The organism is Pleionea mediterranea (assembly GCF_003148745.1).
Lineage (GTDB): Bacteria > Pseudomonadota > Gammaproteobacteria > Enterobacterales > Kangiellaceae > Pleionea > Pleionea mediterranea.
Genome location: NZ_QGGU01000004.1, coordinates 1 through 57,671, shown reverse-complemented (window position 1 = coordinate 57,671; position 57,671 = coordinate 1). Strand labels below are relative to the sequence as shown.

Genomic DNA, 57,671 nt, shown 5'->3' with positions numbered 1-57,671 from the left:
ATCTTCATGCTTAAATGTTTTTTTAATATATCTATTGCTTTCATTAAAGTTATTATACTCATGGAATTTTCTACTAAACCCATAGACATCATAATCTAAATACTTCTGGTAATATTTGTCAGTACGATCGCTGTACAACAGCTTGTTAACCACTTCAATCGTATTGACTCGGTGTTGAATATTTTCGTCAATTGCATCTACTACCTTCTGGTCAAAACCGCAGCCTGTACATCCAGCACTTTTCTTAAACCAATGCTGCCCTAAGTAATCTGACTTATTATATTTATACTCTATTCTTTTAATTAACTGCTCAGATGAAATACTTCTTATATCTACTGCTACAATCCTATTTTGAGTTATTGAATGATCTTTTCTACCTATAAAATATGTTTTTATATTTGTAGGTCCTCGTACTGTAGTTGTCTTAAAGTCAGTTGTGTTAGAGACTGTTTCCGGCAATCCTTCTGCTGGACTAACAAATGAATATCCAGATAACCCTAATTCTGAATTTAAGTTTAACCCTTCTCGTGGTAGATATTTCCCGGTATTTTCTGAGTAATCATAATAAATATTCTGTGTTACAACGCCGGGACCTTCTACCTTTTTTCTTAAGAGTGAAATTTCAACATCACAGTTTAGCTTTCTTGTAAATCGTCGAAATCCATCTCCATTTTTATCAACTATGTCCTTAACTTTAACTTTATCCATATCAGGCTCTACACCTGTAATACCATGATAAACCTGATTTACATAAAATGTTGTTATAAGTCCATTGGGATTTTTTATGGTGTATGTACGCTCTAAAGTATTACTACCTTTTTCGCAATAACCAGCGATGGGCTCCAAAGGCTGGCCATTTCCAGAAGGTCTATAATTTGAATACCCATGTCTTGATGAGCTTTTATTAAACCCAAACTCTGAAAACAATAATGGATATTCCCAATATCTTCCATCTGGTAATTCAACTTTTAAACCTTGACCTTCCGTTTCAATATAATCCCATTTTTTACCATGCGCTGTTGCATAGTTTGCTAAACCGTTACTATGGTATGCTATTTCAATTTTTCTTCCGTCACTGGCTTCAATTGAGGTTAGGTTATTACTATTGTCGTAATTATATGAAACGATATTACCAAATTTATCTTTTACTTCCGTTATAAGTAATAACTTGGTGTATTTTGCATTAAAAAAATCTCCATTTGATTCGTAATTATATGTTTTGAAGTTATTAAACGAATATTCATCACCATTTGGAGCCTTTACAACTATTCCTTGTTCACCAGAGGAATTATAAATACATTCTTTAATATAGTAATTTGACTTCGTGAACTGCTTTTCATAATAGGGTGTCCCGAGTGTAGTTCCATCACCGTACAATAACCTTTCAGTTGTTTTTCCTGGAATATGAAGTACCTTCCCATCCCAAAACGTACTTGGTTTAATATATCTGGTGTGGCCACTTGTGTCCGAGTAAGCAGTTGCACCAACTGTTCCATCACAGTTTTTACCACCAACCCAACCATTGTCATTATTAATACTGTATCTGTAATAACCTCTAATAACTGGTATATTCCACATCCATCCTTTAGGACCACCTGTCGCAAAATTTTCATCTGAAATCCAACGAGTAAGCCTTACTGGTAAGTCAAAATTTCCTGGAATATCAATATCAGTTTCTGAAAACGATAAAGTGCCTGTTATCGGATCATAGTTAGCGCTACTCGGATTTGATAGCTCAATATTTGATAATCTTTGAACTAAATCAGTTTCATAGGTTGTAATTGGCTCTAAATCATAAGCAGTTGTTGAATATGTAACGACTGCATACAGAGAAAAAATTAATGTTATTAATATTTTATTCATTTATTTCTCCAGTTTCATCAGATGTAGCCGCCGGCGATCCATTTAAATCAGTATGAATAAATTCAACTTTTCGACCACTAACATTGGGATCTAAGTATACTTCTACAATAAGTAATCCAGTTTTAAAATATGCTTCTCCGCTAGAAGTACATTTTCTATACGTAAGCTGATAAGTGTATTTACCAGGTGGTTTGCTTGCATAATTAATATACGATGTGTAAAGACGGTAAACTTGATTGACTCCATTATCTTGATATTCACTTAGGCGAAAAGGATGTGTTGATGATCCACCGTAACCACATCCGTATGTATCACCTGACTCTGTCCAGCTTACGGTATAACTGCCTCCTACACTAGGATTAGGATCAGCTGTAATATATGCATTAGATACTGAGCAGTAAAATAATACTGATAGGAAAATTAAAGTGTTTAATCTATTTTTTATCATTATTTTTCCATTTTTATTTTATTCCAAGCTTTATCCTACATTAGTAATCTTATAGTTTAAATCCTTTGCATACGTATGCATTGGGTTTTTAAAATAAATGTACTGAGTTAGTATTCTAGGCTTTATTGTGTTTTTTGTAAGGGATATATTTACGATGCCAAAAGGTTTAATGATTACTCTAACACTCCTAACACTCACATTTATCTGTGCTTGTAATGAGAACTTGCCCCTCGACAATAATGAAAGCCAAGCTAGTTCGAATAATAGTGAATTAATTCTAAATCCCAAATCCAATTCGATTTGGAGTAACAAGGTCATCTATCAAATATGGGTACGATCTTTTTATGATTCAGATAATGATGGAAATGGTGACATACTAGGTATTATAGAGAAGCTTGATTATATTCGCAGCTTAGGTGTTGATGCGATATGGCTTTCTCCAATTTTTGCATCACCTTCTTATCATGGATACGATGTAGAAGACTTTTATAAAATAAACCCTCAGTATGGGACGCTGGATGATCTAAAAAATTTACTAAATAAGTCACATTCATATGGGATCAAAGTAATTTTAGACATTCCTATTAACCACGTTTCTGAGCATCACCCTTGGTTTCAAAAAGCTCTCAATAATGATAAGAAATACAGTGATTATTTTGTTTGGTCAAATAAACCTCCATCTAATGCTGGGACTGCTTGGGGAAATGACATTGATCCTTACAAAGTTTGGCACAAGAAAAATTCTAGACCTGACTACTACTATGGAGTTTTTGGCTGGACACAGCCCGATCTAAATTTTAAAAATCCAGATGTTCTTAACGATATACTAAAAGTTCTTAACTACTGGGTTGATATTGGTATTGATGGAATTAGATTTGATGCTGTTCGATATCTCATAGAAGATGACTCTGTATCAGGAAGATCTGACACGAAAAGCAACTTAAACCTTTGGTCAAAAATACGACATAGCCTAAAATCTAATAACCAAAACATCCTTTTAATAGGCGAAGCATATACTAACTTAGATAATGCATCTAAATATTATTTAGATGGCTCTGGTTTTGATATGGTTTTTGACTTTGAATTTAGACATCAAGTTGAAAGCATATTATCTGATTATGCTTCTTTATATTCAAGCAAAAGAGTTTCTCGTTCCATCCATGTAAATGCCATAAAAGACTCTCTTTGGAATATTTTTGATAAAAGAATATCGACTAATATTCCCCATGATTATTTTAATGTATTTTTAAACAATCATGATTTAGATAGATTTTCGACCTCAGTAGAAATGCACCCTTTGAAACAAAAAATAGCAGCTTCAATCATGCTATCCATGCCAGTATCAAACACTATTTACTATGGTGAAGAGATTGGTTTAGGTCAGTACCGTAATGGTTTTGATCTTTATAGAAGAGCACCTATGCAATGGTCAATGGACATAAACTCCGGATTTTCAAACTCTGAATATCTTTGGGTTGATAATTCAGATTGGTTTTATTGGGATACAAGCTTCCTTCCTTGGTGGAAAAGTTACACATCAAACAATCGTCAAATAGATACTATAAATGTCAACTCACAAACCCTAAAAGATGAATCCCTTTTAAATCACTATAAATCTCTTATAGCATTAAAAAGAAACAATGAAACTTTTAACTCACCTGAATCAATAAAAAGAATAGATACTACAAGTAATATATTCTGTTTAAAGTATACTAAAGGTGATGAAGTACTATTTTTAGTATTAAATCTAAGCCATGATAGAGAAGAAGTTTTAGACTCAGGAGCAATATCTAGAAATTCGTTTACCAACTTACTTAATAGACGTTTAATTACTATAGACAAAAATATTAAATTAGATAAAGGTGAGTTTATGGTTCTAAAACGTACTTCTTCTTGACTTGCATTACAAAACAAATAATAAGGTATAATTTCATATCGCGTAAATATTTATAAGTAGCACTAGGTCATAATATTTCCAAAATCCTAACCCTGGTGCTTTATAAATTCATTATCAAAGTCATATCAGAATTTATTATCCGGGTCTCAATATTCTGCAGCTCTTAGCCATCAAAACTTGTATGGTAAAATAAAATGCCGAGTCAAATACCTACTTTAAGGGGAAAAGCATGAAGAATTGGACTCTTATTTGTCTACTCGTAATATCTTTTACCGCAGCTCCACATAGCGGTAGAACGGATAGCTCAGGCGGTCATCGCTGCAGTAATAAGTCTATTTCAAAAGGCTTATGCACTGGTTATCACTACCACAGCAGAAATCATAAGAAGTCTATCTCATCCAGTTCAAAACCAATATCAAAGAACTCGAAAGTTGTAGGCCCTTTTTCTACGCTTTATGATCGCAAAGAATGGCCACATTGGATAGATACAAATAATGACTGCCAAAATACCCGAGCTGAATTACTTATTGAACATTCCTTAATTGAAGTCAAATTTAGAAACAACAAACGGTGCTCCGTTATTTCCGGACGCTGGTACGATCATTATTCAGGTAAAACATGGAATAAAGCAGGCGATGTCGACATCGATCATATTGTCCCTTTAAAATGGGCCCACGGTCATGGCGGTCAACACTGGTCAAAACAACTCAAACGTACTTTTGCAAACGATCATCATAATTTACTTATTGTTGAGGATGGTTTAAATCAAGAAAAAGGTGCAAAAGGCCCCGATTTATGGATGCCGCCTAACCATCCATTCAGGTGTGATTACGTCAAGAAATTTGATTTTATTGTGAAAAAATATGAGCTAAATTACGCGCCCTCTGAAAAACGGATCATCGACAGAATGATTACCCGTTGCCAATAATTCAAAAGCAGTCATCTTCTCCCTTTATATAATGACTCTGACCGGGCCGAACCAAACTAAGTTAGAAGGCATAACATCGCCCACCAGCGAGCTACAAACAAAGCCCACTACTGAATAACTAAATTGTTATCAAGTTCAAAATACTAAGATATTCAATCTGTTATGGTCTATGCTTAAATAGAATAAAAATATCTCAAAAAAGTTCTACTTATGTCCTATAAGTCACAGATTTTGGTAGCTATTATAGCGCTTTCAACAATACCCATGCTCATATTCGGTGGTATTGTTTACATTCAGAACAAGCAATTTGTTCAAACGACCGCTATTGAGAAGCTTGTTGCACTGCACGACATACAAAAAAAACGAATTAATGACCTCGTCCGACATTATCAAGACAAAACAGCACTCATTGCTAGCCGGACTAAATTGCGGCTTTTAGTATCGGATCACGAAACACTAAAACCCGAAGAGCATAAGCTCGTAAAACAAATATTAACAGACTCCATGTATTCTGTTAATGGAATTGAAAAAATATCAATTTTCACCTCTGAAAAATCTTTCATCACTCAAGTTAATAGAAAAGTCAGCAATCACGACCAAGTTAACACTAACACTTTGGTTGTTACTGATTATCCAAGGATTAAGGAAGGATCTGATGAAAATTTGGGCATTATATTTACCGAAACACTCGAAATGGAAGACAAAATCATAGGGTATTTAGAGGTACAGGTTGCAGCCGATACGTTTTTAGCCAACGTTCTTGAGTATCAAGGCTTTGGTGAGACAGGTGAAAGTATTTTAGCGCGTCAAGTAAAAAACGATCGTTATTTATTTTTACACAATTTGCGATTTGCAAAAATGACCGATGTTAACCGTTTAACAAAAAACATATCCTCTGAGCTGCCGATAGGGCAAGCCTTCACTTCTGAAACATCTGTTATTCGTACTGAGGTTGAAGATTACCGTGGTGAGCCAGTTTTATCGGTTATGTCTCATATAAATGATTTAGGTTGGGGGCTAGTGATTAAGCAAGACGCTTCTGAAGTGTTTAGCAGAATGGATCAAACGATCCGAAACTTTTGGCTCAGCCTGATCATCGTTATTGTAATAGCATTGGTCATGGGCCTGATCATTGCGAGTCGTTTTGTTAAACCCATAGAGCATTTAAGACAGTTTCTTGAAAAGGTTCGGGGTGGAAAGCTCAATCAACGTATTTACAAACTACCTAAAAACGAACTTGGCCAATTAGGCAGTACTCTCAATAACATGCTGGATCAACTGGAAGAGTTCAATCAAGAGCTCGACAATAAAGTCCGTGAACGAACGGAAGAATTACACATTGCCCGAGAAAAAGCGGTTGAAGCCAGTATCGCCAAAAGTCGATTTCTTGCCAATATGAGCCATGAAATAAGGACCCCTATGAATGGCGTCATCGGTGTGATTGAACTAATGCAGAGCACCTCACTTGATGCCAAACAGGCAGAATACCTGAAATTAATTTCAAACAGCGCTGAATCCCTTTTAAGAGTTATTAATGATGTACTGGATATTTCAAAAATTGAAGCAGGAAAAATAGAACTGGAAAGTATCGACTATGATTTTGAAGACAAGCTTGGAGATATTGTTAAAAGCTTTGCTCCTAATGCATACAAAAAAGAGCTTGAACTTCATTATCGCGTTTCCAATAAAATACCCAGGTATGTTAAAGGTGATCCTGTTAAATTAGCCCAAATTGTCTATAACCTACTGGGCAATGCCCTGAAGTTTACAAATAAGGGTGAAATATCTGTCGAAGCCGATGTGATCGAGCCATCAGACTTGTCTTCCACTGATTTTATTTGGATCCAGATCTGTGTTTCTGACTCAGGTATAGGAATTCCAAAGGATAAAGTTGACACAATCTTTGAGTATTTTAGACAAGCCGATGATTCCACAACACGTGAATACGGAGGCTCTGGTCTTGGACTAAACATCGTCGACAGTTTAGTTGATATTATGGGTGGCTCAATTAAAGTTAAAAGTGAAGTGGGCAAGGGAACCACCTTCAAGCTCACCTTACCACTTCAAAAATCAACAAGATCTAAAAATTTAAAAAAGATTGAGCGAGAAACAGAAGGATTACTCAAAAACATACGTATCATAGCGGTAGATGATAACCCGGTTAATCGACGTTGGTTAGCCGATATCATTGAGCTATGGGGTGCAAGCGGTGGTGTCTTTTCATCGGCAGATGAAGGCATTCATGCTCTACGGGCTAATGGATCTGATTCAGCCAGTCAATACGATGTTTTACTCGTTGATCATCAAATGCCTAAAAAGAGTGGTCTTGACTTACTTCAGCAGGCCAAGCAAGAAGGGCTGCTGATGCCTCCCTGTATTATTATGCTGTCATCTAGTGAACTGCCTGATTTGGAGCTAAACCAAAAAGAGTTGAACATCATTAAATATTTAGAAAAACCGATTAAACGTGAAGATTTGTACCAAGTTATTTGCAATTCGTTACTTAATAGACCAACGAGAAAAACGACAGAATTAATTGATTTAACAACACATGATCACCGCTCAGTGTTGATTGTCGAAGATAATCGAGTCAATGAAATAATAGTCAGAACCATAATCGAGCAACGCAATCATATTACCGAAAGTGTCGATAATGGCTTAGAAGCGATTACCAGAGCACTTTCCAGGAAGTATGATATCATTCTTATGGATGTTCAAATGCCCAAAATAGATGGCCTTGAAGCGACGAAAATAATCACTGAATTTTACGCTCTATGCCATCAAAAGGTTATTATTATTGGAGTCACAGCGCGCGCATTTAAAGAAGATAAAGAAGCATGTCTTGCTAGTGGTATGATTGACTATGTGAGTAAACCCATCAATCCAAAAGAATTGATAAAAAAAGTTGAACATAATTATCTCGATGAAATAAATATTAAAAACCCAGCTGTCGATCTGGGTAATGATACCGCAGCTAAACCTTTACTCGACTTTTCTTACGCAGAATCCATTGCTAGCAGTGGTACATTATTGCTACAAGCCATGCTATCTCAACTCAATGAAGAAGTTCCAGGCTACATTGCTAACCTTCAATATCAAATCAAACGTAAAGATCCCAGTGAAATTGCTAAAATAGCTTACCAGTGCCAGTCGGCATTAATTAATGCGGGATCCGATATTTTGATACAGGAACTTGAGGATATTTGTGAAGCTGCACGGGAAGGTGATAACGTAAAAATCGAGAATATTTGGAAGACGACTAGATATTCATTGATGATGTTTTTAGTTGAAGTGAAAAAACATCTTGGAGAATTCATGGCAAATAAAATATCTGACTCATAAATCCAGCTTTTCAATAGAGTCAATCTTCTCAACTTAATCTGACACATCAATTTGAAAAGCCTGTTCAATTTTTAGCTTTTATTTGCAGCAGCCCTTTTTTAACTCCAAATCGCTCCATAAGAATTTTTCTGTAGAACGAGCGCTCACACCACCCTTAGATAATATTAGATGCTAGAGCAGGCACCATATCTAGCTCTAACTTCAATGATAAGAGTCCAAAAAATCTAATACCATTTCTGATTTTAAACGCTTTTTAGCTGTAGCTATTAAAGCTCTTTTTACATAAGGCAACTGAAACATTTCATTTGGTGACCGTCCGTTACGTGTTGCTCACGGTCGATTATTGAGTCGATTCATAACAAACTCAACTTCTCCTTTAGTAACTTGATTAAAATCCGTATTTTTTGGAAAATGCTGTCGGATCAGACCCTTAGTATTTTCATTGATAGCTAACTTCCATGATACATACGGACCAGCAAAGTAGAATTTTTTATCAAACCCTCATGCAATTTTTTCTTGAGCAGCAAACTCCAACCAATTATCAAATGGTAATTGTTTTAACTTTTTCTTTAACAAGCGTGGGAGTGTGCTTTTCCGACCTTTTCCCACAATCGTATCACCTCCCCTGTTTAATTTGTTATTGCGATAAAATTCATAATTATCGTTCCCGAACGATTCAATAGAGCGATATTCAAAATGATCAGATTTCGATGTGCCCCTGCCGAATCATAAATCGAGTTACCTAATTCATTCGTATGAATATTCTAATAGTTTTATCAAATATCGTAAAAAAACTTGCCGCAGAAACCTTCATATTTAAATCAGGCTTGAACAGCTGTACTTAGATAGCCGTAAAACTCTATTAAATCTGTCTAGCATTGATAGTAAGTCAAGATACTTAATTATGAAGAATATAGGTAGTTTGTTTTAACCAAAATATATTATATTCATCCGGCTAAAGCTATATTATACTTCTAGACATAAACTTTTAATCAATTTAGCACGGCACTGGTTTTAAGCAGGATAAACCTAAAAAGTAGAGCTGTAAGTTTTATCAATAAGTAAAAATGTAATAATAAATTTTTGTCTTTTGCACCAAAACGTTCGTATTGATTTTAGTCTGTATGAAAACATAATCGATGCTAGGGTGGATAAGATATACATAAAACAGTTAGTTTTTAGCAAAGGTCATTGAAAGTGGACGAAATATTTAGCTTATTGAAAGAAAATCCTGTTAACAACAGGTTGGTTATTATGCCCGTGACTCGGTTATTAATTCACCAACCTTTTTCAATCGATAGGTTCCACTTTTTCCCTCCGGGCGAACTCGACTTAAGAGCACTTAGGCCAGTACCCAACAAAACACTGGAAAATGAAATAGCCAGAGGAAATAATCAATTAGATGAGCAAACATTGAGAGAGATTTGCTCTTCTGCAACGGGTTTTGATGTAGAGGTTTTAGAAAGTAATGTATTAATTGTATTCTTGTATCAGATGAACTGGCATGACTTTCTATCAGTTCATGATCACAATGACGATATTGAGTTAATTAAGCTATTGTCTTCAAAGGCCGAAAAAGCTCTAGATATAATTCGCTTTAACTTCTGTCGTTTAGATCTCTCTGATACGTTACCTGGGTTAGCTGGTTCTTTTTTAGGATCAGAGGAGTACCTAGGAGCAATGCTTTATACACCTGAGCATCATGAAAGTTACCTAATAGCAGGAGCAGCTGTGGAATGTTCGATTGTGATTAAAGGACTTGGTTTAGAGATTGATTCTCCTCCCACGACTCAAATGCCTACCCCTGAGTTAGGTGAAGTTTCTTTAATTGCTTCGCATGGCTTGTCTTTATTAACTGATGCTATGACCGCCTCCAATGAAACAACAAAATTTATAAGACTAATGACTTTGTTGGAGTTTTTAGCTAGTCCGGATGAATATCAAATCTGGAAGAAACTAAAGGGACAGATTGCATGTCATTCTGCTAACACTAAAGCTGAATATCTTAATATTTCAAAAAGACTTAAATACTTCTCTTCTCTCGTAGAGAATGGTATTCAAAGAGGACTAAGAACATTAATCGTTCATCATGGAAAGTTCCTTGCCGACATACATCCCTCACAAGATGATAGGAAGGCTTTGTTTCTTGAAATTCAAGATTATGTATCTTGTGTATTACAAGATATGATCAATAATTCAACATTGACTTGGCAAGAATATATTAGTCGAAGGGAGTTTCTTAAAGAAAAACTAGGAGTATCGTAATTGCCAGACAGTTTATTGTACGAACAAGGTTGCTTGCTTCTTCTTTTTCGGTGAATAAGAAAATAGACAGAAGGAGAGAGTTGTATCTAAAGAAAGTCCTGCATTAGGCTTGAGAAATAGTTACTGATATTTAGTCGAAAATCGATCCGACTACAACCGCATCCCTTAATCAACAAATAGTAGATCGTCACGGTCAAATTAGAAAGCTTGATGTTGAGTTAAGAAGTAATGTTGATAGCCAAGAAATTCTGGTGTGTGAGGGGTATTGAGTCTCAAAACATGAGCAATAAACTAGCATCCAGTTTATTTAATTTGCCATAAAAATGACAAGTCAATATTTCAAACCTTGCACTACATACTGCAGCTCTAAGTAAATATCATAACGATTTCCCTAAATCACTCATGCCTGCTTACTGTATACAGCATAATGGATAAATAGCATTTAAGATATATTGATATCTACAGTTGACAAATGCAAAAAACATTTATCACTTAAACCTGAAAAATAATTAACCAGCCACCAGTCAACTTTGAGATTCGTTTTTTCTTTTCTCATTGAAGGCAAATCGCCTATCACCAAACCTAGGCAGGCATGGCCGACGAAAAGTCCAATTACCATAGAACAATTACCCATAATTATTCTAAGTAGATTGAACTACGCAAAATAAGAATAGTGCTAGCCCATATGTTTGTTTAAAAAGTGGAAAGCATGGAAAGACACGTATAAACTTTAACAATCCATCCTCATGAAACAGTCTCCATCTTTGAAAAAACATCTGCTCCACATTAATAAATATTTTGACTAAACACTCTACAATTCTCAACTAGTGATATTTAACAATTAGATCGTGTCGTATCTCCCATTCACTAATATTTGTCTTCATAAATAGTAGTCTTGATATTTGATCCTACATATATTAAATCAAAATCGATGGAAATGATCTTTTACAAGGACCCCAACCATGAATCAACAACACAATTTAGTGATTAATATTCCAACATTCTCTGTTGAAGACTTAATCAATACGGCGTCACCAAAACAAAGTGAGCCATTAATCGTAGTAGAGGGTATGGTCAAAGCAATACGGCCATTTTCCAAAAATGGTGAGATAAAATGTTATTATGGCGATCTTCGTTCAGTTTTTGACTCCGATTATGAAGTTTCATTTCGATGCCCCCCCAATGCATTTCCACAAGCTGAAGGCCAAATAGTTAAGATACAAGGCCCCTATAAGTTTCGTTATGATACCTATAAGAAAAAGTTCATAATTGAAGTTAATGGTCCGTGCATTGGCGTCAACCAAAGTGGTATAGATATAAAGAAGCCATTGTTGCCGACTGATCGAAATCCAAAGCAAACACTTCGTTCTTTCATAGAAAATAATAAAAACCTAAAAGGAGTACTGCTTATTGGCACTTCAGTCGGATGCAATGATCTCTTAACGTCCTCAGGTTCTAATAAGAACGACTTTATGGGTGTTGAAACACCTAATATGACTAACGTTAACGCCATCCTTACCGCTATTGAAAATTATAGCAATCCCAAAGGGATTTTTATCGTAAGGGGCGGTGACGATGACTCTATTTTTGTATGGGATGACGTGGAGTCTGTAAGAGCAATTACCCAATTAGACGTCCCATTTTACACCGCAATTGGTCATGCACACAGAATCACATTACTCGATCAATTTTCAGATGAGAGCTTTCTTTCTCCTATAGATTTAGGCCATGTATTAAAGTCAGTAAAATACCAGATCGACGATTTAAAATCACTCAAGCGCAGCTTAAAAAAGTCAAATAACGACAACATATGTTTACAAGAGAATAGCTCAAAACTATTAAACAGGTCTAAACTCTTATTTAAAGTTTGTACGGCATTATCATTTTTAGCAGTTTTCGAACTTTATTTTTTAATATTGTAGTAGTCGAGCAGGCTTTAAGTCGACTTAAAGCCTGCTCATGCTACTGACTAATAACTTTTCCAAAAAAGACTGCCAAACTTGTCAAACCTAAACCCATGCGAAATTAAGAGCTCAACAAGCCCTTCATTGTCCTCAAATATATTTCTCTCTAGAACAATGGTATTCACTTTGGACTTCTTACACATTTTTTTAAAGTGTATAAGCTTCTTCATCATTTTTCGCTTAATTTCTTTTAATCGAATAACATCATCGATCAAAGGCAACCGTATAGGATCAAAATCTCGAACTAGAAATAAAAACTCGTCTCGCTCAGGAACAAGATGTTTTAGATACCCATATACATCATAGTTCTTTTTATATGCATATAATGAATCATTCACTACCTTATCTTTAGATTTTCTGGCTTCTATTTTAAGGATCTCTAGCTGTCGAATGAAGTTGGTCTCTGTCTTCCTTAATGCTCTCTCATCAAATCTTGATGAACTCACATTGTTAAATTCAACAGCACCTTCTCTAGTGAAATCACAAAGCCCAGCATATCTAAAATACGATACAACTTTATTTAGCTGTAAATCATCTAACTGGTTAAACTTTCTATTTAGAGCATGATAAAAGTCAAAACTACGCGCTTTCCAACCAGTCGTTTCAGTCAAATATTTATAGAGATAACTGCCATGTAGCCGACATACTTGGTCGACAACACTATTTAAAAAGGAGCGTTCTTGATAGGTAAGATGTTCTTTCATATTCATAACCTCACACTTACTGACTCTTCGCTACCAGAATGTTTGATTATGGGTAAAGAATGATTTCCTATTTTTTAGCTAAATACAGCAAGTAGATTTTAGTTAAAGCGAAGAACACATGGCACGCACAATACCTAATCAAGATACTATAAAATTGATTGTTGAAAATCAAGCCTGTAAAACAATTAATGACTTTTAGAAAACTTAAGAGCCTCAGTACTTCGAAAAGAATCGGAGAGGCTTGCTATTCAAAGACATAAAAGTAAGAATTCACAATTAAAATGTAATACTACGCTTACGGTTCCTGACTGGTACTCTGCCTTATCCAGAAATCTAACACTTTCGGTTTCACCTTCAAATAGAAAAATCGCTTTAGAAAAGGCCTGAGCAGCCCGCTTCAAATCTCTATACGGCTGCTCAGAATCTATAAAAACCTCCATCCAGTCTTCGTCCGATATTGTTATTGAAGGTAAGAATAGACTCAGGTAGGAAAAATACCAGTTTCGAAAAATCTTTTTGCTTCATCGCTTGTTATCCTGCAGTTTTGCGCTTTCCCATAGCGCTTCCTGCGTTTCCTCTAAAAGCAAAGATACCTGTGCAAGCCCCGCCCTATAACTTATCGCTATAAATGTACTGATAAATCCACTTTTGACTGACTTGAATGTGTTCTTTTGTGACAAGCGACGCGAAATCTGTTCTGGCGAATACTCTTACCAGAGCTGACACTCAACATTCCGAAGTTACTAGATTTATTTTTATCGACACAAAAGATTGAGGATCACTCGAAGCTTTATGTTCGGCTTGTATGGGGCGATACTTTCATTGATCAGAATTACGGCGGATCTCACGGAATATTGTGAGACTTACTTTCACTTAAGATCCGAGCTACCTCAAATACGAATTTTCTGCTTTCAATAATGGCAGATTTAATATCTTTCATTTTCGACAATATGTCGATAATTCATATCGGCAACTTAAATTGGTTGTCAAAGTGGCCTATACAATACTGCACATTACGCTTATACAAATGTTTCTTAACGCTTTACTTTGCTGTTGAACCTCCGACTTAATATGTTATGCCATTAGAATTAACTCTATTTTTTCTATAAATATACTTGTTGTTAATTTTTTCACTATTGTTATTCTCAAAATACCAAACGCCATTCTCAATTCGAAATTTTGATTCTCCACAACGATAAGCAAAACAGAAATGATTAGGATCTGTTATATTTTTTGTAGCAACAAGCTTCTCACCCAACTTACCATTTATGTACTCTAGCCTTACAATTCCGATATGTTCGCAAGTTGTTTTTATATCAAGACACACCGGAACATATGGAACACCATCATCTTGTACTACATACTGAAGAGCTATACCCGATATACTAGTGAGTTTTCTTTCCCCAAGGCCATTTTCAGTTAACTTTTGAATTACTTTGTATTTATTGCCTTGTACTCCACTTATAATGTAGAGTTCATCTCCTATGAAGATAGGACGACTCGAGAGAAGATCAGAATTTTCAACCGATGAATAATCAATATCATATAAAGTCCTCGTTTCCTCAACAAGATCATAAAGATAATAAACAACATGTCCTTCATGATATGTCCCATCATGATCTCTTTTATTTCCATATCGCAGTAGGTACCTATCAGTTGATAGAGGATTAATCTGAGGCGGCATCCAGAACTCATCTTCAAATGATGTAACATTATTAGAGTCGCTATATATGTGAATTACGACTTTTTCATTAGAACTTGTTGAATTAACAAACTTTTTCTCTGCATCTGAGTAGTAAAAGAAATTTCCTCTCACCATATTGTTCGAAGTTATAAATTCACTATTAGAAATACGATCGGTTTCAGAAAGGTCTGAACTATTCCTTACCAAATAGGAAATGCTTGAAAAATGCACATAGGTAAATTCATCAAATTCCCAACCTTCTGGTATATATAATTCAGACTCATTTACCACTGAGTACTCATTAAATCCGTGAAGCTCAAAGAAGTATGTATCCCAGTTATGCATCACAGTTTCATTAATATTAAAATTAGCAACACCTGAAAGGTGATTACCAATAATAGAACTACTTGTTAATGAGTAACCATATAGTCTAGTAAGACTCTCGAATTCATATTCTTGTATGTTTTCTTCAATGGGATTTATTGTATAGATATCATTACACTTACTTTCTGGACAATTATACTTTTCAAAGCTAATATGTTTTTCATCACCATTAATCATTCCATACACGATAAGTTGAAGCACAACATTACTTTCTCGACTTTCTCTTATTAAATTATTAGCACCGAAGTTTATATAGATTTTCAACGAGTCATTTTGATTGGTTATATTAGGAATCTGTTCTGACTCTACATCATACCGACCCAGTAACTTGTAACTGCCATCTTCATTTTCAACATAGGCTTTTACTGCCATCTTAGACTCAAAGCTATTAGAGTCATACTTTTCAAATGCTCCTGGGCTAGTTTTTGTTATATTTAGATGCGTACTAGAAAATCCAAAGCTCTCTACTTCAATATTGAAATTTCCAGTATCATATAGAAAATTAATTGCCTCCCTTGCGTATCCAACTCCTCGTGGAATTACGACGCTATTTCTTTGTGCAAAAACAAAATCATCTTCTAATAAATTTAGCTTACCAAAAAATCCAAGAGCACCCACCTGAGCCAAAGGAATAACCTGACTACCACCCGTTAATTTATCTGTAACATTTCCATATAAATACTCGACTTGATACGCTGTTCCGTCATCAGACTCATAATTTAAGCTTGAAAAAAACGTATCGTTCGGACTTGGCATTGGAAAGTCCGAATGAGTTTCCATATCGCCTTTTGTCCCTTTGAACATTGTTTGAACAGATAGAAGATTATTACTTGTATAATCTGCAATTCCTGAAAATGTGTTGTTATGAAAAAATGAATCTAGCGTCTTGAAATCTCTATAATCAAAGTAATACCCTGAAAAATTTAATCCCCCAATGTTTCCGAGCGTATATTTTTCATATTCACTAGGCTTATGTAAATAGCCATTGGTTGTTAAGTAACACTTTAAAAAATCATTACAATGGTCATCATTACGTGTATGCTGTACCTGAGACATATCTTCTATTAGATGAAGAATAGAACCTAATAAATTGGCCTGCTCAGCTTTGTTTCCTTGCCATTGTGCCTCTCTGAATTTTGGAAGCAAATCTATAACAGCACGTTTTTTAGCACTTTCTACAATGCCAAATAAGCCTCTATTATTTTGAGGATCATAAAAGTGTTTTAATGAATTATTCCCTGTATCTTCATCAATCGCGGCCTGTTTCGCTAGCTGCAAAAAAGAACGTCCTGAGAAATTCAATTCTTTGTATATATCAAAAATAACTTGGCTATTGTTAAGATTTGATGTAGTGATAGCTCGATGCGTCATAGCCTCATGAACATAAACTTCATGAGATTCGCTTATGTTAGAAGTGACACAGAAAACAATAAAAAACATTGCATACTTAAAATTCATAACTAATCCTTATTAATATCAAATTCCTGATATTGCCCAGTGCTTGCCTTTTCTCTTTATCATTTTAACTGGGAAGGCCTTGTTTCCAGCTTCAGTCTTGTAAATTACATTAGCAATCATCAGTTCTGAAGAAATAAATTTAAAATCAATTTTTATAATGGATAAGACAAACTTACTAAACTCTTCTGTCGAAAACTTATCAAATTCAGTTCTTGATGATTTTGCAACTGTTTCTGTGTATGTGAAACCAGCTTCAGTGTATTGATTATTGATATTATCCTTATTATCTTCATTAATCTCATAGAAGAAAGCATAAAGCTGTTTTTCAAAAATTTTCATTAACTCTTCTTTAGAGTTAACAATAACATCAAAATTTACCTTACCTTGCTCACCATTTAGATGTGTATAATAAATATTAAGCCCGTGATATCCCCTTGGAAGATCAGTAATTACAACACTTCGATCAGATGATTCGAGAATAAATGATTGATGCAAAGGATCATTATCGTCTTCACTATTTAGATAAACATCAATTCGTTTAAATGCTGCAGTCAAATCAATACGCACTGATTCCCCTTCTACTAAGCAGTAATCCGTTGTTTTCATATAAGAGATATCTGATCTTTCATTTACCTCTACTGTTTGTTCAGAAGTACTATGAAAAGGAGTGATTAAATCAATACTATATACAGATCGAAAGTAAGTTATATTCGCCAAAATGAATTTATTATCGATAGTACAGCTTTCATATTTACCATCAGATGAATCCCCATCAAATAATGAAAAATCTCCAGAGCCTATAGCAGGAAAAACATTTAGAGAAGCATTAACTAGCCGCCCTCTAATCTGATTAGTATTTCCGAGTCTAGTGTTGTTGGTCATAGATGAAGTAACACTATCAATACGCGCTAATCCTTTAGATATTGACTGCGAAGTTATATGAGGAGGCTCAGGTGGAAGCGATTCACCAATTTTTAGATTAATCGAAACTCCATTTCGAGATGCATACAAAATATACCTCGAACCGTATTGGTTTGAATTTATAAGTTCTTGCAGTCCTCCTATACTTGATAAACTCTTTTCTATAACAGTGTTTCCATCAAAAGTTCTAATGATGACAGTATCTGCCTCACTTATATCTGCCATCAATATGGCGTGTTCATACTCATATTCCCTAGACTCAGGCTTTAAAAGAAAACGATTACTGGATGGAGCTTCTGCAGAAGGGGTTATTTGAAAACTTTGCCAATTGCTATATTTATTATTATCACTCGACTTTACACGCCAACTATACTCTTTATTGGAAAGCGTGAGTGGAATTTCAAACATTCTATCAGGACTATTAGTTGAATAAGTAAAATCAGCTTTTCCTTTGTTGCCCTCTCTAAGCTCTATATCCCAGCTAGTAACATTAGTTATTGTACTTTCCCAAGATAATATCGGCTGATTAACCAATACCCCATGAGGTAAATGATTTATTGTTTCCGATGTTGATTTAGCTGCGTGCAAGGAAACACTAAAAACTACTAAAATAAATAATATTTTCATGAGTACTTATCCTTCTCTGCCTTACTATATATCAAAGTCAGATATTTTAGTCCTTGATAGCCTTATGCTTTTTTAGCCTTGAGGTACCAACCAATACTTTAAGCATTCTAGTTTATCTCTTAGATATACCTAACAATCCACTATACTAATTAAAACTGACGGCGCTAATATCAACTCTTCTTAATTATATAGATGCTATCACCATAGTTTATAATTCTCTATTTTCCAAAAATTTATTTAAGTCCAATACTAATTTACATGGTTATTCATATTTATGGATGCAACATTTACCATTAATTTCAATCTAGACAACCCTAGTAGTGATGTTACTTTCACTACGCTACACCATAGGCATTTGTTAGAAAAAATCTCTTATAACTTTCATTTTTGTTAATACACACATCAGATCTATATAAGTGCTAAAACAGATTTAGACTGATGCTCGAATTTTGTTACTTAAATGTAGAAGTAATTAACCCGAATGTTAAAAAGACTAACACTCGGCAATACAATATCTCTTTAATCAATATCATTTAATTCCCTCTTTTGAGTAAATACACATGAACTTAATAGCAAAGCTAGAAATAACCTAAATAAATTTAGAAACGAAAGGAATTCCTTTCCTAGATAAGTTCCTTAGTCAAAGTAAATTAATTTCTTTTTAAAATATACAAGACATATGAAGATCAAGTTTGTGGCGCATCTTTCTTAGAAGGATGCACCAAACCAACTTAACAGTTAGGTAAATCATCTAGATTATTCTTAGAGGTATTATCTCTATCTGTTCTAAGATACTTACCATTACTTCCTTCAACTACATGAATTTCAGTTCTTCCACTTTGCCATGGCACATAATAACTATGTATTCCATTCTCAATATCATAAATTGCATCACTTTTACTCCTAGGTGACCATAAGTGACCAGTGTTGCATAGTGAAAGAATATCACCATCTCTGTCCTTGCCTGTACTTGTAACCGCTCTATCTGCCATAAATTACTCCACTCATTGTTGTTTATAAATATTAAATTACTTATTGAAAGCCCATAAAAGAAAAGCTCCTAAACCCAAAAGTGCTAGAGAGTCTCTTTCTTTTTGTTCCTGTAAAAGCTTTTGTTTACGATCATATGCTGCCATTATTATTTCTCTCGCTTTATTCAAAGCTCGCTCAGGATCCTGATGTACAGGCAGGTATTTTAAATTTTTAATAAAGCCTGGCGGTGGTGCTTCTTTAGACAAAACAAGTGGAAGTATATGCTTGCTAAGGGCATTTGCATGTCCAATTTCTTGAGACACCCAACCAGAACTTTCTGCTCGCTTACTCCATAGGACAACAAAAAGGTCACACTCTTTTATAGCTCTAATAATTTTCCCTGTTAAATTTTCACCAGGGCTAATGGAGTACTCTGCAATAAATAGTTTTATCGGCGTCCCTTCAAGTTGTAACTTTAACTTCTCGACTTCACTAATATCATCAGTCGAATAGCTTACAAAAATATTGAAACTCATTAATCTGTGCTCTTTAAAGTTTAAAAGATAATATTCAGACTAATATGATTGGGTAAATAAAAATTAGAAATCTAATAGAATTTGACGAGAAATAAATTTTTGGTTATTAAACATACAGTTATAATAACTACACAATATAAAATGACTACTATTTAACCAGTTTTTGCTTGAGTAATGATTAAAGTAGAATGGTTATGAACAGGCATTTTAAACTGAAATACATCATCCACTATTCCCTCTTTATGCTGAAGGCAATTAATCTTCTGAAGTAAGTGGATTGAACTTAGCTTCCTTAAATTACTCTACCAGTCTCTATTTAAGAGCTTTAAACCTTTATTCCTTTATAAGATCTGCCGTACAGTTAATTTAAACTCTCAAATTCAGATACAGAAGCGAAGTTAATAAATTCGGTACCATCAAATTTTAAAACATAGTGTGTAGACTGGGTAACTTGGGTTGTGGCCACTGGTCTCAATAAAGCGGCGCACTCCTTACCAGGATTTCTGACGGATTTATAAAGGATCCCATACTCATTTTCTTTCCTTAATTGAATTGCGTAAGATTGAGTTTTTGAGTAATCCGCTGGGTCATGAAGGGTATCATCCTCACGAACATCAATGAGTTCTTCAGTAAACTCCCCCACATAACATCGAACCACAGCACTGGCGTCATCAGTAAAACCAAAGTCATCTCTCCAGGTTTTCGCAGTGTGATGCGACCATTCCTTAATTGCTGTCTTTGGGCAACTTGCGCAATAGTAACAACCTAGTTCAGGGGTGCTAAAACGTCCATAGTTTGTATAACAAAAACTAGCAATCACTGCGCCCCATCCATAACCAGTTCTCATATCTTCCTCATCAATAAAAGGCTCCCAATTAATCACGCGACCTGAAGTTTGTGACTCAAGTTCACCTAAGAGGAAATTCTCTTCGTCATTATCTTGATAAATATTCACAGGGGGGTATTTCGAGTGAATAATGCGGAAGTGCTGCCAATCAGGCTTTTTACGCCCCACGGGCTGCATCCAGATAGCTTCTCGTATTATGGAGACTTATCATCGACCCATTTTCTAACAAATAGTCCCGAATAGACTTACCATTAAACACTGGATTTTTATTTGGTGAGCTAAACCATTCGAAAACTAGTTCGCCTCGCTCCATAGGAGAGATCATTTTCAAACCTTTCATAATACCTAAAAGATAAGATAAACGATCTTGCGTATCTTTCGATACTTCAACGCCTTGACCTTCTGATGCTTTCTTCTTCCAACTTTTATAAGTTCTCTCTTTTACCCCAAGCAATAACGCTTGATCACTGATACTCAGATTCCACTTATCGATCCTAGAAACATCACTCAACCAACGGATCGCTGCACTGACATGCTCAGGTGTAATTTTTGGGGCTTCTGTAGCTTTAACGCTTTTAGCAGCTTTCATAAAATAACCTTCTATTTACTTAGCCTTATTTTACAACAACACCCCTTAAAAGGCAATATCGCCCTAAAACTAACACAAAGTGCAATACAGCCTTATGCATTAAGAAAATAGATACCTATATCTTTAATTCTATTCAACTAAATATTTTGATAAAGCGACTTTGCCTTGGTCTAATTATACAAATATTAGAATTTAGTCTTTGCATTTTGTCCAAGTACTATTTTTAGGAAATAGATTCAAACTGATATTTAACTTCCCTATTCTCGCTATATTATTTCTTTCAGAAACACGATCTTGAACAACCTGAACACTCATACTTGGAATATGCCTAAAAAGGGTAACGTTATATCTTCCTGGCTCTATTGAACCCAACTCATGCTGCTTCATAATTCATTCCTTAAAATGTTGATATTCCTTACTCAAAAAATATTGAGACTAAAACAGAGCTTGCAATATAAAATTGCTGATTCTTGGAAATTTGCGTCATGTTGACCACTTTTTAGATTTTTAAAACACACCTTACTTACTAAAATACCACTCAAATCTCAATTAATATGGTCAATTATCATTTAATATGGTTTTTGACAAACTCTGGCAACTCATCCAGAAACAACACGCCGTGGTGTGCCAGCGACACTTCGCCGGGGCGAGGATTGCTGCCACCACCAATAAGTGCCACAGCAGACGCCGTATGATGCGGCACGCGAAACGGGCGTAATTTCCAGTTTCCGGGATGCATCGACTTACCACTGATGGACGCAATGGCCGCGCAATCCACCGCTTCATCATCGGTTAGCTCCGGCAAAATGCCCGACAAACGACTGGCGAGCATGGTTTTACCCGTGCCCGGAGGCCCAATAAATAATAAATTGTGCTTACCACCGGCGGCTATTTCCAACGCGCGTTTTGCCGCGTATTGCCCTTTCACATCACTCAGATCCGGAGCGTCTGGCGAGACAACCGCCTGACTGACTGGCTCGTTAAAATTCATGGTTTGCTGGCCTATCAGATGCGATACCACATCCAGTAAGTGATCGGCCACTAACTGTTCACCTCCAGCCAGCGCTGCTTCTTCAGCATTTTTTCTTGGCAGCACCAGAGTTCGCCCTGCGCGCTTTGCCTCCAGTGCCACCGGCAATACACCGTATATGGGTCGTAACTCACCCGATAACGCCAGTTCACCAATAAACTCGTAGTTATCCAACTTGGCTTGTGGAATTTGCCCACTGGCGGATAGAATTCCCAGCGCGATGGGTAAATCGAAACGGCAGCCGTCTTTTGGTAAATCCGCCGGTGCCAGATTAATGGTGGTTCGGCGCGATGGAAATTCCAGATTCGCATTCATTAATGCACTGCGTACCCGATCTTTACTTTCACGCACCGCCGCTTCCGGTAAACCGACAATGCTTAAGCCTGGCAGGCCATTGGATAAATGGGTTTCAATTGTCACCAGTGGTGCTTCAATGCCAACCCCGGCTCGAGAATAGATGTTTGAAAGATTCATTCGTCCTGAATAATGTTAAGTCCTGTTAGCGTTAGATTCTACCCGTCAAAAGATACCAGTTCCTTAGTTTTTCACTTAAACCCATGTAAGCGATCGACGCAATACAGTTTTTGGCTATTGATAAAGATCATCACGAGCAATAACATTAAGACGATTTTTCAGATTAAGTTTGTAACATTGAATCAACGCAACTGACTGAAAAGCTTCTGGTGGCTCACCTAATGCAGTTATTTGAATTTATCAAATTGAGAAGTCAGCCATTTCTAACGGATTGTTTTTTGATAAGGTAAGTCTAATTAAATGCTAGCTAAGCCGAACAAGTTAAGCATTCCACGCAATACATAACACCAAAATTGAAACTATAAATTATCAAAAAAGCACATGATACAAAGGGGTCTACCATGTTTATAAGGATTATATTCAAAACATTATTTTTAACCGGCTTGAGCCTATCACTTATCTCTTGTGGAGGAGGTAGTAGTTACAGCGACGATCCACCAGTTGTTACTGCCAAAACCGGCATTTTTATGAATGGAACCATTGAAAACTTACGCTATTCAACAGCCTCTCAATCTGGTTTCACCGATAGCAACGGTGAGTTTCTTTATCTCGATGGCGAGACGGTCAGTTTTTATGTGGGCGATATCCTTATTGGCAGTGCATCAGTGGCTGCAAGTCTCGATCTTTTCGATCTTGCAAATACATCGGCACCAATTACCGGATTGGAAATAAGAAACGCAATTTTTGATTTTAAAAATGACAGTTCATTTCACTCCGTCATCAACATTGCATTATTCCTGCAAACCCTGGATGCCGATGATAATGTAGGAAACAATACACAAATACCCGATGAACTGCACACCATTGCAGAAGGTGAAACAATTAATTTTGAGCAACTTTCGTTTGATTTTGTTAGCGACTTTAAATTACGAAAGCTTATTGCAATGGGTCGGGCTGACGGTTTATGGGGGGGTAGTAAACAAATCCGTAATCCAGGCCTTGCACTTGATACTCTTTATAATGACTTAGGTTTAACGGCTGATCTTTACCTACTGGCAAGCTCAGTAACCGATGAAGGTAATGATGGCAGTAATGATCGCACGGGTCTTTATGCATTCGATCAAAGCAGTTCGCAATATTTTATAGACATTGATAACGACGCCGATGGCACCTTGGATGTTACCGATACCTACAGTTTCGACGGTAATAGTAACTTGCTTCAATACGAAAATGTGGTCATACCCACTACTTTTTATACGCTTTACAGTTACGATGACAATGGTAATAGAGAAAGTGAGCGAGAGGATGAAAATGGTGACGGTTCGGCGGATGATATCCGAGATTACACATACGATGAAAATGGTAGCCTGATAACCCTCGAAGTGGACTCTGATGGTGATGGGACATTAAATTATTCGCGAGCTTATACCTATGATGACAATGGCAATCGAATAACGTCTGAAACAGACTCAGGCGCTAATGGTACTGTTACTCAGCGCATCACTTACAGTTATGATGACAACAATAATCTTATTTTAGAAGAATGGGATCAGCAGCCCGACGGCGTTATCGACATCACCTACACCTATACTCGTGATGACAATGGTAACGTAACCTTAAGAGAGTGGGACAAAGACGGTGATGGTGTCGCCGACGATATTCGTAACTGGACCTACGATGCCAACGGTAATCAAACGCTGTATGAGCAAGACAGTGATGGCGATGGTAATCTGGATTTTATTCAGTCCTTTGAATACGATGAGAATAACAATCGAACCTTATATGAACTTGATAACAATGGCGATGGTGTTGTCGATTTTCGAAATCTTTATAGCTACGATTCTAACGAACTTATTTCAACCTTTGAAATAGACAGTGATGGTGACGATGTGTGGGATGAGGTGCGAACTTACACTTTTGACAACAATGCAAACCTTACACTTATTGAATACGATACTGACGCTGATGGCACAATTGATAGAGTGATCAATCAAACTTTTAACACCGATCGTGACTCATGGAATGCTTACTGGATAACTCAAATAAGCGACCTGGATTAATCTATCATTTTGTCATTAAATTAGGTCTGTTCTTATTGAACAGACCTATTCCAACCGTTTTACTTCTCAATATCATTCAAACTAAAAAACTGTATACCATTAACCGGTAATACCACTGTGCCTTAGTAAAGGTTCAACTTCCGGCTCACGACCCCGAAACGCTTTAAACAATGCCATGGCGGGTTTGGAACCACCGCGCTCAAGAATATTTTCTTTAAAAGCCTTTCCGGTTTCGGCATTAAAAATGCCGTCTTCTTCAAATTTACTGAACGCATCGGCACTTAATACTTCGGCCCATTTGTAACTGTAATAGCCAGCCGAGTAACCGCCAGCAAAAATGTGTGAAAAAGAATTTTGGAATCGATTCCACTTGGGCGGTTGAACCACAGCAACCTGATTGCGAACATCATCCAGAATGCCTTGAATTGAAAACTCTTGTTGCTCTGAATATTCACTGTGAATTCTGAAATCAAATAATGAGAATTCCAACTGACGCACCATCATCATGGCGGATTGAAAATTTTTCGCCCGTTGTAATTTTTCCCGCAATTCATCCGGTAATGGCTCACCGGTTTCAAAGTGCCCGGAGATCACATCGAGGCCTTCTTTTTCGTAGCAGAAGTTTTCCATAAATTGGCTGGGCAATTCCACTGCATCCCATTCAACGCCATGAATACCGCTGGCACTTAAATACTCGATGTCGGTTAACATATGGTGCAGCCCGTGACCAAACTCATGAAACAGAGTGACCACTTCATCGTGCGTCAATTGAGCCGGCTGACCTTTAATAGGCGGATTAAAATTACAGGTTAAAAACGCCACCGGTTTTTGCAGATGCCCATCATCAAAACGAAAACGGCTGCAGTAATCGGCCATCCAGGCACCACCCCGTTTGTGCGAACGGGCGTAGAGATCAAGGTAAAACCGTGCCACTCGCTCATCGTTTTCACCATAAACCTCAAACAGGCGTGCATCCGGATGCCAGCTTTCAAAGGATTGTTTCGATTCTTTTATGGTGACCGAAAATAAAGTTTCGGTAATACTGAACAATCCTTTTAATACTGTATCAACCGGAAAGTAAGGCCGCAGTTCTTCCTGAGAAATGGCGTAACGATGCTGTTTTAATTTTTCACCGGCGTAAAGTACATCCCAGGCATTTAATTCCGTTAGTGCCAGATGCTGTGATGAAAACGCCTGCAATTCGGACAGTTCTTTTTCGGCTTGCGGTTTCGACTGACGGGCAAGATTATTTAAAAACTCGAACACCTGATCCGTTGACTCGGCCATTTTTGTAGCCAGTGACATTTCGGCGTAGTGTTTAAAACCCAGCAACTGAGATAACTCATGGCGCAATGCCATGATTTCTTTCATTACTTCAGTGTTATCAAACTGAGCTGAGCCAAGTTCTGACGCCCGGGTTGAATAAGCTTTGTACATTTCCTGACGCAAATCACGATTATCGGCGTAACTCATAACCGCGTAATAACAAGGAAATTCAAGATTTAGCAGATAACCCGATTGACCATCATTGGCAGCATTTTGTTGCGCTAATGCCAGTGCCGATTCGGGCAGGCCAGCCAGTTCAGCGTCATCGTCAAAGTGCTTGCTCCAGCCCATGGTAGCGTCGAGAATATTTTGCTCGTATTTTGAAGACAGTTCCGACAGGCGCTTTTGAATATCACCGTATCGCTTTTTATCCTTATCACTTAACGAGACACCGGCCAATTTAAAGTCGCGTAATTCGTCTTCCAGAATTTTTATTTGAACGTCATTTAATTGCAGCTTTTCACGCTGGTCATACACCTGTTGCACCGCTTTATACAATGCTTCATTTTGCCCAAGCCAGGTTCCGTACTCCGATAACAATGGCAAGCAACTGTCGTAGGCTTTTCTTAACTCGTCGGAGTTAACCACCGAATTCATATGCGATACCGGCGACCAACGTTTATCGAGCAAATTACTGAATTGCTCGATAGGTTGCATCAACGTAACCCAGTCTGGCGTTTGCTGCTCGGCGAGTAATTCGCTGATGCCCTGCTTGGTCAGGTTTAATGTATGTTCTATTGCGGGTTTAATATGTTCCGGCTTTATCTGACTAAAAGGCGCCAGATCGTAATTGGATAAAAGAGGATTATTCGTTACTGCGTCGGTCATTGAAAATTCCTATGTGATCAATCGAATTAAGCCATGTGATAAAGTAAAGTGTAACATCTAAACTGGTTGCATCGTTATATGACTGAAACGTGTTTATCTATCGTTATTTGAGGTGCAGGTTCTCAGTTTAACTCTTAACATCTTACTATAACGAAACATAAACAAGCTCCAACACTTAAAAAACAGGATTATTTTGTGACGACATACGACTACGATTACCTCGCCATTGGCGGTGGCAGTGGCGGCATCGCTTCGATTAACCGGGCAGCCATGCATGGCAAAAAATGCGCATTGGTGGAAATGAATGCGCTTGGCGGCACCTGCGTCAATGTTGGCTGTGTGCCCAAAAAAGTTATGTGGTTTGCCGCTCATGTGGCAGAGGCGGTGAAGTTCTCTGAAGACTATGGCTTCGAATTGACCCAGCAAGGGTTAAACTGGAGCAAACTGGTGGCCAATCGCGACGCCTATATTCAGCGCATTCACCAGTCTTACGATAATGTTCTGGGTAAAAATAATGTGACGGTCATTAAGGGCCACGCAAAATTTGTCGACCAGCACAGTGTTGAAGTAAATGGCAAAGTGATTACTGCCGAGCATATTCTAATCGCCACGGGTGGCTCGCCTATCATTCCGGATCTTCCCGGTGCTGATCTGGGCACCGATTCCGATGGCTTCTTCGCCATGGTTGAACAACCCAAACGTGTGGCCGTAGTAGGCGCCGGTTATATTGCTGTTGAAATTGCCGGCATGTTGCATGAACTGGGCAGTGAGACCCATCTGGTGATCCGTAAAGATAAAGCGTTGCGGCAGTTTGATCCCATATTGTCCGATACGCTGACGGAAATAATGCATGAAACCGGACTTAATTTGCACACCAACAGCGTACCCACTGGCATAGAGCAAACCGACGATGGCCTGATGCTGCAACTGGAAGGTGGCAATACCATTGGTCCGGTGGATGATGTGATCTGGGCGATAGGCCGCAAGCCCATGACCGACAATCTGGATCTGGAAAAATCTGGCGTGCAGCTCGACAGCAAAGGGTTTATTGAAACCGATCAGTTTCAAAACACCAATGTGCCGAACATTTACGCGGTTGGCGATAACACCGGGCGTATTGCTTTAACGCCGGTTGCCGTTGCCGCCGGCCGACGATTATCTGAACGCTTATTTAACAATAAGCCGATGGAACATCTGGATTACGACAATGTACCTACTGTCGTCTTCAGTCATCCAACCATTGGTACCGTAGGCCTTACCGAACAGGAAGCCCGCGAGCAGCACGGCGATAAGGTTAAAGTTTACACCTCAAGCTTTACCGCCATGTACACAGCGGTTACCCGGCACCGTCAGCCCACCAAAATGAAACTGGTGTGCGTCGGTGATGAAGAAAAAGTCGTTGGGATCCATGTAATTGGCCTGGGAGCCGACGAAATGCTGCAGGGATTTGCCGTGGCCTTAAAAATGGGCGCCACCAAGGCGGATCTGGACAATACCGTGGCCATACACCCTTCTTCTGCCGAAGAATTTGTCACCATGCGTTAAACCGGCTCGGCAATTTTGCCGGGCCCGTTTGGTGGCCTATGATCATGTGTTTTTACGCGATTAACGGTTAACTGGCGTCTATTTTAGATGAAACTGTGTCTCATTTACGCTTGCTGTTTTGCAGCAAACCGTTAAAATCGCGCAAGGTTGTCGAAATTTTGAGTATTGCTGTTTATGAATATCCGCTCCTTTGAAAACTATACACCCGAACTGGGCAAACGCGTGTTTGTTGATCCCACCGCGTTAGTGGTCGGGCAGGTTTCCATTGGTGATGACAGTTCTATCTGGCCAATGGCGGTGTTGCGGGGTGATGTTCATGCCATTGAAATTGGCGCGCGCAGTAGCATTCAGGATGGCGCGGTTTGCCATGTTACCCACGCCAGCCACTACAATCCGGACGGTCACCGTTTGATCATTGGTGATGATGTCACCGTGGGTCATAAAGCCATGTTACACGGTTGTAAAATCAACAACGAAGTGTTGATTGGTATGGGTTCGGTGGTAATGGACGATGTGGTGATCCACTCTAATGTGGTGCTTGGTGCAAACAGTGTAGTGCCGCCGGGTCGTGAACTCGAAGGTGGCTTTTTATGGGTTGGCTCGCCAGCGCGTAAGATCCGCACCCTGACCGACGACGAGATTGCTTTCTTTAAATATTCCGCAGACAACTACGTCAAACTGAAAGATCGCTACCTGAATGGCCAATAAGCCTTTTAAACAAGCAATAATGTGTAAAAGTTTAAGCTTAATTTTACAGTGCCAATTAAAAGAGCTCTAAGCAAATAAAAAGTATAGCTTTTTCATAGATAGTTCTTTTGGTTTCAGAGTGACTCAATTAAGCTCAAAATCATTCATACCGCACACATCCGCTGGCATGGACGCCAGTGGAAGTTATTGTCAGCCATGGAAGGCTGTCAATAACGGTGTGTTGACAGGTATGAGTGATTTTAAGGAACCCGAAGGGCTTAATTGTTGGAACGCAGGGCCTTTTGCCTTCTTTTTGGCTCTTGGAAAAGAAGGTCGCCCAGAAAGGCGAAACAGAGGTGATGAAATAAAATTCGATGTTAATCTGTTTTTGAATTCATGGTTTTAAAATATCGACTGTCCACTTAAATTGTGTTCTTTTCATATTGCTGCCAGATAGAATTATACCTTATGCAAATAATGTTTCTTGAATGGCGATTATCACGAATAACCCCCAGCCGAACTCAGAATATTAACCGCCCAATTTCTGGCCGCCTGCTGTTAGTCGCTCAATCCCTCGCTGCCCTGCTGAATTAACATTCTGGTGTCCGGACGTAAGCCATGCCAGAGCTGAAACGATAATGCCGCCTGCTCCACTAACATCCCCCAGCCATCAAATACAGAGTAAGCTTTGTGATCACGACACCATTGCAAAAAGGGTTCGGCTCTTTCGCCGTAACTGATGTCGTACACATGGGTGCCCGATAAAGAGCGAATAGAGTAAGCCTCAAGCCAATGTTCACCGTCTTTCGGCAATGTATTAATGATTAAATCAAAATTATTGGGCGCGCCGCTGGTGGATTTTTCACATAAAGTTATATCGCCCAGACTGCCGAATGCCTTAATCAGTTGCTCTGCGTTTGCCTGAGTCCGGTTAAGCAACTGCACCGAAGCCTGTTGCGCTAATAGTTCAGGAATAATCGATCGCGCTGCGCCGCCAGCACCCAACACCAATATCTGTCGTCCGGCAGTACTCATGCCTTTATTTTTCAGGTCATTTAATAAACCGGCACCATCGGTGGTTTCACCGCAAATCTGTTGCTGCTCATTAAGGTACAAAGTATTCACCGACTGGCACTGCTCTACTCGCTCCGACACCTGCTTACACAATTGAAACGCATCATGCTTGAATGGCAATGTCACATTCATACCGAGCCCACCATCGGCAAAAAAGGAGCTGACTTTTGTGGCAAAGCCCTGCTGACTGGCGAGTATTTTTTCGTAACTAAAAGCTCGATCTAATGGCTGAAATTGCGCCGCAAACTGCTGATGAATACCCGGCGACAAACTGTGTTCCACCGGATTACCAATCACCGCATAGCGCTTAGTGTTTGTTTTCAATTCACTCACTGTATTCTCATAAAAAAGTTGGTCATTAATACATTACTATTCATTCCGTTTCTTAACGGACTCTATTATACATTCAACAATCCATCACCGGTGTAGTACAAAAGATAAATACGCTGTTAACAGTATGAAGCGCAAAAATATTTTTTGTTACGTTTTGCTCACAGATTTACACTTTTAATGGTTTAATCTGAACAATCGGTGTGACTTTATACGCCTTAATTTAATAAGCTCTGCTTTACGTTTAAACTTTGACTTATACTCAATTTCTAAATCTTTAAATGGAATCTATCAGGAAACCCAACAATATGAACAATAAACTTACCCGCGCAATAGCCTTAAGCGCAACCATTGCTGTTTTATCCGGCTGTGTCATCACGGTACACGACGATAAAGATTCAGACAGCTCATCAAGCTGGAAAGTTCGTCAAACCGAAAACCGCAGTATTATCACAGAGCTGTCGATTGGAACAGACATCAATCAGGTTACCGACCTGCTGGGTCCGGCCGATGACTCTGAGGGCTTCGAAAAACAGGGAAAAACCTACATTGTGCTGTTTTATCGCACCCACCACCGTCACGATGATGGCAAAACCTCACGCGATGAAACCACACCACTGGTCTTTAAAGAAGGTAAGCTACTCGGCTGGGGACAATCGGTACTGTTAAAGCACCAACCTTAGATTCGGTAATCCAGAATAGATTACTCACAAGAATAGTCTTCTCACAAAAATACATTACTCCAGCAAACGATTAGCTCATTAGAACCATTGCCTCGAATACTCGTAAATCGTCGGGTATTCGAGTGTTCAGCCCCCTTTTCTATTGCCCTCATATCTTTTGCATTCAACTTGTTTACCCGATTTAATTATCGAACAGGAATTATTGTCGCCTCTGCATTACACTGAGAGATGAACCAACCATAATAATAAGGAATCATCATGTCTCTATTAGCACTCTGGCTGCCAGTATTACTGTCCGCCATCGCCGTATTTATCATCAGTTCCGTTATTCATATGGCACTTACCTATCACCGCTCCAATATGTCGAAACTGCCAAATGAAGACAAGTTTCGAGAAGCCACCGCAGCGCTAAACATACCGCCTGGCGATTACACCACCCCTTACGCTGGCAGTATGAAAGCAATGGGCACCCCGGAGTTTCAACAAAAGATGGATCAGGGACCGGTAATGATGATGACCGTGATGCCAAATGGCCCTTATGCCATGGGTAAGAGCTTGCTGTTCTGGTTTATCTATTCTTTGCTGGTGGGATTATTCACCGCTTATGTCGCCACTCAGGCTCAAACGGTTCTTGTGGATTTTGCCAGCGTTATGAGGCTTACAGCTACCACAGCCTTTATGGGTTATGGCCTGGCATTAATACAGGACTCCATCTGGTGGAATCGAAAATGGTCTACAACCTTTAAGTTTTTATTTGATGCGCTGGTTTATGCGTTATTGACGGGTGCAATGTTTGCCTGGCTTTGGCCACATGGTGTCTGATGATTTAAATCGCATTTGAATCGCATTTAAATCAGAATTGATTAGAATATGCCGTTATATCACTTAAGCATTATCGAAAAACCTTCATACTTAAGGGTATAACGGCTGTACTGCGAATAATTTCAAAGTTACTTCTAAAAGTTAATACTAGAAGCTATCTCAAAAATACTGTACTTGATGATACAGCGTTAAATCATTTTAAAAATACAGCCCCCGTTCCTCGTGAATGAGCTTCATCATTTGGATTCCGTAACGAGCAGGCTTTTAACGATAAACAACCACAGCCAATACAACCGTCCAGTTGGTCCCTTAATTTCTCCAGTTGATCGATGCGTTGCTGCAAACTGTCTCGCCATTTTACCGATAATTTTTGCCAGTCTTCGGTGGTTGGCGTGCGACGATTTGGCAACTCATTTAATGCCTGCTTGATTTCACTTAACGCAACACCTAGCTTTTGTGCCGTTTTAATTACCGCAATACGACGCAAAATGCTCGGCTTGTATCGTCGCTGATTACCCGCATTGCGATAACACTGTATTAAGCCTTCGGCTTCGTAGTAATGCAATGTCGACACAGATACACCGGCACGTTTTGCCACCTGCCCCACACTCCAATACACCGTTGCTTTTGCCATATCGATTTCTCCATAAAAAATCCTTGACCTCAAGCTTACTTGAGGTTTTAGACTCTGCAAAGTCAAAAACATTCATGGAGAAAAATCATGACCTTATTTATTCAGGCAAACCCTGTAATTTCTACTAAAAAGCAAACCAATCCTCACGCCGAAATAAAACATTCGCCTTCTAGAGTGATTCACCAACCGAAGGAACAAGCGATCACTTTTTCTCGGGATTTTTACAAAGTGTTTAATGGCACTATGGCTAATAAATAACAAACTATTTTCGTTAAAAAACACTAAATCAATTTAAGGAATAACTTTATGCTGCCTAAATTAAACGGTATCGATCATATCCACTTAAATGTACCTAACAAATCCAAAGCCGCTGATTGGTATAAAGAAATATTAGGTCTATCGGTGGATCAACAATATGACAACTGGAATACCAATAAAGGGCCACTGATGTTAAAAAATGATGACGACAACATTCATCTGGCCCTGTTTGAAAGTGACAACTTTACGCCAACAGATGCCCTTGCCTTAAATGCATCCGGCAAAGATTTTTTACTCTGGAAACAACATTTGCAACAGCACAACCTGCTTAATCGCTATAGTGATCATCAACTTAGTCTGTCGTTGTATTTTAATGATCCCTTTGGCCACCAACATGAAATCACCACCAAAGAGACCGATTATGTGCGCACGAAACTGAATGAGCAGTAATGTAAACGTATTGTTTAATGAAACAGACCGTTATTTAAATTTTGCTGTGTGATATTTACATTCGAGTTTTTGATTTTGCCGACTATACTGAATACTGGCAATTCTGAATAAAAACTCATCCACAAAGGTCAATTATGCTGCAAGGTTTAACAGGCTCGGTCTATCGGTGCCTGCTTATCGGTCTTTCCTTAACCTGTGTGACTGTTTACGCTGACACGGAACACGACGGTAAATTATTCGACTACACGCTCGAGCAATTACTGAATACCAAGGTCAGCGTTGCCTCTTATGAACAACAAAAAATTGTTGAAGCACCATTAATTGTGTCGCGATATAGCCGCAAAACCTTGGAAAAGATGGGCGTTCAATCGCTAGAAGAGATGATTGGCTTTGTCCCCGGACTGTTACTTCAACATACCCAGTCGAATAATAGCGCCATTATGAGCCGGGGACTGGTCGACAGCTTTAATCAAAAAATTCTATTCTTACTTGATGGAGTGCCTTATTGGGCACCCAGTCACTCAGCCATTCCTTTGCATGGTATCCCTTTTAATGCCATCAGCCATATAGAAGTGATTCGTGGACCCGCTGCAGTCTATTACGGCACCAATGCTTCCGCGGGTGTCATCAATATTATCACCTATCAATCAACCAACAGTCAGCTACGCGGGCAGTTTGGCGAAGCAATTTCTAATGCTCAGCTGGTGTTTAATAAAAACAGTGACGCCTACTGGTTAACCTTATCCGCAGAAAAACAGAATGACTCCGGACAACAAGCCTATATAGAAAATATTTCACCCAACTTTGGTTTACCCGATGAAACAGAGTTTATTCAATCCATGGATAAACAATCGGTTCTGCTGCGTGCAGGCTTCGATCACTTCAGTTTTATGTTGCAAGCTTTTGAGTCGATCAGCAATGACCTGGATAATACTATTTCAGTTCCAGCATTATTAACCGAAGGACTGACCTATCGTGGCAAACTGGCACATGTGGATTATTCTTCCGAAATCGGTAATACAGAATTCACCTTGTCGGCGGATTACAATCAGTTTTCACTAAAATTTCCGATTCGTAATTCGCTGGTGTCTTTAGGTCAATCCGGTAACGGTGGATTCCGTTTTCAGGACGAGTCCGATAATTATCGCTGGCGAACTGCTGCAAAAGCCAATACTCATATCAATCATCATTATTCTATTCTCTGGGGATACGAGTACGAATTTAGACAAACCTCGGAGTACCAGGTTTATAATCAGCAAAATAACGCAACGCTTGTTCCTATTATGCAGGCAAGAGATTTAAACGAACAGGCGCTGTTTTTTCAAAACGATTTAACTTTCAATAATTGGCGATTTATTTTAGGCGGCCGTTATGTCAGCAATCAGAACAGTCGAGAACATTTTTCGCCACAGGCGTCGGCTATTTACCAATTAAATCACCATCAATCGATCAAACTTTTATTTGCCGAAGGATTTAATTCTCCTAATTTTGTTCAACAGGGCATTAACTTTGGTCCGGCATTGCAGGGCAACCCTGATTTAACGGCCGAAAAAATTCGCACCTTTGATTTGGCTTATACTTACTCGTCCAATCATCAGTTATTTGTCGCCAATCTGTTTTATGTAAAAGCGGATGATTTAATTCAACGAAATATTTCATCAGGTATTATTCAATTTGATAATACTGGCGAGATAAAACGTTCCGGTTTTGAACTGGACTATCAATGGGAAGGCGAAGCTTTGACGTTATTTGCCAATGCCAGTTACTTGCATCAGGGGGATTCCATTCAGGATGATATGGCGGCCGGTGTATCACCTAAAACTATGTTATCCATAGGCGTGCTTTATCCTGTCAATGACTCTCACTCGCTTGGCTTGTCCGATCAATTTGTGTCATCGAGAGCCATGGCCAACAGTCATCAATTACTAAATATTCATTATCAGTACCAACACGAAAACATTGATGTGTTTTTGACGGCTAAAAACCTACTGGATGAAGATTTAATATCCACCGATATTCAAAATTTTACTCAAGATCAGCTCATTACCAACCAACAAGGCTTCTACTGGCTGGCTGGCATAAGATTCAATTTCTGATTAATATCCAATTGATTGATATCCAATACTAGAGCGTGTTTATCTTTCGCTCTTTGAGATGTAGACGAAAAATAAATACACTCTAGGCCATGACCGGCTCAAGTTTGGCATAAGCCAACACCAGAGTCTTAGGGCCCACCGATTCAAAGTTGATTTGTATTCTGGCCTGGGGGCCGGAGCCTTCAAAATTTAAAATCACGCCGTGACCAAACTTTGGGTGTTCAACCATTTGCCCAAGCTGGAAACCTTCTGGCCCCTGATCACTGTCCATCAATGAACTAGTACCAAACATAGGTTGCGAGACCTGAGCGTTTAATCGGACTTCTTCAATTAAAGAACTGGGAATTTCACGAACAAAGCGAGAAATCGATGGGTAGGTTTCTTTGCCCCAGAGTCGGCGTTTTTCGGCGTGCAATAAATAAAGTTTTTTCATCGCCCGTGTAATACCGACGTAACACAAGCGCCGCTCCTCAGCTAGGCCATCAATATCATCCATCGACATTTGATGAGGAAATAATTTTTCTTCCAGCCCGGTTAAAAACACCACCGGAAACTCAAGCCCTTTGGCCGAATGCAAGGTCATCAGTTGTACCGAATCTTCGTACTTTTCCGCTTGCGCTTCGCCAGCTTCTAACGAAGCATGAGACAGAAAAGCAACCAGAGGTGGCATTTCGTCTTCCATCACTGGCAAACCACTTTCACCGTCTGCCGACTCAGGTAACCCAGCTTCTTCAGCCTCAAGTTCCGTGTCATACAGGTATTGATCAATATCAAATTCACGCGCAGCCGATACCAGTTCCTGTAAGTTTTCTTTTCGGGCTAATCCTTTTTCGCCTTTTTCTTTTAAATACATCTCCAGCAAACCCGACGCTTCAATAACAAAATCGATCAGCTCGTGTAAGTCGGCTTCGCCGGTTTCCGATTCCATGTTCGCCACCAACTCCTGAAACGTCATCAGTCCGTTGCGGGCACGCGCCGGTAACAGGTTTTCTTCAACCACTTTACTGGCGGCTTGCCAAAGGGTAATTTTATGGTTGCGTGCAATATCGCGCACCACTTCAATCGACTTTTGACCGAGCCCTCGCGTGGGAGTGTTCACTACCCGTTCAAAAGCCGCATCGTCATCACGATTGGCAATCAGACGACAATACGCCAGAGTATCTTTAATTTCGGCGCGTTCGAAAAAGCGCAGTCCGCCATAAATTCGATATGGCATACCCCGTTGTAATAAGGCTTCTTCCAGCACACGTGATTGCGCATTGGAACGATATAAAATGGCGCACTCCCGGTAGTTGTTGCCCTGATTAACGTAGTCTTGAATGCGCGAAGCGATAAAGCGGGCTTCTTCCTGTTCATTAAATGCCGCGTACAAAGAAATCGGTTCGCCCTGATCACCACTGGTCCATAAATTTTTTCCGAGCCGATCATTGTTGTTGGCGATCACCGCATTGGCGGCCTGCAAAATGGTTGAGGTGGAACGGTAATTTTGTTCCAGTCGAATGGTTTCGCTGTCGTTGTACTCTTGCTGAAAACGATGGATGTTTTCGATTTTTGCGCCACGCCAACCATAAATGGACTGATCATCGTCACCAACGATGGTGATGGCACTGGTGTTGCCGGAAATCAATTTTATCCATCGATACTGAATAGCATTGGTGTCCTGAAACTCATCGACCAACACATGGCGAAAACGATTCTGGTAATGGGTTCGCAAATGTTCGTTATCACGCAGCAGTTCATACGCGCGCAATAATAACTCCGCAAAGTCCACCAATGACGATTGCCGACAGGCCTGCTCATAATGGGAGTAGATGCTAGTCATGGTGGCGGTAAATAAATCACCATTGTGTTTGATATCTTGTGGTCTTTGGCCATCGTCTTTTCGGGCACTGATAAACCACTGCGCCTGTTTTGGCTGCCACTCGTTTTCGTCCAGCCCCATTTCACGCACTACACGTTTGACGATCCGTAATTGATCGTCGCTGTCGAGGATCTGAAAATTTTCATCCAGCCCGGCATCACGGGCATGGGCTCTGAGTAATCGATGAGCCAGGCCGTGGAAAGTACCGACCCACATGGCTCCCGCCGGGCGACCCAGTAAATCTTCAATTCGGCCACGCATTTCGTGAGCCGCTTTATTGGTAAAGGTCACCGCCAGCAATGCATGGGGGGATAGCCCACACTCACTGATCAACCATGCCATTCGATGCACCAAAACCCGTGTTTTTCCAGAACCGGCTCCGGCAAGAACCAACAGTGCCGGGGCGTCACAAGTCACCGCATTTTGCTGCGCTTCGTTTAAAAATTGTAAAATAGGATGCGTATTCATGAGCGGCATTCTACCAGTTAAATGAGTAGCATGCAGGCTTTAGTGTCATCGCTTATTCGGGTATGCTGAAGTTTCACTCAGCCCGTTGTCATCACAACATCAACCATCATTAATTTTTTAGGCCATGACTTATGATCCACTCTGCACTGAGCTATGTTCATTTTCGATTAATGGCACCTGTGTGTCGTGCATTTGTTCGACTTATGACCCTGATGATCAGCGTTTCTGTTGCCGTGTCGATAAACGCCCAGTCTATGGTTGATGACACTGACAGTCAGACCCTTACTCAACCCGAAATCAGTAAAGAAACAGGTACTAGTGACGGTGAAGGTACTGGTAAAAATGCAGATAATGAGAACGATAAACAATCTAACTCAACAGCCCATGCAAAATTCGCCCAGATGCTTTTGCAGCACAAGCAACAGGGCAAACCGATCCCACTATTCAGTCAGTTTTATCACCAATCATCCGCTACCAGCCAGTCGTTAATCAATGAAGCTTATGGTGTACAGAAACATTATGTTGAACTGCGTCAGAATAACGATAAGCACAATCATAAAATCAATGAGCGAATTATTGGCTACAAAGCCGGATTAACCTCGGCCGCCGGCCAGGCCAAGTTTGCCGTATCGGAGCCTTTGTCCGGTGTTTTATTCAACAGTGGCGCTCAGCCGTTAAGCGCTGATTTGCACAGGTCTCAGTTTGGCCAATTAATGGTTGAGACAGAGCTAGGCTTTCGATTAAATACCAGCGTAACAACGCCTATAACATCCGTGACGGAACTAAAATCGTTGGTGGCGTTTGTGTTACCGGTGATTGAGTTACCCGATCTAGGGTTTGCTAAGCCTGATATTAGTCAATCCGCAAAATTGACTGGCGCCGATATCATTGCAGCCAATGTGGCGGCTCATAGTTTTATTTTTGGCTCAGAAATACCAATTAATCACACGCCCGATCTCAATCAACTGTCGGTGAGTCTTACGCGCGATGGCAAAACCATCAATCAGGGCAAGGGCTCAGACGCACTGGGCGATCAATGGCAGGCGCTGTTGTGGCTTGTGAACCAATTGATCGCTCAGGGCTATTCAATAACCGATGAACAGGTGTTAATCACTGGCGCGTTAGGGCAAATGTTGCCAGCTAAGGTTGGCCAATATCGAGCCGAATTTGGCCCACTTGGTCATGTAAACTTCTCTGTTAAGGAGTGATTTTCAGTCATGAATGCCGTCCCTTTAAACACTGTTTTTTTAGATGCCGCGACACTGACGCCGGAATCCCATTACTCGGTGAAGGATGTGTTCGGCGACGACAGCCAGCTGGATATGTCTCCGGGCTCGAATGACTGGGACATCGATCCGCAATCTTTGGTTAAGGCATGCCAAAATTTGACCTGTTATGCCGGCACCCGTACCGATCAAATTATTCAGCGTTGTCAGTCAGCCGACGTTATCATCACCAATAAAGTGGTGCTTGATCAAACCATCCTTCAACAATTACCGAATTTAAAACTTATTTGCATCGCAGCCACCGGCACCAATAATGTCGATTTAGCGGCAGCAAAAGCTCAAGGGATCGCCGTCACCAATGTGGCCGGTTATTCCACTCAATCGGTGGTGCAAATCTGTTTCAGCTTGCTGCTGTATTTATCTTCGGGCTTATCGTCACTGCAAGCTGCCACTGAAAACGCCGGATGGGCCAGTCATCACCAGTTTGTTATGCTGCCACAGGCGTTTCAGCAACTGGCGGGCAAAACCCTGGGCATTCTCGGATACGGTGCCATTGGTAAAGCGGTTGCTGATGTTGCCCGTGCATTTGAAATGAAAGTTATTGTCGCGCAATTGCCAGGGCGCCCTGCCGGCTATAATCGCATGGCTTTGCCGCAACTTTTACCCAAGTGCGATGTGGTCAGCCTGCACTGCCCGCTAAATGACAACACCAATAAACTGGTTGGCGATGAGTTTTTATCGCTTATGAAGCCTTCATCCTTGTTGCTCAATACGGCACGCGGTGGATTAATTGACGAGCAGGCTCTGGCCAATGCCCTGCTAAACGGCTCTATTGCTGGTGCAGGGCTCGATGTACTCTCCACCGAGCCACCGGATAAAAATAATCCGTTACTCAACGCCGAAATTCGCAATATAATCGTCACTCCCCATGTGGGGTGGGCCAGTCAGCAAGCTCGGCAAACTCTGATTAACGAGCTTGCAAAAAACCTGACGGCGTTCGAACACAAAAACCCTCGTAACCGTATTGTTTAACCCGGGATCCTCTATGACAACGCAGCAAACCACACACACCAGTGACAGCAAGGTGTTTATGCAGGATATTTTTGAGCAGCAAAAGCACGCCTTTTTGTCGCACCCTTATCCGCAAAAAAAAGAACGCAAAGAAATGCTGCGCGCGTTAAAAAAGAGTCTGTTAAAAAACAAGGCGCGCCTATTAAAGTGTTTAAGTGCGGACTATTCTCATCGCTCCGATGACGACTCCTTAATCGCGGATATACTGCCATCGGTCATGACAATCAACCACACACTGAGCCACCTGAAGCAATGGATGAAACCTGAAAAGCGTCGGGTCAGTATGGTATTTCAACCGGCAAAAGCCTGGATCGAACACCAGCCTTTGGGCGTGGTGGGTATTATAGTGCCCTGGAATTACCCCATTTATCTGACCATTGGTCCTTTAGTGGCGGCCATTGCCGCTGGTAACCGGGTTATGATCAAGCTGTCGGAATTTACCCCTTATACCAACCGTATTTTGCGAGAAGTACTGGAAGAAGTATTTGATCAAACCGAAGTGGCTGTTATTGAAGGCAATGCTGATATTGCTGCCAGCTTCTCGGCTCTGGCGTTCGATCACCTGCTATTTACCGGATCCACTCAGGTTGGTAAACACGTTATGCGCGCGGCAGCAAATAACCTGACACCGGTCACTCTGGAACTGGGCGGAAAATCACCGGTATTTATTGGTCAGGATGCTCCCATGGAATTGGCGGTCGAGCGCATGTTGTATGGCAAATGCTTGAATGCCGGGCAAACCTGTGTCGCACCCGACTATGTTCTTTGCCCGCAGGATAAAGTGGCAACCCTTATAGAACTGATCGACAACCGATTTAAAAGCCTTTACCCAAGTCTGGATGACAATCCTGATTACAGCGCCATGATTAACGAGTCTCAATACGGCCGATTAAAAGCCTGGTTATCGGAAGCGGAATCCGCAGGCTGCGATATAATAGAATTGAACCCGGCTGGTGAATCCTTTACACCCTCAAGCAGAAAAATTCCGCTCACTTTGGTAGTAAACCCACCTGAGCATATTAACCTGTCACAGCAGGAAATTTTTGGCCCAGTGCTGCCCATCGTTGCCTACGAAACCGAGCACGATGCTATTCGCTATATTCAAAACCGTCCGCGCCCGTTGGCCTTATACCTGATGAGCTTTAACAGTCGCTTACAAAAACAGGTATTGTCTTTGACCCATTCAGGCGGTGTTTGCATTAATGATTCGATATCCCATGTGGTTCAGGATGATTTACCATTTGGCGGTGTTGGTCATTCGGGCATGGGGCATTATCATGGCAAAGAAGGCTTTTTAACCTTCTCTAAAACCAAGGCGATTTTTAAGAAAGGGCGCTTTAACAGTGCAAAGCTGGCTTTTCCGCCCTATGGCCGCTGGATACATAAGCTCATTTATAAGCTTTACCTTCGTTAGGCTACCAGACGGAGCAAAGCGGCTAGCCGTCATCTTAATGATTGGCTTTTTATTGCCTTTCGGCTATATTTTAAACACGATAAAACAATAATCGCCGGGATATTAATTTTTTGGACGGATAGTCTGTTTTGAAACATCAAAATAATTCTATTATCCAGACTTATCAGTATTACTAATCCGGTGATCTAAAAACTCGCATACCAAGTACGGGAGCATCACGTGAAAACTTTTAAATTAATGGTGATAAGCCTGCTTTCCTTAAGCGCAATCAATCTTTCCGCCAACGAAAAACCACAAGAATTATCCAGTACCGTCAACAGCTTTATGATCGAAAGCTACAACTATGTGTTAAATATTAATTTGTTGATTGAGCTTTGCGCAATGGAGCGTTATCTGGATGTTAATGTTGATTCAAAAGAGTTTAATGAGAATTTACAAAACAATATCAAACGATTTGCCGGTTTTGCCAAACTGGAATCCTATGATGAAGCGCAAATAGCATCAGATGTAAAGGTTAAATTTCAATCGTTTTTGCAAGGTGTTCGTTACGGCGGATTTATTGCTGATAACTTTTTAAAAACTCAATACCCTCAAGGTTTATGCACCGATGAAATCCGCAAGGATCTGCAAGACAAAATAGCAGAGCTGACGAAAAATAATGAGTTTCAATTATCCGAAGAGTACTAACATTTAAAGAGTTCTAATATCTAAAGAGTTTTAACACGAGAATTAATCCCAATATAAAAAGCCGACCAATGAGTCGGCTTTTTAATATCTTGGTTTCAAGTATTACCAAAATTTTGAATACAAGATTAATACAGGCTAATTGCTTCAATCGAACTTAACAACTCTGAGATAGAACGAAACACCAGTTGCCCGTCGGTTGAGTGCTGCTTCTCTGAGATAAGATCACTGAGTAACCAGCAAAAACTGTTAGCCCGATGCGCGGCCGCACCGTCAATATCCAGACTGTCACCGACATAAATAAATTCTTTGCTGGACACCTGGCAGTCTGCCATGGCCTTGAACAACATATCCGGATCGGGCTTGGCCTTACCATCAACCCCTGCGCGCCAGTGAAATAAAAAGTAATCATTCAGTTCGCTATGCTCAAGACTGGCGTTACCGTTACTGATCGCCACCAAGCGAAACTTTTTTGCCAATAACTCAAGCAATTTTTTTGCTTCCGGAAAAGAAATAAATTGTTGTCGCGCCTGATAAAAAACATCATAGGTTTGATGCGCAATAGCTTCATCTAAATGGTGGCTTTCGCAAAATGACTTTAAGGCCATTTGCCGAAGCAAGCTCATATCATGACAACGCTTATCGTCACCACTGTCTTCAATATGTGTCAGTGCCTGCTTGACCATTGTGGCATATTCTTGCTCAATAACGTCGCGGGAAAGATCAGGTAACTGTTTCTGCAAAAAGTCGAACTGCAAGGTAATAGCACGTTTAATAACGGGTTTGTTATCCCAAAGGGTATCATCGAGATCAAACCCAATCACTTTGCTTTGCGTTAACATCTGTTGCAGCGTGGATAACTTATTCATATCCCTCTCATTACTTTTTTCATAATAGCTTAAAGCTGTCTTATAATTTTCAAATCACCATCAAATAAAAATCGAATAACTATTTTTTCTTTTTAGCTCTGGGGTGCGCAGAGTCGTATACATTGGCCAGATGTTGAAAATCCAGATGGGTATAAATTTGCGTGGTCGATAAATCGGCATGGCCTAATAGCTCTTGCACCGCCCGAAGATCCGATGAAGACTCCAAAAAATGTGACGCACAGGAATGCCGGAGTTTATGCGGATGAAGACGCGCGGGTAACGCCAGTTGTTTACCCCAATATTCGAGCCTGGCCTGAATACTTCGTTGCTTTAAAACATTACCGGATGAAGTAATAAACATGGCTGTTTGATCGTCAGTAGCATGCAGCTTTCGAAAAGTTAACCATACTTTTAGCGATGCCATGGCTTTTTGACCAATTGGCGCAATACGTGTTTTATTGCCTTTACCGGTGACACGAATAAAAGCGTCATTTAAATCAAAATCATCCAGTGTAAGCCCCTGTAATTCACTAAGCCGTATGCCAGACGAATAAAACAATTCCATAATGGCTTTGTCGCGACTGGAAATAAAATCCACGGCTTGAATTTGATCAAGAAAAATGGAGACTTCATCAACATCCAATGTTTTCGGTAAATGCTTTTCGATTTTTGGCGTTCTTAGTCCTTTGGCGGGATTTATGTCGATAAGCTTTTGTTGCGCAAGAAAACTAAAAAAACTGCGGATGGATGACATTTTTTGCGCGATGGATTTCGACTTTAATCCCTGCTTATGCAGTTGAGCCAGATAACCTCGAAGCGTATGCACGGAAACATCTTTACTATTATCGATATTACGTGCGGATAAAAAATTAATAAACGCTTGTAACGTCACCGCGTAACTGTTGATGGTTTTTTCCGATAAGTTTTTCTCGACAGCGATATAAGCTAAATAGCGCTCAAGGTTATGCTCTATTCTGGTTTCGCTTGTATCTGCCACAGTCAGTGTTAAAAGTCTTTGAATTTCTGCAGCATCTGGCTGGTCACCGATGATATTAGCTGCAAAAACAAATCACCCATTTCAGGTGAAAATCGTGTCGCATCATGACTGAGTAATGCCAGAATTCCCATGTTACCAGAATGACCCAGCGGCAATATCGCTACCGAGCCGGGCGCTTCTGATGTTGAGGGAAACAACACACTGCGAGTTTTTTTATCAATGCGACCACATATCGGCTGGTTGTCCGGAAACTGACAGTCGAGCGATTGCAATAATCCCTTTGCGTCACTGTAAACCCGGGCATTATCATGACGCGGCCAACGCCCGACTAAATTAATCGATACCAGATCCAGATCGAACTCGCGCTTTAATAAATCGTTTAAAGTATTGGTCAATTGCTGCAGCGACTGACAATCAATCAGACAAAGCACTAAACGAATGCACTTTTCCAGAAGCTGCTCATTGTCTTGAGCGGAGCGCAACATTTCGATTAGCTTGCCCTGTAACTCCCGGTTTTTATCCCGCAACACTTTTACCTGTCGTTCAACCAGCGAAACGCCGCCTTCAACTTGATGGCTGATAGTAATGTGCGACAGCAATTTTGGATGACATTCTAAAAAGTCTGGATGAGTTGCCAGAAAATCAAACACCTGTTGCTCAGTTACAGCGTTTGCCTGTTTCGCTTCAGTCATAATTCTATCTGCCCTTCAAAAACAAATTCGGCTGGTCCGGTCATATATAAAGGTTGACCATCGCCTTCCCAGTCAATGGTTAATCGCCCACCGGGTAATTGCACTTTAACGCGTTTATCAAGTTTGTCCTGCAACTGACCGATAGCAGCGGCAGCACAAGCACCGGTACCACAGGCCAGCGTTTCACCAACCCCCCGCTCATAAACGCGTAACTTGATATGGTTGCGCTCGACCACCTGCATAAAGCCAACATTCACCTGTTCGGGAAAAATATTATGCTGACAAATGGCACTGCCCCAATCATCAACCGATGCCCGGCTGACATCTTCAACGGTCATAACACAATGAGGATTGCCCAATGACAAAGCGCCAACCTTATGACGGATACCGTGCGTCTCGACACTGTACTCTGTATTTTGTTCGGCGTAACGCATGGGGATCCGTTGAGGTGACAACACCGGCACACCCATTTCAACGGTGACATTACCATCTTTGTGCATTCGACTGCTGATCACGCCTTTCAGGGTGCTAATGCGCAACTTGTACTTCCAGGTCAATCCCATCATTTTGACAAATTTGGCGAGACAGCGAGCACCATTACCGCATTGCTCAACTTCTTTGCCATCAGCATTAAAAATTCGATAATGAAAATCCACATCAGGTTGTTGCGGCGCTTCTACCAACAGCAACTGATCAAAGCCAATGCCGTAATGGCGATCCGCCAGCCGCCTGATTTGGGCTTCATTAAAATAAATGGGCTGAGATATGGTATCGACCACCATAAAATCATTACCCAGTCCCTGCATCTTGGCAAAACTGATCAGCATCAATATTATCCGGAAAAGAAGGTTAAGTCGGTTGATTTTTGTTCATCGGCGGGCCTCAAAGGTCCTTTTTGACCGCAACCAGCCAAACACGCCACTACAAATATCAAACCTAATAATCGTTTATATTTCATAGGGCAAGTATAACCAGATCGCGCGGCTGACATAAAGCTCCCAAAGTCATTAATAATGCCAAAGCTGAATTCTGGTTATTTAAAGACTGGCAAAAAGCGACTGGAACAAAAGGTTTCGCTCTAACAATAACTTTGCTTCGCTGAGTAATTCTTCTGGTGTTGACAAAGTAAGCTTGGAAATAGTGACCTGCTCGGGTGTTAATTGTAACCGGTCAAGCCAGGCAATAAATTTATTCGATAGCTCGGGATCATGCTGTTCAAAGGTGAAACTTTGTTGATGGCAGGTGACATTGAAGGTTTCTGGCTTTGAGTCAGCATTGAATGAAATACTGATGTCACCATGAGTCTGAGCATCTAGTGTATTAATGTCATAACGTGACAGACTTTGATCCTGATTCAACAAGTAACAACGAAACTCGGTTTCATCAAAACCCGCACAGCTGTTGGTTAAAAACTGATGCAGACAGCCAATATCTTCCTGATAATTATGTGGATTAAAAAAGCCATAAACCACGCCACCGTATTGATCAACAAAACAATAGGATGTCGAATACTCAGATTTAGGATTAACAATTAAAAAATGTTCGCCGGGTTTACTGCGTTGCAATGCCGTGCGGATTACCGGATCGGGAAAACACCTGGAATCAAATTCTATTAACTGATATTGATTGAATTGATTAATAATTAATTGCGACAATTGATCTTCTGTCGCTGCGTTATGCACAATAAATTTTTCATTTTGTTTTTCTATCACGCAATATCGCGTGCCTAAACGAAAAATATATTTCTTAACATGGGCATCTCGTCCCTGATAGCTCAATATCAAATGTCGATAAAAGTTTTTAAGCCGGGTGACTACTTCATCGGCTCGCATGGATGAAAAACTGTAGTAGTTAAGTTCTGGTTCAACCGATTGTCTGTCAATCAACTCGAGTAAAGCAATTGCCGCTTCAGAGACTGCCTGCTCACCTTTAAAGTGCACAACAAATTGCTCACCCCAGCTGTTTACGTAATATAGATCGATGGTTTCAATTAAATTATGGCAGTCATTACCAAAACAAAAAGGATCGTTCTTTTTGGTAATAATGTGCATACCCTGCTTGGCAACTCCGGTTAACTTATCTTGCGCAATATTAATAAAGCAGCTGATATGTTTGATAGTAGGTGAATTTAAATAAGCACTGTCACTCACCTGTATTTTTTCATACTGAATGGAAAGTAATACCTGAATAATGCGTTCCAACTCATCGTATTGCAGGAGCTGCTTGCTGTCCCGATACTGAATAGAAGAGCCTTCATTTAGTACGCCATTGACTTTTGCCCAAACCAATAGCTCAAGTAATGAGCTGCACTGATAGACAGGCTCCACTGACTGGGCTTCCTGCTGGCTTACAGCGCGATCATAAAAACTCCATAACTCGAGGTTTTTCGCTTTGCTTTGTCTGACAAGTGATAAATGCTTATCCAGCATTTGTGCAACAAAATTAATATTGACGCGTTCGATCTTGCCATGGGTTAATTCAAGATTTGCACTGATTTTTCGACTTAAACACAAGAGATCGTTTTTGTACTTTTCAAAAAAACTTTCATTTAACTTGATAAACTGACCAATGGCTCTAAACGATGAAATCAGTTGTTTAATGTACAACCGCTTTTCGTTGCCTATCTGATTAATATCCCACTTGTTTTTATGATCAAACAACTCACGTTTTTCAGCACTCCAGTTCCATTCTTTAACCAGCTCATCGATCACTGCTTTAGCGGGTGAGTCGGGAGCCTGCTGACGAGTCAGTCGCGTGTGAATTTTGTGGTACAGACAACGGCGAACAAACTCCAGCCGATCACTTTGTTCATTTGCGGTTAAATATTCCTCCACTTTTCGATGCATAAGCAGATAGGCATCGGATACGGTGGCATTATCCATCATGCTGTGAACATAAGATTTGTAATCAAAGCTGAGCGGCGTCACATCGGGGTATTCGCTCAAGTAAGATTCCATCAACACCAATTTAAGCGCTGTTTTATAAGGTGACTCCAGCGCTTTGTTAATGTACCAGAGCGCGTTAGAAATAAACTCGTTCAGTGGAATTTGTTCTATGGCACCAAAATCGATAAAGTCTTCCTGCTGAACATGCCGCTCTTTAATTAACCGCTCCACATATGCCGAGTAATGCTGCTCCTGCTCACAGGGCACTACCCACCATAATAAATATCGTCCGGCCAAATGAATTTGTGTGCGATAAAACTCATCCAGTAACAGCCGAGTTTCTATGGTAGAGGATTCATTTTCCGCAGCGCTATCAACAATATTATCTTGTGTGACCAGATAGATGCTGCAATCGATTGATTGTTGTCTGGCCCAGTTCTGAATGTTTTGCCGTTTTTGTTGCAATAATTCATGTTGCTTCGGCGATAAATCACTGCTCACACAGACCCAGACATCCAGATCACTTTGTAACGAATGAGCCACCGAACCGGCACTGCCCATTAAATACAATGCTTCAATTTGAATTTGCCGGGCTGCTCGCGGTTGATAATCAAAACTACGAGCAAACTTTTTAGCGACTTGCAGTGTAGTTTTGTCGGGCTGGTAGTTGGCAACCCCACATGGCGCTTCGGATCCCACATAACCGGGTAACATGGGATGGTTGGAATGAAACAGCAGCGGCAACAACTGAATAAAATTATTGTCTTTTTCATCCAAATTATGACTCAGCAAAGCCTTGCGTTTGTCATTGATCTCCAAAAATCGACGCAGCAATTGCTTTAACTGCTTTCGGTCAATGTCTGAAGACACTGCTTCGGATGAAATGTTTTGCCCCATGAATACTCTTACTGCCTGGTTATTTTTCCACAAACCGCTGATTATATTGGCATTAATGCAGGAATGATTTAAGGTTAAGATTGTAAGTAAGCGATCACGTTAAATCGACTTTTAACCGGCTAGTTTAACCATTCAATCCAGAATATGCATAATACGACACTGTTTGATTACCAAAAATCTGTATTTGAGATACTCAATGTCTCAGAACTTGGTTTAGTAATTCTAGACGATAATCGCCAAGTTATTTGGTGTAATGGTGAATTTGCCACCTGGTTGCATGATGAGGCAGAAAACCTCACCGGCAAAAACTGGCTGAGCCTGCCCTTTGAACCCACCGATGACGACGACCAGCTGTATTGTCTGGTCAGTAAAGAACGCAATCAGCCGCTGCATCTGCAACACTGGAAGGCATTACTCCCCAGCAACCCTAAGCTCACTGTACATTATTTCAAAGTGATCCACAGTGAAAATCCACAGCAGAAAGGTTCACTTAAGTTTACTGGTTTACCCAAACGACCAAACTGGGTGCAATTTCTTGATTACGAAGTCAGCCGTAGCCGACGGTACGATAATCCACTGGCGGTATTAAAAGTAAAGCTGGTGATGTTTGGTGATCCCGACTCGGTTTCCCTGAATAACCGGATGAATCAATTAATGTCTGAAGTGCTGAAAGATGAGTTACGCTGGGCGGATATGATTGGCCATTCTCACTCCGGTGAGTATTTGCTGGTTTTGCCAGAAACAACGGTTGAGTCCAGTGATGCGTTAAAGCAAAAAATACGCAAAGCCATCGACAAACGAATGCAGCGTCAATTTCCTGAACAAGAGTTTGATCTGGTATTTGGTGAAGCGCACTGGAGTAAAGGCGATTCCAGCGGCTTGTTGCTGGATCGTGTAAGAGACGATTTATTAATTCAAATGCAGCATCTGATGGAAAAATACCAGTAACCGCCCTATGGAGCAGGCCAACCATTCAAACACCGAACGGGGCATTATTCCGGACTTTTGTCAGCTCCCGCGCGTCTTTATGCTGGTGTTATTATCTGAACTGCTGGCCATACTGTTCACTATTTTAACGTTTAACTTACAGCAATCGGCCTGGTACTTGCTGGGTCTTCACAGTGTGTTTGTGCTCTGGATCAGCCTGTTTTCTGGTGCCTTCTTTTGCTTAACACGCCGCTGGCTTAACCGTTGCTCCATTGTCACAGTAACAGTACTTTCTACAGCAGCCATTGCGCTGATTACACTACTCTCCAGCTTGCTGGCGCTGAGCCTGTTTTTTAACACCACCATTACCCTGTCTCCCGAGCAAATGTGGTTTTTAATTCGCAATACCACCGCAGCGGTATTGATCACTTTGGTGTGGATGCGTTATCTGTATCTTCGCCAGCAGGTATTGAATGGCATTATTGCCGAAGGCGAAGCCAGGTTCCGCTCATTGCAGGCAAAAATCCAGCCGCACTTTTTATTCAACACGCTCAACACCATCGCCAGCCTTATTGCTATCAGCCCAACCAAGGCCGAAAACACACTGGAGCATCTGGCAACGTTACTTCGCTCCAGTTTAAAACCCGGTGACGATCTTGTATCACTGCAAACCGAACTTGACCTCTGTCGGCACTATCTGGAGATCGAGCAGCAGCGTCTGGGCGATAAATTGATAATTGAGTGGCAAATTGATGTTGATCCGGAAGCCTATACACTGCCACCTTTTACACTACAGCCCTTGGTGGAAAATGCCGTTTACCACGGTATTCAACTGCTGGTGGATGGCGGTGTGGTGAGCATTAAAGCCGAACAAGTAGCAGGAAAATCATTATCGTCACAAGCCTCTAGTCATGCTGAACCATTGTTGCGCCTCGAGGTTTCCAACCCTTTACCGGCATCGCGCAGTAAACCCGGCAACCAGACCGCCCAGTCAAACATTCAACAGCGTTTATCGATCCGCTATGGATCACAGGCTAAAATGATCACTCATCACAACAACGATCATTACATTACCGAATTACTTATTCCGGGAGCACAGTCGTGAATATATTAATAACCGACGATGAGCCATTAGCACGACAGCGGTTGCGTCGCCTGCTGGAAGATCAATCCTCCGAACACCAACTGTTCGAAGCCAACACCGGCATAGAAGCGGTGAAGATTTGCGATAACAATCGGATTGATCTGGCATTTCTGGATATTCGGATGCCACAAATGGATGGCCTCGAAGCAGCACATCACCTGACACAGATGAAAGTGCCGCCTGCGGTGGTATTTGTTACCGCTTACGACGATTATGCCTTGGATGCGTTTTCGGTCAATGCCATTGATTACCTGCTGAAACCCATTAAACGCGATAAGCTTGAGCAAGCCATCAACAAAGCGACCCAGCTGAATCCTTTGCAGTTGAATAAAGTCACCGAACACAGTCCCGAACGCCCGCAACGCAATCATATTTCAGCGCGACTGCGCGGTGAAATTCAATTGATCCCGATTCATGAAATCTATTTTTTTCAGGCCGATCAAAAGTACGTGTGTGTTAAACACAAAGAAGGTGAGGCGCTTATTGAAGAACCATTAAAACAACTGGAGCAGGAACTCAGCGATGGCTTTGTTCGAATTCACCGCAACGCATTAGTCAATAAACGCTATATAACCGGTCTTACCAAGGACAACGCCGGGCACTTATTTATGACCATCAAACATTATGACGAACCACTGGAAGTCAGCAGAAGGCATGCCTCCCATATTCGAAAGCTGATAAAATCCCTGTAAGCCTTTTCACATAACCATAATTCTTCACTTCAAATAACCATGATTTCAGTGGGCTATTTGTGTTCGATTGAACCGGATAAATCCAGCTGAAACAACAGTACCATCGGTATTAGAGCATGTTTATCTTTCGCTCTAACAAAACCTGAAATTTGATCGTCCGTTAATGCATTAGTCGTCTTACAAGCCACCCGCAATATGCTAAGATCACCTTTGAATCTTTAATTATTTGCGTCCCCATCATGTCACTTATCAGAATAGCCACACGCCGAAGCCCACTTGCCCTATGGCAGGCTGAATTTGTTCAGTCGGAACTGAAAAAACATCATCCGGATATTACGGTTGAACTGGTCCCTATGGTGACCAAAGGCGATAAAATTCTCGACACACCACTGGCTAAAATTGGCGGCAAGGGTCTATTTGTTAAAGAACTTGAACTGGCAATGCTGGAGGATCGCGCCGATATTGCGGTTCACTCCATGAAAGATGTGCCTGCCGGATTTCCTGATGGGCTTGAATTATCGGTCATTTGCGATCGTGAAAACCCAACCGATGCCTTTGTATCCAATGTATACGCCAATCTGGATGAAGTACCATCTGGTGCCATTATTGGCACCTCCAGTTTACGCCGCCAGTGTCAGCTCAAAGCATTACGTCCGGATTTGACGATCAAAAGTTTACGCGGCAATGTCGGCACCCGATTACAAAAACTCGACGACGATGAATACGACGCGATTATTCTGGCTACCGCAGGATTAATGAGACTGGATCTTCAATATCGCATCAAAGATGAAATCCCAACCAGCGTACTATTACCGTCTGCCGGACAGGGTGCCGTGGGCATTGAATGTCGCAGCGATGATCATCAAACCAAACAATTACTCGAACCGCTGAATCACAGCTTGACGGCTGCGCGAGTCACTGCCGAACGCGCCATGAACCATCATCTGGAAGGCGGTTGTCAGGTACCCATTGGAGCCTTTGCTGAGCTGAAAGATGATGAATTACTGTTGCGCGGACTGGTTGGTGAAGTGGACGGCTCACGGCTTTTAACCTTTCATCATCAGGCTCCTATTAGCGAAGCAAAACAGTTAGGCATTCTGGTTGGCGAGGCATTAAAAGAGCAGGGTGCCGATAAAATCATTCAAGCATTGTTGCAACAGCAAGCCTGATCCCACCGATGGTCAAACCGGAACACTTTATTGTCACCCGGCCAGCTCATCAGGCTGAACCGCTTGTCAGTTTACTGGAAAGTAATGGATTGACTGTTAGTGCTATTGCACTGCTCACCATTCACCCGGCAGAACCGGATTTACCCGAAGAGCAATTCAATCAAGCACTGCAGGACTCTAACAGTCTGTGGTTGTTTATCAGCCCGAATGCCGTGTCGTTTGCCCGGCAACGAATGTCCAGCGCACAATGGCAGCAATTGCTGCAACACAAGTTAATTGCTGTGGGCCAATCCACCGCTGCCGCTCTGCAACAAGCTGGCGCGTCCGATGTTACTGTGCCGCAGCAAGCAAACAGCGAAGGCCTGCTACAACTTTCCCTGTTACAACAGGTGACTGGCCAGACGATTATTCTGGTAAATGGTCAGGGCGGCCGTCCGCTGCTTCAGCAAACATTGCAAGCACGCCAGGCAAAGCTTGCCAGTTACACCGTCTATCGCCGCGAACCCATTGATTGCACCACACTTTTAAAACAGTTAACGGAGCATCAGCTATGGATGAAAACAAATAAGACTCTTTCGCCCAATGTCGCCTGGATTGTATCCAGTGAAGTGGCGTTAGAGGCTCTGTCGAATTGTTTCAATCATCCGGTCTCGGTTATTGTGACCAGCGACAGGTTGGCGAAGGTTGCTTTAAAATACCAACATAATATTATAGGACAGAGCGCCAGCGCCCATAATGACGATATCTTGCGCTGTCTCGCCCATTTAAATCAGGATACGGTTAATGACTAAAGACAGTTCATCAGACAATAAGCCAACATCTAGCCCTGAGCCAGAGAATAACAAGACTGCGCCGAGCAAGGATAAATCAGCTCCTGAAAAGCAGGATAAGACATCGGCTAAAGCTCCTTCCGAAACTTCAGCTTCTGAGAAATCCGAGAAAAACAAATCATCAGCCAAGTCGACAGCTAAAAAACAGATGTCGAATGCCGAGCCAGATAAGGATTTGAATACTTCTGCCGAACACAAAAACAAAACAACTAAAACAGAAGAAGCAAATCAACCTAAAGCTACTGATTTTCCCGAACGTCCTGCCGATAATCATACTATTGAGAAAGCACGTAAACCCATTAGCATTGGTTTGGTACTTTGTTTATTACTGGCGCTGTCTGCCGTCATTCTCAGTGGCTGGATCGGTTACTCACAATGGAACAATCAACAGCAACAGGCGCAACAATTATCGCAACAAAATTCGGATATCGATGATCAAAAACAACGCTTAGCCCGGTTGCAAAATAATATAAGCCAACAGTCGCAGGCAACCCAGCAAACCAACCAATCGCTGGAACAACTAAAAGCTCAGTCGAATCTTTTGCGTCAACAATTGGCAGTGACTCAAGACAAGCTGCGGATTATATCCAGTCAGGGTAAACAGGAATGGTTGTTGGAACAGGCTCACTACTATTTAACTCTGGCTCAGGAAAAATTATTGTTTGAAAATAACCGCTCTACTGCCATGGCTCTGTTGGCTCAAGCCGATGATACCCTTAAACAAACCAGTGATCTTAATTTGACCCACATTCGTCAGGCCATCAGTGATGACTTAACCTATCTTGACGGACTAACGGATAACAACAATACCGATTTACTGTTACAGCTGGCGTCATTACAAAAACAGATCCCACAACTTGCACCGGTGGCCTATCAGCTACCGGAAAATCAAAACTTTGAACCTGAGCAGCACAAAGCCTGGTTCGATAGACTAATGCAAACACTGGATCAATTTGGTGAAGACGCGTTTAAATACCGAACACACGATGAAAAAGTTCAGCCTTTACTGACCGAGCAGCAATTAACCATTTTACAGTCGGCTTTGCAGCTCACTCTATCTCATGCACAAACAGCTGTACTGGAAAACAACCAGCCCTATTATGTCAGCCGTTTGCAATCGGCCCAGGAAACCATTCAGCAATATTTTCAACTGAATCAACAGGGCACTGCCATTGTCAGTCAATTACAGCAATTGTCGCAACAAACTCTCGGACAAAAAATTGATTATTCATTGCAATCGCTGCCTTTATTAATGGAAGAAAAAGAACAACGCCGATTAAAGTGGTACAGCGAACAGCAACAAGATTTACAACAAGGTGATCAACCATGAAGCTACGTCATCTTGCGCTACTGGCAATTATCATCGGTGCGTTACTTGCCTGGTTTATAAAAGATCAAAGAGGTTTTGTTTTAATAGCCTGGGATAACCATTCATTAGAAATGCGCCTCTGGATCGCTGCGGTACTTGCGCTTGGTTTAATCTTTGTAACTTTTATCAGCAGCTGGTTGGTCCTTACCGTTAAACGTACCGGCAAGTTTGTCAGTTTATGGTCAAAAAATCGTGGCAGCCGACGTTCAAGAAACCAAACACTTAACGGCTTAATTGCTCTGACCGAAGGACACTGGGAAAAAGCCGAACACTTATTTATTAAAGCTTCGGAAAAATCAGACAGTCGCTTGATCAATTATTTATTAGCCGCCAAATCGGCACAAGAACAAAAAGACTACACCAGACGCGATAATTATTTACAAAAAGCCGCTGAATATCAGCCCAATGCCAGCATTGCCGTCAGTTTGACCCAAGCCGAATTACAGTACGAAAGTGGTCAGTATGAATTGGCTCTAGCGTCCTTGTCGCAACTTTGGGATCAACGCAAAAAACACCCTTACGTGTTAAAGTTGTTAGCAAAATGTTATTACCGCTTAAAAGATTGGCAGCGGTTATTTGATTTATTACCCGCGTTAAAACAAAAGCAGGCGCTTGAGCGCAGTCAATTTGAATCCATCGAAATGGAATGTGTGACCAAGTTGCTAATATCACAAGCCAATAAAGGCTGCGAACAATTACAACATTGCTGGCAAAAAATGTCCGGTGATTACCAAAAAAATCCTCAACTCGTCATCTGTTTTTCTCGTTTATTAATTGAGCTTGGTGCATTCACCGAAGCCGAAGCGGTATTACGTTCAGCCCTTAAAAAAGGCTATAAGTCACAACTTATCTATTGGTATGGCAAAGCGGCCGGACGTGACAATCAAACACAACTGAGTTTTGCAGAATCTTTTCGACAAGATGGTCAAAGTGACTGGGAAATGTTTTATGCTCTTGGACAGTTAAGTTTTAATAATGAACTCTGGGGCAGAGCACGTGACTATCTGTTGCAATCGCTGCAATTAAAAAATACCCTGGAAGCATCACAGCTGCTCATTATGACCTATGAACAACTGGATGAGCCCGTAACCACCATAACAAGAACCCTTAAAAAAGCGCTGGCATCTGCTGCGAATGCTTCATCACCTTCTTTAATTGATAAATCCACCTCTCACTTTATCGAACAGTAAACTCTGGAAACCTTTATGAACTCATCCAATCCAAGCGTTGGCTTTATTACTCTTGGCTGTCCAAAAAATACCGTCGACTCAGAACGTATCGTTACACAGCTTCGCGCTGAAGGTTATCAGCTAACCAACAGTTATGATGACTCCGATCTTGTGGTGGTGAATACCTGTGGATTTATTGACGACGCCGTTCAGCAGTCGCTCGACACCATAGGCGATGCATTGAATGAAAATGGTAAAGTGATCGTAACCGGCTGCCTTGGGATCAAAGAAGATTCCATTCGAGAAGTTCATCCAAATGTACTCGCCGTTACAGGCCCACATGCCTATAAAGAAGTAATGGAACAGATACATCAGCATTTGCCGCCACAACACGATCCCTTTATGGACCTGGTGCCACCTGCCGGCTTAAAACTTACGCCACAGCATTACGCTTATTTAAAAATTTCGGAAGGCTGTAATCACAACTGCACCTTTTGTATTATTCCATCAATGCGCGGCAAACTGGTTAGTCGCGATATAGGCAGTGTGTTACAAGAAGCAGAAAATCTGATTAACAATGGCACGCAAGAATTACTGGTGGTGTCTCAAGACACCAGTGCTTATGGAATTGATACAAAATATCGAACCGGCTTCTGGAATGGTGCACCCGTCAAAACCCGTTTTCAGGAACTGTGTCAGGAACTGGGCAAACTCGACGCCTGGGTAAGGCTGCATTATGTTTATCCCTACCCACATGTGGATCATGTCATTCCGCTTATGGCAGAGAATAAAATTCTGCCTTATCTGGATATTCCGTTTCAACACGCCAGTCATCGAATACTAAAAGATATGAAACGCCCTGCGGCCAGTGAAAAAGTATTAACCCGCATCAAAAGCTGGCGTGAAACCTGTCCGGATATTGCTTTACGCAGCACCTTTATTGTTGGCTTCCCCGGAGAAACCGATGACGACTTTAAAGAACTTATCGACTTTCTATATGAAGCGCAACTTGATCGTGCTGGTGCATTTAAATATTCGCCCGTCGATGGTGCAACTGCCAATGATTTACCGAACCATATCGATCCCGATACTCAGCAAGAACGATGGGAAACCTTTATGGCCGTTCAACAAGAAATAAGCGCCAATAAACTGCAAAAGAAAGTTGGCCAGCGAATGGAAGTTCTAATTGATGAAATAACGAAGAATGGCGCTACTGGCCGTACTCGCTATGACGCACCAGAAATTGATGGTCAAGTACATATAACAACCGATGAAAAATTAGAATCTGGCGACTTGGTGGAGGTAACTATTCAATCAGCCGATGATTATGATTTGTTTGCTTAGTATTTAAAACGAATCGCACTAGAGCGTGTTGATCTTTGTTTATAAAATAAGCAGGCATGATATTCAGGTATAATTTGTTTCGCCAAAAACCAACCACACCTGACTTATCATGCCAAGACTCATGCTAACAGATAACACCTGGAAACAACTAAAAATTTTAATGACTCATAGTGGTCGAGTGTACAATAAATACGAGCATAGGATGACACCAGAAGGCATTCTATACCGCATGAGAAC

At 40.7% G+C, this 57,671-nt stretch carries 47 protein-coding genes (1 of these 47 running past the window's edge); 26 read left to right on the top strand and 21 right to left on the bottom strand.

The genetic code is table 11. The annotated features are described in order from the left end of the window. Both C8D97_RS05825 and C8D97_RS05820 read right to left on the bottom strand, forming a co-directional pair. A protein-coding gene (locus C8D97_RS05825; protein ID WP_109762819.1) for a glycoside hydrolase family protein crosses the window boundary here: on the bottom strand, positions 1 to 1,863 show its 5' portion. It extends 2,997 nt beyond the left edge of the window; only the first 1,863 of its 4,860 coding nucleotides appear in the window; its start codon is at positions 1,861 to 1,863; its stop codon lies beyond the left edge, outside the window. Then, positions 1,856 to 2,311 (bottom strand): hypothetical protein, encoded by a 456-nt coding sequence (locus C8D97_RS05820; RefSeq protein WP_109762818.1) that lies wholly within the window; start codon positions 2,309 to 2,311, stop codon positions 1,856 to 1,858. The genes C8D97_RS05825 and C8D97_RS05820 overlap by 8 nt, the downstream gene beginning before the upstream one ends. Positions 2,312 to 2,465: 154 nt before the next feature. Between C8D97_RS05820 and C8D97_RS05815 the strand changes: the two genes are divergently transcribed. From C8D97_RS05815 to C8D97_RS05795, 5 genes are all read left to right on the top strand, one after another. Further along, positions 2,466 to 4,208 (top strand): alpha-amylase family glycosyl hydrolase, encoded by a 1,743-nt coding sequence (locus tag C8D97_RS05815; RefSeq protein ID WP_109762817.1) that lies wholly within the window; start codon positions 2,466 to 2,468, stop codon positions 4,206 to 4,208. A 229-nt stretch (positions 4,209 to 4,437) separates the two neighbouring features. Next, complete coding sequence (locus C8D97_RS05810) at positions 4,438 to 5,136, top strand: HNH endonuclease (RefSeq protein WP_109762816.1); 699 nt, start codon at positions 4,438 to 4,440, stop codon at positions 5,134 to 5,136. A gap of 210 nt (positions 5,137 to 5,346) precedes the next feature. Next, on the top strand, positions 5,347 to 8,478 hold the full coding sequence (locus C8D97_RS05805) for a response regulator (protein ID WP_109762815.1): 3,132 nt from the start codon (positions 5,347 to 5,349) through the stop codon (positions 8,476 to 8,478). 1,197 nt (positions 8,479 to 9,675) lie between these two features. Further along, entirely contained in the window at positions 9,676 to 10,743 is a 1,068-nt protein-coding gene (locus tag C8D97_RS05800; protein ID WP_146196086.1) for a hypothetical protein, read from the top strand. Between the two features lie 962 nt (positions 10,744 to 11,705). Next, a complete protein-coding gene (locus C8D97_RS05795; RefSeq protein ID WP_109762813.1) occupies positions 11,706 to 12,665 on the top strand; it encodes a hypothetical protein in 960 nt (319 codons plus the stop codon). Between the two features lie 47 nt (positions 12,666 to 12,712). Here C8D97_RS05795 and C8D97_RS05790 read toward each other — a convergent pair whose 3' ends face one another. The 9 genes from C8D97_RS05790 to C8D97_RS05745 all read right to left on the bottom strand — a co-directional run bounded on the left by C8D97_RS05790 (position 12,713) and on the right by C8D97_RS05745 (position 22,933). Beyond that, positions 12,713 to 13,411, bottom strand: coding sequence for a hypothetical protein (locus tag C8D97_RS05790; RefSeq protein ID WP_146196085.1), 699 nt, complete (start codon positions 13,409 to 13,411; stop codon positions 12,713 to 12,715). 1,066 nt (positions 13,412 to 14,477) lie between these two features. Continuing rightward, on the bottom strand, positions 14,478 to 16,937 hold the full coding sequence (locus C8D97_RS05780; RefSeq protein ID WP_109762810.1) for a phospholipase C/P1 nuclease family protein: 2,460 nt from the start codon (positions 16,935 to 16,937) through the stop codon (positions 14,478 to 14,480). An 18-nt stretch (positions 16,938 to 16,955) separates the two neighbouring features. Then, complete coding sequence (locus C8D97_RS05775; protein ID WP_109762809.1) at positions 16,956 to 18,485, bottom strand: hypothetical protein; 1,530 nt, start codon at positions 18,483 to 18,485, stop codon at positions 16,956 to 16,958. A gap of 731 nt (positions 18,486 to 19,216) precedes the next feature. Next, on the bottom strand, positions 19,217 to 19,477 hold the full coding sequence (locus C8D97_RS05770; RefSeq protein ID WP_109762808.1) for a DUF3892 domain-containing protein: 261 nt from the start codon (positions 19,475 to 19,477) through the stop codon (positions 19,217 to 19,219). A 36-nt stretch (positions 19,478 to 19,513) separates the two neighbouring features. Next, positions 19,514 to 19,993: a toll/interleukin-1 receptor domain-containing protein gene (locus tag C8D97_RS05765; protein ID WP_109762807.1), complete on the bottom strand. Its 480-nt coding sequence runs from the start codon at positions 19,991 to 19,993 to the stop codon at positions 19,514 to 19,516. A gap of 361 nt (positions 19,994 to 20,354) precedes the next feature. Further along, positions 20,355 to 21,008, bottom strand: coding sequence for an RES family NAD+ phosphorylase (locus C8D97_RS05760; protein WP_170115157.1), 654 nt, complete (start codon positions 21,006 to 21,008; stop codon positions 20,355 to 20,357). Further along, positions 20,998 to 21,429: a hypothetical protein gene (locus C8D97_RS05755; RefSeq protein ID WP_109762805.1), complete on the bottom strand. Its 432-nt coding sequence runs from the start codon at positions 21,427 to 21,429 to the stop codon at positions 20,998 to 21,000. Before C8D97_RS05755 ends, C8D97_RS05760 begins: the two co-directional genes overlap by 11 nt. A gap of 192 nt (positions 21,430 to 21,621) precedes the next feature. Further along, complete coding sequence (locus C8D97_RS05750) at positions 21,622 to 21,816, bottom strand: hypothetical protein (protein WP_109762804.1); 195 nt, start codon at positions 21,814 to 21,816, stop codon at positions 21,622 to 21,624. A gap of 178 nt (positions 21,817 to 21,994) precedes the next feature. Next, the gene (locus C8D97_RS05745) at positions 21,995 to 22,933 is read right to left on the bottom strand and encodes a YifB family Mg chelatase-like AAA ATPase (RefSeq protein WP_109762803.1); all 939 of its coding nucleotides are present in this window, start codon (positions 22,931 to 22,933) and stop codon (positions 21,995 to 21,997) included. Between the two features lie 401 nt (positions 22,934 to 23,334). Between C8D97_RS05745 and C8D97_RS05740 the strand changes: the two genes are divergently transcribed. Next, positions 23,335 to 24,993, top strand: a complete 1,659-nt coding sequence (locus C8D97_RS05740; RefSeq protein ID WP_109762802.1) for a hypothetical protein — start codon at positions 23,335 to 23,337, stop codon at positions 24,991 to 24,993. Between the two features lie 99 nt (positions 24,994 to 25,092). Here C8D97_RS05740 and prlC read toward each other — a convergent pair whose 3' ends face one another. Next, positions 25,093 to 27,147 (bottom strand): oligopeptidase A, encoded by a 2,055-nt coding sequence (gene prlC / locus C8D97_RS05735; protein WP_109762801.1) that lies wholly within the window; start codon positions 27,145 to 27,147, stop codon positions 25,093 to 25,095. Positions 27,148 to 27,342: 195 nt separating this feature from the next. Here prlC and gorA point away from each other — a divergent pair, with 195 nt between their 5' ends. The 3 genes from gorA (at position 27,343) to C8D97_RS05720 (ending at position 29,785) form a co-directional block, all read left to right on the top strand. Further along, the gene (gorA, locus tag C8D97_RS05730; protein WP_109762800.1) at positions 27,343 to 28,692 is read left to right on the top strand and encodes a glutathione-disulfide reductase; all 1,350 of its coding nucleotides are present in this window, start codon (positions 27,343 to 27,345) and stop codon (positions 28,690 to 28,692) included. Between the two features lie 174 nt (positions 28,693 to 28,866). Further along, entirely contained in the window at positions 28,867 to 29,400 is a 534-nt protein-coding gene (locus C8D97_RS05725) for a gamma carbonic anhydrase family protein (protein WP_109762799.1), read from the top strand. Between the two features lie 118 nt (positions 29,401 to 29,518). After that, on the top strand, positions 29,519 to 29,785 hold the full coding sequence (locus tag C8D97_RS05720; RefSeq protein WP_146196084.1) for a hypothetical protein: 267 nt from the start codon (positions 29,519 to 29,521) through the stop codon (positions 29,783 to 29,785). A gap of 152 nt (positions 29,786 to 29,937) precedes the next feature. On the opposite strand, the gene aroE is transcribed toward C8D97_RS05720, so the two are convergent. Continuing rightward, complete coding sequence (gene aroE, locus C8D97_RS05715) at positions 29,938 to 30,786, bottom strand: shikimate dehydrogenase (RefSeq protein ID WP_170115156.1); 849 nt, start codon at positions 30,784 to 30,786, stop codon at positions 29,938 to 29,940. Positions 30,787 to 31,091: 305 nt separating this feature from the next. Here aroE and C8D97_RS05710 point away from each other — a divergent pair, with 305 nt between their 5' ends. Continuing rightward, positions 31,092 to 31,466, top strand: coding sequence for a DUF3192 domain-containing protein (locus tag C8D97_RS05710; RefSeq protein ID WP_170115155.1), 375 nt, complete (start codon positions 31,092 to 31,094; stop codon positions 31,464 to 31,466). A gap of 258 nt (positions 31,467 to 31,724) precedes the next feature. Further along, positions 31,725 to 32,288 (top strand): hypothetical protein, encoded by a 564-nt coding sequence (locus C8D97_RS05705; RefSeq protein ID WP_109762795.1) that lies wholly within the window; start codon positions 31,725 to 31,727, stop codon positions 32,286 to 32,288. A gap of 193 nt (positions 32,289 to 32,481) precedes the next feature. On the opposite strand, the gene soxR is transcribed toward C8D97_RS05705, so the two are convergent. After that, positions 32,482 to 32,922 carry a redox-sensitive transcriptional activator SoxR gene (gene soxR, locus C8D97_RS05700; protein WP_109762794.1) on the bottom strand — a complete coding sequence of 147 codons (441 nt, stop codon included), beginning with the start codon at positions 32,920 to 32,922 and terminating at the stop codon, positions 32,482 to 32,484. 87 nt (positions 32,923 to 33,009) lie between these two features. Between soxR and C8D97_RS18115 the strand changes: the two genes are divergently transcribed. From C8D97_RS18115 to C8D97_RS05690, 3 genes are all read left to right on the top strand, one after another. Beyond that, positions 33,010 to 33,180 carry a hypothetical protein gene (locus tag C8D97_RS18115; protein ID WP_170115154.1) on the top strand — a complete coding sequence of 57 codons (171 nt, stop codon included), beginning with the start codon at positions 33,010 to 33,012 and terminating at the stop codon, positions 33,178 to 33,180. 48 nt (positions 33,181 to 33,228) lie between these two features. Continuing rightward, entirely contained in the window at positions 33,229 to 33,630 is a 402-nt protein-coding gene (locus C8D97_RS05695) for a VOC family protein (protein ID WP_109762793.1), read from the top strand. Between the two features lie 134 nt (positions 33,631 to 33,764). Beyond that, on the top strand, positions 33,765 to 35,726 hold the full coding sequence (locus C8D97_RS05690; RefSeq protein WP_109762792.1) for a TonB-dependent receptor plug domain-containing protein: 1,962 nt from the start codon (positions 33,765 to 33,767) through the stop codon (positions 35,724 to 35,726). An 82-nt stretch (positions 35,727 to 35,808) separates the two neighbouring features. Here C8D97_RS05690 and uvrD read toward each other — a convergent pair whose 3' ends face one another. Continuing rightward, complete coding sequence (gene uvrD, locus C8D97_RS05685) at positions 35,809 to 38,055, bottom strand: DNA helicase II (protein ID WP_109763072.1); 2,247 nt, start codon at positions 38,053 to 38,055, stop codon at positions 35,809 to 35,811. Between the two features lie 131 nt (positions 38,056 to 38,186). Between uvrD and C8D97_RS05680 the strand changes: the two genes are divergently transcribed. The 4 genes from C8D97_RS05680 to C8D97_RS05665 all read left to right on the top strand — a co-directional run bounded on the left by C8D97_RS05680 (position 38,187) and on the right by C8D97_RS05665 (position 42,453). After that, the gene (locus C8D97_RS05680; protein ID WP_109762791.1) at positions 38,187 to 39,263 is read left to right on the top strand and encodes a 2-keto-4-pentenoate hydratase; all 1,077 of its coding nucleotides are present in this window, start codon (positions 38,187 to 38,189) and stop codon (positions 39,261 to 39,263) included. Between the two features lie 9 nt (positions 39,264 to 39,272). Further along, positions 39,273 to 40,313 (top strand): D-2-hydroxyacid dehydrogenase, encoded by a 1,041-nt coding sequence (locus C8D97_RS05675; protein WP_109762790.1) that lies wholly within the window; start codon positions 39,273 to 39,275, stop codon positions 40,311 to 40,313. 13 nt (positions 40,314 to 40,326) lie between these two features. Further along, positions 40,327 to 41,766 (top strand): coniferyl aldehyde dehydrogenase, encoded by a 1,440-nt coding sequence (locus tag C8D97_RS05670; protein ID WP_109762789.1) that lies wholly within the window; start codon positions 40,327 to 40,329, stop codon positions 41,764 to 41,766. A 219-nt stretch (positions 41,767 to 41,985) separates the two neighbouring features. Further along, positions 41,986 to 42,453 (top strand): hypothetical protein, encoded by a 468-nt coding sequence (locus C8D97_RS05665; RefSeq protein ID WP_109762788.1) that lies wholly within the window; start codon positions 41,986 to 41,988, stop codon positions 42,451 to 42,453. A 125-nt stretch (positions 42,454 to 42,578) separates the two neighbouring features. On the opposite strand, the gene C8D97_RS05660 is transcribed toward C8D97_RS05665, so the two are convergent. From C8D97_RS05660 to C8D97_RS05635, 6 genes are all read right to left on the bottom strand, one after another. Continuing rightward, positions 42,579 to 43,319 (bottom strand): HAD-IA family hydrolase, encoded by a 741-nt coding sequence (locus tag C8D97_RS05660; RefSeq protein WP_109762787.1) that lies wholly within the window; start codon positions 43,317 to 43,319, stop codon positions 42,579 to 42,581. Between the two features lie 79 nt (positions 43,320 to 43,398). Next, positions 43,399 to 44,316: a tyrosine recombinase XerC gene (gene xerC / locus C8D97_RS05655; RefSeq protein WP_245411401.1), complete on the bottom strand. Its 918-nt coding sequence runs from the start codon at positions 44,314 to 44,316 to the stop codon at positions 43,399 to 43,401. Positions 44,317 to 44,324: 8 nt separating this feature from the next. Beyond that, complete coding sequence (locus tag C8D97_RS05650) at positions 44,325 to 45,008, bottom strand: DUF484 family protein (RefSeq protein ID WP_109762786.1); 684 nt, start codon at positions 45,006 to 45,008, stop codon at positions 44,325 to 44,327. Next, complete coding sequence (dapF, locus tag C8D97_RS05645; RefSeq protein WP_210204867.1) at positions 45,005 to 45,835, bottom strand: diaminopimelate epimerase; 831 nt, start codon at positions 45,833 to 45,835, stop codon at positions 45,005 to 45,007. Before dapF ends, C8D97_RS05650 begins: the two co-directional genes overlap by 4 nt. Before the next feature lie 5 nt (positions 45,836 to 45,840). Continuing rightward, positions 45,841 to 45,966, bottom strand: coding sequence for an LPS translocon maturation chaperone LptM (lptM, locus tag C8D97_RS18580; protein ID WP_109763069.1), 126 nt, complete (start codon positions 45,964 to 45,966; stop codon positions 45,841 to 45,843). A 79-nt stretch (positions 45,967 to 46,045) separates the two neighbouring features. Continuing rightward, complete coding sequence (locus tag C8D97_RS05635) at positions 46,046 to 48,790, bottom strand: class I adenylate cyclase (protein WP_109762785.1); 2,745 nt, start codon at positions 48,788 to 48,790, stop codon at positions 46,046 to 46,048. Between the two features lie 144 nt (positions 48,791 to 48,934). Here C8D97_RS05635 and C8D97_RS05630 point away from each other — a divergent pair, with 144 nt between their 5' ends. The 8 genes from C8D97_RS05630 to rimO all read left to right on the top strand — a co-directional run bounded on the left by C8D97_RS05630 (position 48,935) and on the right by rimO (position 57,434). Beyond that, entirely contained in the window at positions 48,935 to 49,738 is an 804-nt protein-coding gene (locus C8D97_RS05630; protein WP_109762784.1) for a sensor domain-containing diguanylate cyclase, read from the top strand. Positions 49,739 to 49,745: 7 nt separating this feature from the next. Continuing rightward, on the top strand, positions 49,746 to 50,822 hold the full coding sequence (locus C8D97_RS05625; protein ID WP_109762783.1) for a sensor histidine kinase: 1,077 nt from the start codon (positions 49,746 to 49,748) through the stop codon (positions 50,820 to 50,822). Next, on the top strand, positions 50,819 to 51,553 hold the full coding sequence (locus C8D97_RS05620; RefSeq protein ID WP_109762782.1) for a LytR/AlgR family response regulator transcription factor: 735 nt from the start codon (positions 50,819 to 50,821) through the stop codon (positions 51,551 to 51,553). The genes C8D97_RS05625 and C8D97_RS05620 overlap by 4 nt, the downstream gene beginning before the upstream one ends. A 239-nt stretch (positions 51,554 to 51,792) precedes the next feature. Continuing rightward, positions 51,793 to 52,722: a hydroxymethylbilane synthase gene (hemC, locus tag C8D97_RS05615; protein ID WP_109762781.1), complete on the top strand. Its 930-nt coding sequence runs from the start codon at positions 51,793 to 51,795 to the stop codon at positions 52,720 to 52,722. Between the two features lie 8 nt (positions 52,723 to 52,730). Next, positions 52,731 to 53,513 carry a uroporphyrinogen-III synthase gene (locus tag C8D97_RS05610; RefSeq protein ID WP_109762780.1) on the top strand — a complete coding sequence of 261 codons (783 nt, stop codon included), beginning with the start codon at positions 52,731 to 52,733 and terminating at the stop codon, positions 53,511 to 53,513. Beyond that, on the top strand, positions 53,506 to 54,882 hold the full coding sequence (locus C8D97_RS05605; RefSeq protein WP_109762779.1) for a uroporphyrinogen-III C-methyltransferase: 1,377 nt from the start codon (positions 53,506 to 53,508) through the stop codon (positions 54,880 to 54,882). The genes C8D97_RS05610 and C8D97_RS05605 overlap by 8 nt, the downstream gene beginning before the upstream one ends. Further along, positions 54,879 to 56,111: a heme biosynthesis HemY N-terminal domain-containing protein gene (locus C8D97_RS05600; protein WP_109762778.1), complete on the top strand. Its 1,233-nt coding sequence runs from the start codon at positions 54,879 to 54,881 to the stop codon at positions 56,109 to 56,111. The genes C8D97_RS05605 and C8D97_RS05600 overlap by 4 nt, the downstream gene beginning before the upstream one ends. A gap of 15 nt (positions 56,112 to 56,126) precedes the next feature. Then, complete coding sequence (gene rimO / locus C8D97_RS05595; RefSeq protein ID WP_109762777.1) at positions 56,127 to 57,434, top strand: 30S ribosomal protein S12 methylthiotransferase RimO; 1,308 nt, start codon at positions 56,127 to 56,129, stop codon at positions 57,432 to 57,434. The last annotated feature ends 237 nt before the right edge of the window (positions 57,435 to 57,671 follow it).

What these genes read in the sequence shown, in the direction of transcription:
- dapF (WP_210204867.1), bottom strand. Translation starts at nt 45,835, where the DNA reads ATGCTGATCAGTTTTGCCAAGATGCAGGGACTGGGTAATGATTTTATG.
- rimO (WP_109762777.1), top strand. Translation starts at nt 56,127, where the DNA reads ATGAACTCATCCAATCCAAGCGTTGGCTTTATTACTCTTGGCTGTCCA.
- C8D97_RS05605 (WP_109762779.1), top strand. Translation starts at nt 53,506, where the DNA reads ATGACTAAAGACAGTTCATCAGACAATAAGCCAACATCTAGCCCTGAG.
- C8D97_RS05815 (WP_109762817.1), top strand. Translation starts at nt 2,466, where the DNA reads ATGCCAAAAGGTTTAATGATTACTCTAACACTCCTAACACTCACATTT.
- C8D97_RS05650 (WP_109762786.1), bottom strand. Translation starts at nt 45,008, where the DNA reads ATGACTGAAGCGAAACAGGCAAACGCTGTAACTGAGCAACAGGTGTTT.
- C8D97_RS05740 (WP_109762802.1), top strand. Translation starts at nt 23,335, where the DNA reads ATGTTTATAAGGATTATATTCAAAACATTATTTTTAACCGGCTTGAGC.
- C8D97_RS05805 (WP_109762815.1), top strand. Translation starts at nt 5,347, where the DNA reads ATGTCCTATAAGTCACAGATTTTGGTAGCTATTATAGCGCTTTCAACA.
- C8D97_RS05690 (WP_109762792.1), top strand. Translation starts at nt 33,765, where the DNA reads ATGCTGCAAGGTTTAACAGGCTCGGTCTATCGGTGCCTGCTTATCGGT.
- C8D97_RS05660 (WP_109762787.1), bottom strand. Translation starts at nt 43,319, where the DNA reads ATGAATAAGTTATCCACGCTGCAACAGATGTTAACGCAAAGCAAAGTG.
- C8D97_RS05630 (WP_109762784.1), top strand. Translation starts at nt 48,935, where the DNA reads ATGCATAATACGACACTGTTTGATTACCAAAAATCTGTATTTGAGATA.
- C8D97_RS05670 (WP_109762789.1), top strand. Translation starts at nt 40,327, where the DNA reads ATGACAACGCAGCAAACCACACACACCAGTGACAGCAAGGTGTTTATG.
- C8D97_RS05755 (WP_109762805.1), bottom strand. Translation starts at nt 21,429, where the DNA reads ATGAAAGCTGCTAAAAGCGTTAAAGCTACAGAAGCCCCAAAAATTACA.
- C8D97_RS18115 (WP_170115154.1), top strand. Translation starts at nt 33,010, where the DNA reads ATGACCTTATTTATTCAGGCAAACCCTGTAATTTCTACTAAAAAGCAA.
- C8D97_RS05790 (WP_146196085.1), bottom strand. Translation starts at nt 13,411, where the DNA reads ATGAAAGAACATCTTACCTATCAAGAACGCTCCTTTTTAAATAGTGTT.
- soxR (WP_109762794.1), bottom strand. Translation starts at nt 32,922, where the DNA reads ATGGCAAAAGCAACGGTGTATTGGAGTGTGGGGCAGGTGGCAAAACGT.
- C8D97_RS05750 (WP_109762804.1), bottom strand. Translation starts at nt 21,816, where the DNA reads ATGAAGCAGCATGAGTTGGGTTCAATAGAGCCAGGAAGATATAACGTT.
- C8D97_RS05710 (WP_170115155.1), top strand. Translation starts at nt 31,092, where the DNA reads ATGAACAATAAACTTACCCGCGCAATAGCCTTAAGCGCAACCATTGCT.
- hemC (WP_109762781.1), top strand. Translation starts at nt 51,793, where the DNA reads ATGTCACTTATCAGAATAGCCACACGCCGAAGCCCACTTGCCCTATGG.
- C8D97_RS05810 (WP_109762816.1), top strand. Translation starts at nt 4,438, where the DNA reads ATGAAGAATTGGACTCTTATTTGTCTACTCGTAATATCTTTTACCGCA.
- C8D97_RS05680 (WP_109762791.1), top strand. Translation starts at nt 38,187, where the DNA reads ATGATCCACTCTGCACTGAGCTATGTTCATTTTCGATTAATGGCACCT.
- C8D97_RS05795 (WP_109762813.1), top strand. Translation starts at nt 11,706, where the DNA reads ATGAATCAACAACACAATTTAGTGATTAATATTCCAACATTCTCTGTT.
- C8D97_RS05775 (WP_109762809.1), bottom strand. Translation starts at nt 18,485, where the DNA reads ATGAAAATATTATTTATTTTAGTAGTTTTTAGTGTTTCCTTGCACGCA.
- C8D97_RS05780 (WP_109762810.1), bottom strand. Translation starts at nt 16,937, where the DNA reads ATGAATTTTAAGTATGCAATGTTTTTTATTGTTTTCTGTGTCACTTCT.
- C8D97_RS05635 (WP_109762785.1), bottom strand. Translation starts at nt 48,790, where the DNA reads ATGGGGCAAAACATTTCATCCGAAGCAGTGTCTTCAGACATTGACCGA.
- C8D97_RS05705 (WP_109762795.1), top strand. Translation starts at nt 31,725, where the DNA reads ATGTCTCTATTAGCACTCTGGCTGCCAGTATTACTGTCCGCCATCGCC.
- lptM (WP_109763069.1), bottom strand. Translation starts at nt 45,966, where the DNA reads ATGAAATATAAACGATTATTAGGTTTGATATTTGTAGTGGCGTGTTTG.
- C8D97_RS05695 (WP_109762793.1), top strand. Translation starts at nt 33,229, where the DNA reads ATGCTGCCTAAATTAAACGGTATCGATCATATCCACTTAAATGTACCT.
- C8D97_RS05765 (WP_109762807.1), bottom strand. Translation starts at nt 19,993, where the DNA reads ATGAGTTTCAATATTTTTGTAAGCTATTCGACTGATGATATTAGTGAA.
- C8D97_RS05600 (WP_109762778.1), top strand. Translation starts at nt 54,879, where the DNA reads ATGAAGCTACGTCATCTTGCGCTACTGGCAATTATCATCGGTGCGTTA.
- C8D97_RS05725 (WP_109762799.1), top strand. Translation starts at nt 28,867, where the DNA reads ATGAATATCCGCTCCTTTGAAAACTATACACCCGAACTGGGCAAACGC.
- prlC (WP_109762801.1), bottom strand. Translation starts at nt 27,147, where the DNA reads ATGACCGACGCAGTAACGAATAATCCTCTTTTATCCAATTACGATCTG.
- C8D97_RS05770 (WP_109762808.1), bottom strand. Translation starts at nt 19,477, where the DNA reads ATGGCAGATAGAGCGGTTACAAGTACAGGCAAGGACAGAGATGGTGAT.
- C8D97_RS05675 (WP_109762790.1), top strand. Translation starts at nt 39,273, where the DNA reads ATGAATGCCGTCCCTTTAAACACTGTTTTTTTAGATGCCGCGACACTG.
- uvrD (WP_109763072.1), bottom strand. Translation starts at nt 38,055, where the DNA reads ATGAATACGCATCCTATTTTACAATTTTTAAACGAAGCGCAGCAAAAT.
- C8D97_RS05610 (WP_109762780.1), top strand. Translation starts at nt 52,731, where the DNA reads ATGGTCAAACCGGAACACTTTATTGTCACCCGGCCAGCTCATCAGGCT.
- C8D97_RS05625 (WP_109762783.1), top strand. Translation starts at nt 49,746, where the DNA reads ATGGAGCAGGCCAACCATTCAAACACCGAACGGGGCATTATTCCGGAC.
- C8D97_RS05745 (WP_109762803.1), bottom strand. Translation starts at nt 22,933, where the DNA reads ATGAATCTTTCAAACATCTATTCTCGAGCCGGGGTTGGCATTGAAGCA.
- C8D97_RS05820 (WP_109762818.1), bottom strand. Translation starts at nt 2,311, where the DNA reads ATGATAAAAAATAGATTAAACACTTTAATTTTCCTATCAGTATTATTT.